The sequence below is a fragment of the Streptomyces sp. 840.1 genome, from assembly GCF_003751445.1.
Taxonomy (GTDB): Bacteria; Actinomycetota; Actinomycetes; order Streptomycetales; family Streptomycetaceae; genus Streptomyces.
On the sequence record NZ_RJUU01000001.1, the window covers coordinates 4,486,521 to 4,542,665 of the forward strand.

Annotated in this window: 53 protein-coding genes and 1 riboswitch (2 of these 54 running past the window's edge); of the genes, 29 read left to right on the forward strand and 24 right to left on the reverse strand. The window is 72.3% G+C overall.

Annotated features, from left to right (window positions below; translation table 11 throughout):
* Positions 1-198, reverse strand: partial view of a rhomboid family intramembrane serine protease gene (locus EDD93_RS20520; protein ID WP_123526533.1) — the start only. 540 nt of this gene lie to the left of the window's left edge; only the first 198 of its 738 coding nucleotides appear in the window; its start codon is at positions 196-198; its stop codon lies off the left edge, out of view.
* Between the two features lie 161 nt (positions 199-359).
* On the opposite strand from EDD93_RS20520, the gene EDD93_RS20525 reads away from it, so the two are divergent.
* The 5 genes from EDD93_RS20525 (at position 360) to EDD93_RS20545 (ending at position 5,850) form a co-directional block, all read left to right on the forward strand.
* Positions 360-602: a hypothetical protein gene (locus EDD93_RS20525; RefSeq protein ID WP_024494175.1), complete on the forward strand. Its 243-nt coding sequence runs from the start codon at positions 360-362 to the stop codon at positions 600-602.
* 37 nt (positions 603-639) lie between these two features.
* Positions 640-2,001, forward strand: coding sequence for an NYN domain-containing protein (locus EDD93_RS20530; RefSeq protein ID WP_260255937.1), 1,362 nt, complete (start codon positions 640-642; stop codon positions 1,999-2,001).
* Between the two features lie 285 nt (positions 2,002-2,286).
* On the forward strand, positions 2,287-3,312 hold the full coding sequence (locus EDD93_RS20535) for a C40 family peptidase (RefSeq protein ID WP_185092507.1): 1,026 nt from the start codon (positions 2,287-2,289) through the stop codon (positions 3,310-3,312).
* A gap of 236 nt (positions 3,313-3,548) precedes the next feature.
* Positions 3,549-4,580, forward strand: coding sequence for a C40 family peptidase (locus EDD93_RS20540; RefSeq protein ID WP_123526536.1), 1,032 nt, complete (start codon positions 3,549-3,551; stop codon positions 4,578-4,580).
* Between the two features lie 16 nt (positions 4,581-4,596).
* The gene (locus tag EDD93_RS20545) at positions 4,597-5,850 is read left to right on the forward strand and encodes a hypothetical protein (protein ID WP_185092388.1); all 1,254 of its coding nucleotides are present in this window, start codon (positions 4,597-4,599) and stop codon (positions 5,848-5,850) included.
* A gap of 16 nt (positions 5,851-5,866) precedes the next feature.
* Here the strand turns inward: EDD93_RS20545 and EDD93_RS20550 are convergent, their stop codons facing one another.
* Positions 5,867-7,096, reverse strand: a complete 1,230-nt coding sequence (locus tag EDD93_RS20550; RefSeq protein ID WP_123526538.1) for a glycosyltransferase 87 family protein — start codon at positions 7,094-7,096, stop codon at positions 5,867-5,869.
* A 101-nt stretch (positions 7,097-7,197) separates the two neighbouring features.
* On the opposite strand from EDD93_RS20550, the gene EDD93_RS20555 reads away from it, so the two are divergent.
* On the forward strand, positions 7,198-8,340 hold the full coding sequence (locus tag EDD93_RS20555) for a glycosyltransferase family 4 protein (RefSeq protein WP_123526539.1): 1,143 nt from the start codon (positions 7,198-7,200) through the stop codon (positions 8,338-8,340).
* Positions 8,341-8,406: 66 nt separating this feature from the next.
* Here EDD93_RS20555 and EDD93_RS20560 read toward each other — a convergent pair whose 3' ends face one another.
* Positions 8,407-10,203, reverse strand: a complete 1,797-nt coding sequence (locus tag EDD93_RS20560) for a long-chain fatty acid--CoA ligase (RefSeq protein WP_123526540.1) — start codon at positions 10,201-10,203, stop codon at positions 8,407-8,409.
* A gap of 279 nt (positions 10,204-10,482) precedes the next feature.
* Between EDD93_RS20560 and EDD93_RS20565 the strand changes: the two genes are divergently transcribed.
* The 6 genes from EDD93_RS20565 (at position 10,483) to EDD93_RS20590 (ending at position 15,648) form a co-directional block, all read left to right on the forward strand.
* The gene (locus tag EDD93_RS20565) at positions 10,483-11,289 is read left to right on the forward strand and encodes a metallophosphoesterase (RefSeq protein ID WP_123527888.1); all 807 of its coding nucleotides are present in this window, start codon (positions 10,483-10,485) and stop codon (positions 11,287-11,289) included.
* Between the two features lie 117 nt (positions 11,290-11,406).
* Complete coding sequence (locus EDD93_RS20570) at positions 11,407-11,856, forward strand: SRPBCC family protein (RefSeq protein ID WP_123526541.1); 450 nt, start codon at positions 11,407-11,409, stop codon at positions 11,854-11,856.
* Between the two features lie 4 nt (positions 11,857-11,860).
* On the forward strand, positions 11,861-13,126 hold the full coding sequence (locus EDD93_RS20575; RefSeq protein ID WP_123526542.1) for an ArsA family ATPase: 1,266 nt from the start codon (positions 11,861-11,863) through the stop codon (positions 13,124-13,126).
* A gap of 83 nt (positions 13,127-13,209) precedes the next feature.
* Positions 13,210-13,668 carry a DUF5304 domain-containing protein gene (locus EDD93_RS20580; RefSeq protein ID WP_123526543.1) on the forward strand — a complete coding sequence of 153 codons (459 nt, stop codon included), beginning with the start codon at positions 13,210-13,212 and terminating at the stop codon, positions 13,666-13,668.
* Between the two features lie 73 nt (positions 13,669-13,741).
* A complete protein-coding gene (locus tag EDD93_RS20585; RefSeq protein ID WP_123526544.1) occupies positions 13,742-14,683 on the forward strand; it encodes an ROK family glucokinase in 942 nt (313 codons plus the stop codon).
* Between the two features lie 143 nt (positions 14,684-14,826).
* Positions 14,827-15,648, forward strand: a complete 822-nt coding sequence (locus EDD93_RS20590; RefSeq protein ID WP_185092389.1) for an endonuclease/exonuclease/phosphatase family protein — start codon at positions 14,827-14,829, stop codon at positions 15,646-15,648.
* Between the two features lie 70 nt (positions 15,649-15,718).
* Here EDD93_RS20590 and EDD93_RS20595 read toward each other — a convergent pair whose 3' ends face one another.
* Positions 15,719-16,399: a hypothetical protein gene (locus EDD93_RS20595; protein ID WP_123526545.1), complete on the reverse strand. Its 681-nt coding sequence runs from the start codon at positions 16,397-16,399 to the stop codon at positions 15,719-15,721.
* Positions 16,392-17,171 carry a carboxylesterase gene (locus EDD93_RS20600; RefSeq protein ID WP_123526546.1) on the reverse strand — a complete coding sequence of 260 codons (780 nt, stop codon included), beginning with the start codon at positions 17,169-17,171 and terminating at the stop codon, positions 16,392-16,394. The genes EDD93_RS20595 and EDD93_RS20600 overlap by 8 nt, the downstream gene beginning before the upstream one ends.
* A gap of 194 nt (positions 17,172-17,365) precedes the next feature.
* Here EDD93_RS20600 and EDD93_RS20605 point away from each other — a divergent pair, with 194 nt between their 5' ends.
* The 5 genes from EDD93_RS20605 (at position 17,366) to EDD93_RS20625 (ending at position 22,388) form a co-directional block, all read left to right on the forward strand.
* A complete protein-coding gene (locus EDD93_RS20605; protein ID WP_185092390.1) occupies positions 17,366-18,139 on the forward strand; it encodes a 1-acyl-sn-glycerol-3-phosphate acyltransferase in 774 nt (257 codons plus the stop codon).
* A 54-nt stretch (positions 18,140-18,193) separates the two neighbouring features.
* Positions 18,194-19,420: a MacS family sensor histidine kinase gene (gene macS / locus EDD93_RS20610; RefSeq protein WP_123527889.1), complete on the forward strand. Its 1,227-nt coding sequence runs from the start codon at positions 18,194-18,196 to the stop codon at positions 19,418-19,420.
* Positions 19,417-20,109, forward strand: coding sequence for a response regulator transcription factor (locus tag EDD93_RS20615; RefSeq protein WP_123526548.1), 693 nt, complete (start codon positions 19,417-19,419; stop codon positions 20,107-20,109). The genes macS and EDD93_RS20615 overlap by 4 nt, the downstream gene beginning before the upstream one ends.
* 111 nt (positions 20,110-20,220) lie before the next feature.
* Positions 20,221-21,249, forward strand: a complete 1,029-nt coding sequence (locus tag EDD93_RS20620) for a 6-phosphofructokinase (RefSeq protein WP_123526549.1) — start codon at positions 20,221-20,223, stop codon at positions 21,247-21,249.
* 134 nt (positions 21,250-21,383) lie between these two features.
* On the forward strand, positions 21,384-22,388 hold the full coding sequence (locus EDD93_RS20625; protein WP_123526550.1) for a 2-hydroxyacid dehydrogenase: 1,005 nt from the start codon (positions 21,384-21,386) through the stop codon (positions 22,386-22,388).
* Between the two features lie 23 nt (positions 22,389-22,411).
* Here EDD93_RS20625 and EDD93_RS20630 read toward each other — a convergent pair whose 3' ends face one another.
* The 3 genes from EDD93_RS20630 to EDD93_RS20640 all read right to left on the reverse strand — a co-directional run bounded on the left by EDD93_RS20630 (position 22,412) and on the right by EDD93_RS20640 (position 27,398).
* Positions 22,412-24,316, reverse strand: coding sequence for an anthranilate synthase family protein (locus EDD93_RS20630; protein ID WP_123526551.1), 1,905 nt, complete (start codon positions 24,314-24,316; stop codon positions 22,412-22,414).
* Positions 24,317-24,417: 101 nt separating this feature from the next.
* On the reverse strand, positions 24,418-24,474 hold the full coding sequence (locus tag EDD93_RS40825; RefSeq protein ID WP_073735655.1) for a trp operon leader peptide: 57 nt from the start codon (positions 24,472-24,474) through the stop codon (positions 24,418-24,420).
* Between the two features lie 95 nt (positions 24,475-24,569).
* Positions 24,570-27,398 carry an N-acetylmuramoyl-L-alanine amidase gene (locus EDD93_RS20640; RefSeq protein WP_123526553.1) on the reverse strand — a complete coding sequence of 943 codons (2,829 nt, stop codon included), beginning with the start codon at positions 27,396-27,398 and terminating at the stop codon, positions 24,570-24,572.
* 157 nt (positions 27,399-27,555) lie between these two features.
* Here EDD93_RS20640 and EDD93_RS20645 point away from each other — a divergent pair, with 157 nt between their 5' ends.
* Entirely contained in the window at positions 27,556-28,902 is a 1,347-nt protein-coding gene (locus EDD93_RS20645; RefSeq protein WP_164494414.1) for a class II 3-deoxy-7-phosphoheptulonate synthase, read from the forward strand.
* A gap of 170 nt (positions 28,903-29,072) precedes the next feature.
* Positions 29,073-29,339: a bacterioferritin-associated ferredoxin gene (locus EDD93_RS20650; protein ID WP_123526554.1), complete on the forward strand. Its 267-nt coding sequence runs from the start codon at positions 29,073-29,075 to the stop codon at positions 29,337-29,339.
* 37 nt (positions 29,340-29,376) lie between these two features.
* On the opposite strand, the gene bfr is transcribed toward EDD93_RS20650, so the two are convergent.
* A complete protein-coding gene (bfr, locus tag EDD93_RS20655; RefSeq protein ID WP_123526555.1) occupies positions 29,377-29,856 on the reverse strand; it encodes a bacterioferritin in 480 nt (159 codons plus the stop codon).
* A gap of 154 nt (positions 29,857-30,010) precedes the next feature.
* Between bfr and EDD93_RS20660 the strand changes: the two genes are divergently transcribed.
* Positions 30,011-30,643, forward strand: coding sequence for a sulfite oxidase-like oxidoreductase (locus EDD93_RS20660; protein WP_123526556.1), 633 nt, complete (start codon positions 30,011-30,013; stop codon positions 30,641-30,643).
* A 48-nt stretch (positions 30,644-30,691) separates the two neighbouring features.
* Here the strand turns inward: EDD93_RS20660 and EDD93_RS20665 are convergent, their stop codons facing one another.
* The 6 genes from EDD93_RS20665 to thiO form a co-directional block, all read right to left on the reverse strand.
* Positions 30,692-31,156 (reverse strand): DUF4396 domain-containing protein, encoded by a 465-nt coding sequence (locus tag EDD93_RS20665; protein ID WP_123527890.1) that lies wholly within the window; start codon positions 31,154-31,156, stop codon positions 30,692-30,694.
* 165 nt (positions 31,157-31,321) lie between these two features.
* A complete protein-coding gene (locus EDD93_RS20670) occupies positions 31,322-32,179 on the reverse strand; it encodes a deoxyribonuclease IV (protein WP_123526557.1) in 858 nt (285 codons plus the stop codon).
* Positions 32,180-32,185: 6 nt separating this feature from the next.
* Entirely contained in the window at positions 32,186-34,105 is a 1,920-nt protein-coding gene (pknB, locus tag EDD93_RS20675; RefSeq protein ID WP_123526558.1) for a Stk1 family PASTA domain-containing Ser/Thr kinase, read from the reverse strand.
* Positions 34,106-34,227: 122 nt separating this feature from the next.
* Positions 34,228-35,022: a thiazole synthase gene (locus EDD93_RS20680; RefSeq protein ID WP_123526559.1), complete on the reverse strand. Its 795-nt coding sequence runs from the start codon at positions 35,020-35,022 to the stop codon at positions 34,228-34,230.
* Between the two features lie 2 nt (positions 35,023-35,024).
* Positions 35,025-35,243, reverse strand: a complete 219-nt coding sequence (thiS, locus tag EDD93_RS20685) for a sulfur carrier protein ThiS (protein ID WP_123526560.1) — start codon at positions 35,241-35,243, stop codon at positions 35,025-35,027.
* Positions 35,240-36,418: a glycine oxidase ThiO gene (gene thiO, locus EDD93_RS20690; RefSeq protein ID WP_123527891.1), complete on the reverse strand. Its 1,179-nt coding sequence runs from the start codon at positions 36,416-36,418 to the stop codon at positions 35,240-35,242. The genes thiS and thiO overlap by 4 nt, the downstream gene beginning before the upstream one ends.
* A riboswitch (TPP riboswitch) is annotated at positions 36,416-36,528 on the reverse strand. (Overlaps the previous gene by 3 nt.)
* A gap of 193 nt (positions 36,529-36,721) precedes the next feature.
* On the opposite strand from thiO, the gene EDD93_RS20695 reads away from it, so the two are divergent.
* From EDD93_RS20695 to EDD93_RS20715, 5 genes are all read left to right on the forward strand, one after another.
* Positions 36,722-37,906, forward strand: a complete 1,185-nt coding sequence (locus tag EDD93_RS20695) for an NAD(P)/FAD-dependent oxidoreductase (RefSeq protein ID WP_398905107.1) — start codon at positions 36,722-36,724, stop codon at positions 37,904-37,906.
* A gap of 82 nt (positions 37,907-37,988) precedes the next feature.
* The gene (locus EDD93_RS20700; RefSeq protein ID WP_123526562.1) at positions 37,989-38,354 is read left to right on the forward strand and encodes an Rv2175c family DNA-binding protein; all 366 of its coding nucleotides are present in this window, start codon (positions 37,989-37,991) and stop codon (positions 38,352-38,354) included.
* A 117-nt stretch (positions 38,355-38,471) separates the two neighbouring features.
* Positions 38,472-39,125 carry a thiamine phosphate synthase gene (thiE, locus tag EDD93_RS20705; protein ID WP_123526563.1) on the forward strand — a complete coding sequence of 218 codons (654 nt, stop codon included), beginning with the start codon at positions 38,472-38,474 and terminating at the stop codon, positions 39,123-39,125.
* Between the two features lie 144 nt (positions 39,126-39,269).
* Positions 39,270-40,187 (forward strand): methylenetetrahydrofolate reductase [NAD(P)H], encoded by a 918-nt coding sequence (gene metF, locus EDD93_RS20710; RefSeq protein WP_123526564.1) that lies wholly within the window; start codon positions 39,270-39,272, stop codon positions 40,185-40,187.
* 50 nt (positions 40,188-40,237) lie between these two features.
* A complete protein-coding gene (locus tag EDD93_RS20715) occupies positions 40,238-41,191 on the forward strand; it encodes a hypothetical protein (protein ID WP_123526565.1) in 954 nt (317 codons plus the stop codon).
* 19 nt (positions 41,192-41,210) lie between these two features.
* Here EDD93_RS20715 and EDD93_RS20720 read toward each other — a convergent pair whose 3' ends face one another.
* The 5 genes from EDD93_RS20720 to EDD93_RS20740 form a co-directional block, all read right to left on the reverse strand.
* Positions 41,211-42,728, reverse strand: a complete 1,518-nt coding sequence (locus EDD93_RS20720) for an NAD(P)/FAD-dependent oxidoreductase (RefSeq protein ID WP_185092392.1) — start codon at positions 42,726-42,728, stop codon at positions 41,211-41,213.
* A 31-nt stretch (positions 42,729-42,759) separates the two neighbouring features.
* Positions 42,760-43,377 carry a DUF4126 domain-containing protein gene (locus tag EDD93_RS20725; protein ID WP_123526567.1) on the reverse strand — a complete coding sequence of 206 codons (618 nt, stop codon included), beginning with the start codon at positions 43,375-43,377 and terminating at the stop codon, positions 42,760-42,762.
* Between the two features lie 377 nt (positions 43,378-43,754).
* Positions 43,755-44,366: a TetR/AcrR family transcriptional regulator gene (locus tag EDD93_RS20730; RefSeq protein ID WP_123526568.1), complete on the reverse strand. Its 612-nt coding sequence runs from the start codon at positions 44,364-44,366 to the stop codon at positions 43,755-43,757.
* Positions 44,367-44,395: 29 nt separating this feature from the next.
* On the reverse strand, positions 44,396-46,483 hold the full coding sequence (locus tag EDD93_RS20735; protein WP_123527892.1) for a YhgE/Pip domain-containing protein: 2,088 nt from the start codon (positions 46,481-46,483) through the stop codon (positions 44,396-44,398).
* Positions 46,455-47,279 carry an ATP-binding cassette domain-containing protein gene (locus EDD93_RS20740; protein ID WP_123526569.1) on the reverse strand — a complete coding sequence of 275 codons (825 nt, stop codon included), beginning with the start codon at positions 47,277-47,279 and terminating at the stop codon, positions 46,455-46,457. The genes EDD93_RS20735 and EDD93_RS20740 overlap by 29 nt, the downstream gene beginning before the upstream one ends.
* 167 nt (positions 47,280-47,446) lie before the next feature.
* Here EDD93_RS20740 and EDD93_RS20745 point away from each other — a divergent pair, with 167 nt between their 5' ends.
* The 3 genes from EDD93_RS20745 to EDD93_RS20755 all read left to right on the forward strand — a co-directional run bounded on the left by EDD93_RS20745 (position 47,447) and on the right by EDD93_RS20755 (position 49,522).
* Positions 47,447-47,971 (forward strand): SAV_6107 family HEPN domain-containing protein, encoded by a 525-nt coding sequence (locus tag EDD93_RS20745; RefSeq protein WP_123526570.1) that lies wholly within the window; start codon positions 47,447-47,449, stop codon positions 47,969-47,971.
* 103 nt (positions 47,972-48,074) lie between these two features.
* Entirely contained in the window at positions 48,075-48,833 is a 759-nt protein-coding gene (locus EDD93_RS20750) for a bifunctional 2-polyprenyl-6-hydroxyphenol methylase/3-demethylubiquinol 3-O-methyltransferase UbiG (protein WP_123526571.1), read from the forward strand.
* Between the two features lie 284 nt (positions 48,834-49,117).
* Positions 49,118-49,522 (forward strand): DUF3040 domain-containing protein, encoded by a 405-nt coding sequence (locus tag EDD93_RS20755; protein WP_123526572.1) that lies wholly within the window; start codon positions 49,118-49,120, stop codon positions 49,520-49,522.
* Positions 49,523-49,798: 276 nt separating this feature from the next.
* Here the strand turns inward: EDD93_RS20755 and EDD93_RS20760 are convergent, their stop codons facing one another.
* The 4 genes from EDD93_RS20760 to EDD93_RS20775 all read right to left on the reverse strand — a co-directional run bounded on the left by EDD93_RS20760 (position 49,799) and on the right by EDD93_RS20775 (position 55,478).
* Positions 49,799-52,207: a DUF3488 and transglutaminase-like domain-containing protein gene (locus tag EDD93_RS20760; protein ID WP_123526573.1), complete on the reverse strand. Its 2,409-nt coding sequence runs from the start codon at positions 52,205-52,207 to the stop codon at positions 49,799-49,801.
* Positions 52,208-52,238: 31 nt separating this feature from the next.
* Positions 52,239-53,624, reverse strand: a complete 1,386-nt coding sequence (locus EDD93_RS20765; protein WP_123526574.1) for a DUF58 domain-containing protein — start codon at positions 53,622-53,624, stop codon at positions 52,239-52,241.
* Positions 53,624-54,673: a MoxR family ATPase gene (locus tag EDD93_RS20770; protein ID WP_123526575.1), complete on the reverse strand. Its 1,050-nt coding sequence runs from the start codon at positions 54,671-54,673 to the stop codon at positions 53,624-53,626. The genes EDD93_RS20765 and EDD93_RS20770 overlap by 1 nt, the downstream gene beginning before the upstream one ends.
* A 241-nt stretch (positions 54,674-54,914) precedes the next feature.
* The gene (locus EDD93_RS20775; protein WP_123526576.1) at positions 54,915-55,478 is read right to left on the reverse strand and encodes a carbonic anhydrase; all 564 of its coding nucleotides are present in this window, start codon (positions 55,476-55,478) and stop codon (positions 54,915-54,917) included.
* A 401-nt stretch (positions 55,479-55,879) separates the two neighbouring features.
* Between EDD93_RS20775 and rsmH the strand changes: the two genes are divergently transcribed.
* Positions 55,880-56,145, forward strand: partial view of a 16S rRNA (cytosine(1402)-N(4))-methyltransferase RsmH gene (gene rsmH / locus EDD93_RS20780; RefSeq protein WP_123526577.1) — the beginning only. It continues 700 nt past the right edge of the window; 266 of the gene's 966 nt are visible here — the first part of the coding sequence; the start codon lies at positions 55,880-55,882; its stop codon lies beyond the right edge, outside the window.

Sequence of the window (56,145 nt, forward strand, 5' to 3'; positions counted from 1 at the left end):
GATCACGCCCCAGCGTTCGAAGTACCCGGCCTGGGCCGACAGCAGGGCGTCCGCGCTGCCGTACACCGGGGCGAGCCCGGAGAGCGGGCTGATCGCGAAGACCACGCAGCACAGGGCGATGAGGGCGTAGGTGACCGGCGGCCCGCCCGAGGTGGCCGCCCGCAGGAGTCTGCCGGCCGCAGCCCGCCGATCGATCATGAACAGAGCATGACGCAAGCGGAGGGAACCGGACAGAGCGCCTCGCCGTGCCGGTGGTATGCGGCGAGGCCGTAGGGTTACGACAGGACATCCGCAGTTCGACGGCGCACCGCGAAGATCCTTATGTGGCAGCACGAGGCCCGACGAAAGAGGACGCAACGATGACGACGGTTCCCCAGCCGACCGAGGCGACCCGCTGGCGCTGCACGCTCTGCGGAAACCTCACGCGATTCGACGTGACGCGCTCCTCCAAGGTCGTGGAATACGTCCATCTCGACCTGGCCGGGGAGTCGAGCGTCGAAGAACGCGAGGTGGTCAGTGAGACCATCGAGTCGGTGCGCTGCCGTTGGTGCAACGCGGTGGACCAGATCGAGCTAGTCGACAGGCCGGGTGCCGACTCCTGACGGGGCCGTGCGGACATACAGTTTGAGGTGACGGATGGTGGAGCAGCCCGCCGGCGGCGCCGCGTCGGACGACGCGGCCGACGATGCCGTGGAGATGCTCGACCGCCCGCTGCCCGAAGGTGTACGGCGCCGGGTCGTGGCGCTGGTGTCGGACGCGTTCGGCGGCCTCACGGTCACCGAACTCCCGGCTCAGCTCAGACAGTACGCCCGGTTCACGCCGACCCGGCGTGCCAAGTTCGCCGGGAACGCGATGGCGGCCGCCCTGGAGGGCGACGCCGTCTTCCGGCGGCGCATCGGTGAGCGGCTGCGGGAGACCCAGCCGGAGCTGAGTGCCGCCCTGGAGGCCGGCTCGCCGCCCGCCGCCGCCGATCCCCTGGATGTCGCCGCCGCGGCCTACGTGCTGCGCCCGGACGGCTGGGTGAAGCTCCTCGCCGCGGCGGGCGAGGAGGCCCAGCGGGCCGACGCCGAACGCGCCGACGACGAGAGCCGGCGCGAACTGGAGGGGCTGCGCGAGGAGCTGGCCCAGGCCCGCGCACAGACGAAGAGCGAGACCGAACGGCTGCGCAGCGACCTCGACGCCGCCCGCAAGGAGGCCGAGTCGCTCCAGCGCAAGCTGCGCAGCGCGGCCAACGAGGTGAAGCGCGGCGAGGCCGCGCTGCGCCGGGGCAGGGCCGAGAGCGACGCCGTACGCGCCGAGGCGGCCGCCCAGGTGTCCGCCGCCGAGAGCGAGACCCGCAGGCTGCGGTCCCGGCTCGGCGAGGCGGAGGCGTCCGTCGAAGCGGGGCGCCGGGCCGCCCGTGAGGGGCGCTCCGTCGAGGACATGCGGCTGCGGCTGCTGCTGGACACGGTGCTCGAAGCCGCCGGCGGACTGCGGCGCGAACTGGCCCTGCCGCCCTCCTCGATGCGCCCGGCGGACACCGTCGACGCGGTCGAGCCCGGCCGGATGTCGCCCAAGGACGTTGCCGCCAGAGCGCTTTCGGACACCGATCCGGCGCTGCTGGACCAACTGCTCGCGCTGCCGCAGGCACACCTCATCGTGGACGGCTACAACGTCACCAAGACCGGCTATCCGCAGCTGCCGCTGGAGAAGCAGCGGCTGCGGCTGCTGGGCGGTCTGTCGATGCTCGCCGCCCAGACGGGCGCGGAGATGACCTGCGTCTTCGACGGGGCCGAGCTGGCGGCTCCGGTGCTGCTCGCGCCGCCGCGCGGGGTGCGGGTGCTGTTCAGCCGGGCGGGCGTCACGGCGGACGAGCTCATCCGGCAGCTCGCGCGTGCCGAACCGTCGGGGAGGCCCGTCGTGGTGGTCTCCACCGACCGCGAAGTGGCCGACGGAGTGGCGAAGGCGGGCGCGAGACCCGTTGCGTCCGTCTTGCTTCTGAAGCGGCTTTCACGTGTTTGACGAAGCTTGTCGCTGATTGCCGTAAATTACGGAACGGGCCGTCAGTTCTCAGCTACACGCAGTGTGGTGTGGGTAAAGAAGTACCCGGTGTGACGAAGTTTTTCCTGCGAGGATTTGAACTGATCACAGGATGGTCACTATGGTCGGGCCTCGAACCTTCGCACGGTTGATCACCCACCCGGGGTGGCAGTGAAGGAACCGCCGATTCCGTGATTCGCACGGAGCCGGGGATTCATGTCCCCCAGCATCCCGGTAGGCGGCTCGAGGAAGAAGGAGCTCGCCTTCGTGGCGTCCCACCGTCGTCCCAGGAACCCGAGCCGCGCCCGTGTGACCGTGCTCACCGCGACCGCCGCTGCGGCCGTGGCCCTCACCTCCCAGGCCGCTCACGCCGACCCCAAGCCGACCAAGAGCGAGGTCAAGGCGAAGGTCGACAAGCTCTACCACGAGGCGGAGACGGCCACCGAGCAGTACAGCGGGGCCAAGGAGAAGCAGGAGAAGCTCGAGAAGCAGGTCGGCGCGCTGCAGGACAAGGTGGCCCGCGGTCAGGAGGAGCTCAACACGCTCCGCAGCGGCCTCGGTTCGCTCGCCGCCGCGCAGTACCGCTCCGGCGGCATCGACCCCTCGGTGCAGCTCTTCCTCGCCTCGGACCCGGACAGCTTCCTCGACCAGGCCTCGTCGCTCGACCAGCTCTCGGCCAAGCAGGCCGAGTCGCTGACGAAGATCCAGGAGAAGCAGCGGTCCCTCGCGCAGGAGCGCAAGGAGGCCCAGGACAAGCTGGCCGACCTCGCCGACGTCCGCAAGACGCTCGGTGAGAAGAAGAAGCAGCAGCAGGGCAAGCTCGCCGAGGCCCAGAAGGTGCTCAACACCCTCACCGCCGCCGAGCGCGAGAAGATGCGCGCGGACGACCAGCGCGCCAGCCGCTCCGCCGGTGACCGGGTCGACCTGGGCAGCGAGGTTCCCGCCTCCGCACGTGGCGCCGCCGCTCTCCAGGCCGCCTCCACCCAGCAGGGCAAGCCGTACGTCTCCGGCGGCACGGGCCCCAACTCGTTCGACTGCTCGGGCCTGACCCAGTGGGCCTACGCCCAGGCCGGCGTCCAGATCACCCGCACCACGTACACCCAGATCAACCAGGGCACCCAGATCGGGCGCAGCCAGTTGAAGCCGGGCGACCTGGTCTTCTTCAGCAACACCTCGCACGTGGCCCTCTACGCGGGCAACAACACCGTGCTGCACGCCCCGAAGCCGGGCGCCGTGGTCCGCTACGAGTCGATGAACACCGTCGGCAGCTACCAGACCGCCGTGCGCATCTGATCGCGCCCGAACGGGCGAATTCTCGCGCCCCGTACTGACTGCCCGCCCCGCCGGAGACCACAGGTCACCGGCGGGGCGTCGTTGTTTGCGGCACCCGTCCGCCCGGCGCGTTCTTTGTCCGCTCCGTGATCGTCCGACTACTGTCTGGCTGCCGCGCAGCTCCAGGTGTCGGTCCGCCCGTCCGGGCGGCAGGGGCTGCGCACATCTGCGTACAGCGGAAGGGAGTGCGGCGTCCTGTGGTGTCCCATCGCCGTTCCACACAGCCCGGCCTGAGCCGGAGTGCCCGAGCCACTGTCCTGTCGGCCGCGGCGGCGACCGCCGCCGCGACGCTCGGCGCGGCCACCGCGAACGCCGAACCGCAGGACACCCCGCAGAGCGCCGGGGCCCGGGTCGACCGCCTCTACGCCGAGGCCGAACGCGCCACCGAGCAGTACAACAAGGCCGGTGAGGACGTAGCGCGGCGGCGCGGTGAGGTGAGCCGGGCACAGGACCGGGCGGCCCGGGGCCAGGAACGCGTCAACGGGATGCGCAGGGAGCTCGGTTCCGCGGCCCGTGCGCAGTACCGGTCCGGCGGCATCGACCCCTCGCTCGCCCTGCTGCTCTCCTCCGACCCGGACAACTACCTCGACCGGGCCGCCGTGCTGGGCCGGGTGAACGACAGCCGGGCGAGCGCCCTGGCCGAACTCCGCAGGGCCCAGCGGGCGCTGGCCCAGACCCGGGCCGAGGCCGCGCACTCGCTCGCCGGCCTGGAGCACGACCGGGCCGCCCTCGGCCGCCACAAGCGGACCGTCGTACGCAAACTCGCCGAGGCCAGGCGGCTGCTCGGCTCGCTGCCCGGGTCCGAGCGGGCGGCCCTCGACCGGGCGTCGCGCAGCGGCCGGGACACCGAGAACGGGACGGTCGCCGGACTCCCGGCGGGCTCCGCGCGGGCGGCGGCCGCCGTCATGGCCGTCCACCGGGCGCTGGGCCGCCCGTACGTCTGGGGCGCGAACGGCCCCGCCGGATTCGACTGCTCCGGTCTGATGCAGTGGGCGTACGCGCAGGCCGGGGTCAGCCTGCCCCGCACCTCGCAGGCCCAGCGGTACGCCGGCCACATCGTGCCGCTCTCCGATGCCCGCCCCGGCGACCTGGTCGCCTACCGCGCGGACGCCAGCCATATCGGGATGTACGTGGGCAACGGCCAGGTCATCCACGCCCCCTACCCCGGCGCCCCGGTCCGGTACGACCCCGTCGGGATGATGCCCGTCTCCTCGGTGACCCGGGTCTGACCGTACTCTCGGTCATGTGGCAGATCAGGGGCGTACCGCAGGACGGGCGCGTGGTGGACGACGGCGTGCGGCGGGCGCCGTGCTCGCCGCTCTGCTGTGCGCCGCCGCCTGCTCGGCCCCGGCCGACGACCTCCCGGACACCGCGGCCGCCGATATCCGCGCCACCCTGGACCGCCGGGCCGACGCGGTGCTGCACCACGACGCCAACGCCTACGTCTCGGTCGTCGCCAAGGACGCCACCGACCTGCGGGCCGCACAGCGCAAGGAGCTCGGCCACCTCGCGGACCTGCCGATCGGTTCCTGGACGTACCGGCTGACGGACGTCTCGCCGCACGGCGCGGACCGGGCCAGCGCCGACGTGCGGCTCGGCTACCGGATCAAGGGCTACGACAGCGCGCCGGTCTCCGTGGACCGGGTGCTCGACCTCGAACGGGACCCGGCGGACGGCCGCTGGTACCTCACCGCGGACCGCCCGGCGAAGGGCGGCGGCCGGCAGCTCTGGCAGCAGGGCGACATCGACGTGGTGCGCGGCGAGCACAGCCTGGTGCTGGGTGTCGGCCGTTCCCGCGAGGAGCTGACCGGGATCGCGGACACCGCGGACCGGGCGGTGCCCGCCGTCTCCGACGCCTGGCCGGAGCGCTGGGCGGGGCGCGTGGTGGTGCTGGTCCCGGACACCGTGCAGGACATGGCGGAGCTGCTCGGCTCGCCCGCCGCGAACTACCGGGGCATAGCGGCGGTCACCACCGGCGAGACCGGCGGCTCGGGCACGGCGCCCGCCGACCGGGTCATCGTCAACCCGCAGGCGTACGCACTGCTCGGCAGCTTCGGGCAGCGCGTCGTCCTCACCCACGAGACCACCCACGTGGCCACCCGCACCCGCACCTCGTCCGCCACCCCGACCTGGCTCTCCGAGGGCTTCGCGGACTGGGCGGCCTACCGGGACGGGGACCGCACCGCCGCCGAGGTCGCGCCCGAGCTGGCGGACGCCGTCCGGCGCGGCGAGCCGCCCGCCGACCTGCCCGCCGACGACGACTTCGGCTTCACCGAGGACCCGGACCGCCTCGCGAGGGCCTACGAGGGCGGCTGGCTGGCCTGTGAGCTCATCGCGGGGCACTGGGGCGAGGGGAAGCTGTTCGCCTTCTACCGGGCCGTCGGGGGGCACTCAGGGCGGGACGGGGCGGTGGAGCAGGCCCTGCACGAGGTGCTCGGCACCACCACGCAGGACTTCACGGCGCGCTGGCGGGAGTACGTGCGCGACCGGCTCGGCTGACCCGGACCCCGGGAACTCAGCCGGCGACCGCCTCCGGCGCCGGGGCGGACGCGGAGGCCTCCGGAGCCGGCCGCGTCACCGTGTCCCGCCACAGCCGCCGGCCCGCGATCAGCGTCGCGGCGACCAGCAGCCCGTTGCGCAGGAACATCAGGACCACGCCCGTCGCGTCGCTCGTCACCACATGGATGAACCCGAGCGGGAACTCCAGCTGCGTGACGCCCGTCGCCACCAGCACCAGACAGGCCGGCAGCGCCATCCGGCTCTCCCGGAAGACCAGGCAGACCGCGGCCAGGCCGACCAGCCACAGCATGTACTGCGGGCTGATCACCCGGCTCGTGGTGGTGAACAGCAGCACCGCGGTGAACGCCGCGTCCGCCGGCGTACTCACCCCGAAGGAACGCGCCTTCAGCCGCCACACCAGCAGCCAGCCGAACGCCACCACGCTCAGCCCCAGCGCGAGCGTGCTCACCAGCGGCACGTGCGGGCCGAGGAACTCCAGCGAGCCGTAGTTCAGCTCCACCCGGCCCTGCCAGCCGAACTGCCGCGCCACATGGAAGACCAGGGCGCCCAGCGACTCGACCTCGGTGCCCCGGTCGCGCTGGAAACCGAGGAAGGCCAGTGCGCCGGGCGCCGCCACCGCGCACGCCACCAGCAGCGCCGCCGCCACCCCGGCCGCCGTCGTCCACGCCAGCCGCGTCCGGCGCCCGCGAGCCGTACCGGCCAGCACCAGGGCGGGCCACACCTTCAGCAGCGCCCCGAACGCCGCCAGCGCCCCCAGCACCCGGGGACGGCGCACCCCGGCCAGCAGCGCCGCCACCGCGACGGCCGTCACCATCACGTCGTACCGGGCGTACGCGGTCGTCCCCAGCAGCGGCACCCCCGCCACCCACACCCACGCCCCGGCCGTGCGCCGGGCGGCGCCCCGGCCCGCGTACAGCAACAGGGCGAACACCAGCGCGTCGCAGAGGAAGGCCAGGACGAAGAAGGCCGACGCGTAGTCGAGGAACGGCAGCAGCGCGGGGGAGAGGATCGCGAGCGCCGCGAGCGGCGGGTACTGCCAGGTGACGTCGGACTGCGGATAGCTGCCGGAGCGCAGCACGTCGTACCAGCCGTGGTAGATCACCGACACGTCGCTCGTCACGTCCGGGCCCGGCAGCGTGATCACCTTCACGACACAGAGCAGCAGGAGGGCCCTGCTGAGGGCCCACACCACGAAGGCCGGTCGTGCGCTGCTCGAACCCGTCATGTCCCGCCCTCGTCCGTTCCGTCGGTGGTACGAGAGGACATGATGCCCGCAGCCGCTGTGCGAGAGCGACGAGGCGGGGCCGCCCGGTACTGTCGGCGGCGATGGACAAGACCCTGATCGTGACCAACGACTTCCCGCCCCGCCCCGGTGGCATCCAGGCGTTCCTGCACAACATGGCGCTCCGGCTGGACCCGGACCGGATCGTCGTCTACGCCTCCACCTGGAAGCGCGGCCCCGAGGGCGCCGAGGCCACCGCCGCCTTCGACGCCGAGCAGCCCTTCACCGTCGTCCGCGACCGTACGACGATGCTGCTGCCGACCCCGCGGGTGACCCGGCGCGCGACGCAGCTGCTGCGCACCCACGGCTGCTCGTCCGTCTGGTTCGGCGCCGCCGCCCCGCTCGGGCTGATGGCCCCGGCGCTGCGCCGGGCCGGCGCCCGCAGGCTGGTCGCCACCACGCACGGGCACGAGGCCGGCTGGGCCCAGCTGCCCGCCTCCCGGCAGCTGCTGCGCCGGATCGGGGAGTCCACGGACACGATCACCTATCTCGGTGAGTACACCCGCTCCCGGATCGCCGCCGCGCTCACTCCTGCGGCCGCGGACCGGATGGTCCAGCTGCCGCCCGGGGTGGACGAGAAGACCTTCCACCCGGACTCGGGCGGCGACGCGGTCCGGGCCAGGCTAGGGCTCACCGACCGCCCGGTCGTCGTCTGCGTGTCCCGGCTGGTGCCCCGCAAGGGCCAGGACACCCTGATCCTGGCGATGCCCGCGATCCTGGCCGAGGTGCCCGACGCCGTCCTGCTGATCGTCGGCGGCGGGCCGTACGCGGACGAGCTGCGCAAGCTGGCCGCCGAGACCGGGGTGCAGGACTCGGTGCGGTTCACCGGCCCTGTGCCCTGGGCGGAACTGCCCGCGCACTACGGGGCCGGCGACGTCTTCGCGATGCCGTGCCGCACCCGGCGCGGCGGCCTCGACGTGGAGGGCCTGGGCATCGTCTACCTGGAGGCGTCCGCGACCGGGCTGCCGGTGGTGGCGGGCGACTCGGGCGGCGCCCCGGACGCGGTGCTCGACGGCGAGACCGGCTCGGTGGTGCGCGGCGGCTCGGCCGAGGAGTCGGCGGAGCGGATCGTCGCGCTGCTCGGTGACGCGGAGCTGCGCCGGCGGATGGGGGAGCGCGGCCGGGCCTGGGTCGAGGAGAAGTGGCGCTGGGACCTGCTGGCGGAGAGGCTCAGGGCGCTGCTCTGAGCCCGCGTACGCCGGAGGGGCCCGCACCACTCCCGGTGCGGGCCCCTCCGTGGGCGTGATCGCGGATCAGCCTCGGTAGATCGACTCGACCTCGTCCGCGAAGTCCTTCGCCACCACGTTCCGCTTCAGCTTCAGCGACGGCGTGATGTGGCCCGCCTCCTCGGTGAACTGGGCGGCCAGGATGCGGAACTTGCGTACGGACTCGGCCTTGGAGACCGCGGCGTTGCCGTCGTCGATCGCCCGCTGCACCTCGGCCAGCAGCTCCGGGTCCTCACGCAGCGACAGGGCGGTCGAGCCGACCGGCTTGCCGTGCTCCTCGGCCCAGTGGCCCAGGAACTCCTCGTCCAGCGTCACCAGCGCGCCCACGAACGGGCGCCCGTCGCCGACCACCATGCACTCCGCGACCAGCGCGTGCCCGCGGATGCGGTCCTCGATGACGGCGGGAGCGACGTTCTTGCCGCCCGCCGTGACGATGATCTCCTTCTTGCGGCCGGTGATCGCGAGGTAGCCGTCCTCGTCGAGGGTGCCGATGTCACCGGTGTGGAACCAGCCGTCGGCCAGCGCCTCGGCCGTCGCCGTCTCGTTGTTCCAGTAGCCGGAGAACAGGTGCTCGCCGTGGAGCAGCACCTCGCCGTCGTCCGCGATCCTCACGACCGAGCCGGGCAGCGGCTGGCCCACCGTGCCGATCTTCTGGCGGTCCCACGGGTTGAACGCGGTGGCCGCGCACGTCTCGGTCAGGCCGTAGCCCTCCAGGACGGTGAAGCCGATGCCCCGGTAGAAGTGGCCGAGCCGCTCACCGAGCGGCGCGCCGCCGGAGATCGCGTACTCGCCGCGCCCGCCGAGCACGGCCCGCAGCTTGCTGTAGACCAGCCGGTCGAACACCTTGTGCTTGAACTTCAGGCCCACGGACGGGCCCTGCGGTGTGCCGAGCGCACGGCTGTAGGCGATCGCCGTGTTCGCGGCCCTGTCGAAGATCTTGCCCTTGCCGTCGGCCTGGGCCTTGGCGCGCGCCGAGTTGTAGACCTTTTCGAAGACGCGTGGCACCCCGAGGATCAGGGTCGGCCGGAACGAGGCCAGTTCATCGGTGAGGTTCTTGATGTCCGGTACGCAGCCGAGCTTGATCGGGGCCATCACCGAGGCGACCTCCACCAGCCGTCCGAAGACGTGCGCGGCCGGCAGGAACAGCAGCACGGAGCACTCGCCGGTACGGAAGAGGGGCTTGAGCCGCTCCACCACGTTGCCGCACTCCGCGAAGAAGCTGCGGTGCGTGAGCACACAGCCCTTGGGGCGACCCGTGGTGCCGGAGGTGTAGACGATGGTGGCCGGGTCGTCGGCCTTGGCGCTCCTGCTGCGCAGGTCCACGGTCTCCTCCGAGACCTCGGCGCCCGCGGCGGTGAGCGTGCCGACCGCGCCCTTGTCGATCTGCCAGACCTGGCGCAGCTCGGGCAGCCGGTCGCGCACGGAGGCCACGGCGTCCGCGTGGGCGTCGCTCTCCACCAGGACCGCGACGGCGCCCGAGTCACCGAGGATCCACTGGACCTGCTCGGCCGAGCTGGTCTCGTACACCGGCACGGTGACGGCGCCCGCGCTCCAGATCGCGAAGTCCAGCTGCACCCACTCGTAGCGGGTACGGGACATCAGGGCGACCCGGTCGCCGGGCTCGACACCCGCGGCGATCAGCCCCTTGGCGGCGGCTCTGACCTCGGCCAGGAACTGTGTGGCGGTGACGTCGCTCCAGACGCCCGCCACTTTGCGGCTCATCACCGCGACATCGGGATGCTGAGCGGCATTGCGGCGGATGAGATCCGTCAGGTTGCCGTCCGAGGGGACCTCGTACAGGGCCGGAAGGCTGAACTCGCGCAAGACTGCTGCTCCTCATCGGGCTCCGGTGCCACGGCTCTGTGTGACGCACCGGATGCGGTCCAAGACGGCGGGTGCTCAGTGGGGTGAGCACAACTGGACTGCCCGGACGTTACCCACCAGTACTCGGTTCCGGATAGGGGGTTCCGGCCAGATGTCTTACGCGTCACACATATCGGCCGACCTTTCGCGCACAGTAGTGCACCCGCACCGTGCCCCGGAAGTAACCGCAGGTCCGGTGGCCTCTACCCATGCGGACGCGAGGGTTCTAGGGTGATCGTCATGCGAGCAGCACCGAACAGCGCGGGGGCCGCCGCCGAGCGGCGCACCCGCATCCACGTGGTCAGTGACGTGCACGGGAACACCGAGGCGCTGGCCCGCGCCGGGGAGGGCGCCGACGCCCTGGTCTGCCTGGGCGACCTGGTGCTCTTCCTCGATTACGCCGACCACTCGCGCGGCATCTTCCCCGAACTCTTCGGCGTGGAGAACGCCGACCGCATCGTCGCGCTGCGCACCGAGCGCCGTTTCGAGGAGGCCCGGGACCTCGGCCGGGAACTGTGGGCGGGCATGGACCGGAACTCCGCGATCGTCGCCGCGGTGCGCAAGCAGTACGCCGAGATGTTCGCCGCGCTGCCCACTCCGACGTACGCCACCTACGGCAACGTCGACATCCCCGGCCTGTGGCCCGAGTACGCCGGCCCCGGAACCACCGTCCTGGACGGCGACCGCGTCGAGATCGGCGGCCGCGTCTTCGGCTTCGTCGGCGGCGGCCTGCGGACCCCGATGCGCACCCCGTACGAGATCAGCGACGAGGAGTACGCCGCCAAGATCGAGGCGGTGGGCGAGGTCGACGTGCTCTGCACCCACATCCCGCCGGACGTGCCCGAGCTGACCTACGACACCGTGGCGCGCCGGTTCGAACGCGGCAGCGGAGCCCTGCTCGCCGCCATCCGCCGCACCCGGCCCCGGTACTCGCTGTTCGGCCACGTCCACCAGCCCCTGGTCCGCCGGATGCGGATCGGCGCCACCGAGTGCGTGAACGTCGGCCACTTCGCCTCGACCGGCACCCCGTGGGCGCTGGAGTGGTGACCCGCTCCGGCCGGACACCGCGGCAGGCCCTGGGCCGAGGCGCATCGCACACGCGATAGCCTTCTGGCGGCAGGCCTCTGCCGACCGACCGGTACACCGCACTGGAGGGCCACAGCGATGGCTGAACACACCAGCTCGACGATCACGATCGAGGCGGCACCGGCCGACGTCATGGGCGTGATCGCCGACTTCGACCGCTACCCGGAATGGACCGGCGAGGTCAAGGAGGCCGAGGTGCTCGCCACCGACGACCACGGCCGCGCCGAGAAGGTCCGCCTGGTCCTCGACGCCGGAGCGATCAAGGACGACCACACCCTCGCCTACACCTGGATCGGCGACTACGAGGTCAGCTGGACCCTGGTCAAGTCCCAGATGCTGCGCGCCATCGACGGCTCCTACGCGCTGGCCCCGCTCGGCGACGGCGACCGCACCGAGGTCACCTACCGGCTGACCGTCGACGTCAAGATCCCGATGCTCGGCATGATCAAGCGCAAGGCCGAGAAGGTCATCATCGACCGCGCCCTGGCCGGACTGAAGAAGCGCGTCGAGTCCGTCCCGAAGGCCTGACCCGGTGCGTACGGTCCTGGTCACCGGCCCCGGCGGCGCCGGCCGTACCACCGTCGCGGCGGCGACCGCGCTGGCCGGCGCACGCCGGGGCGCCCGCACCCTGCTGATCTCCGCGGACGCCATACCCGGCTTCCCCTCCGCCACCGAACCCGCGCAGGTCACCGACAGCCTGTGGTCCGTACGGACCGACTCCGCAGAGCACTTCCGCGGCGAACTCCTCGCCCTTCAGGACCAGCTGTCCGCAGTACTCGGCCTGCTGGGCGGCAACCGGCTGGACGGTGAGGAACTCACCGAACTCCCCGGCAGCGACCAGCTCGCCCTCCTGCACAGCCTGCGCCGCGCCGCCCGCGGCGACTGGTCCCGGGACGGCTACGACCTCCTCGTCGTCGACCTGCCGCCGCTGCGCGAGGCCCTCGCCGTACTGGCCCTGCCCGAACAGCTGCGCCGCTACCTGCGCCGGCTGCTGCCCCAGGAACGCCAGGCCGCCCGCGCCCTGCGCCCGATGCTGGCCCAGCTGGCCGGCGTGCCGATGCCCGCCCAGTGGCTGTACGAGGCCGCGGCCCGGCGCGACGCCGAACTCGCCCAGGTCCAGGCCATCGTCGAGGACCGGGCCACCACCCTGCGCATCGTCGCGGAGCCCGGCCCGGCCGCCGAGGACGCCCTGCGCGCCGCCCGGACCGGACTCGCGCTGCAGGGGCTGCGCGTCGACGCCCTGGTGGCCAACCGGGTACTGCCCCGGCACTCCCCGGACCCCTGGTTCGCCGCGCTCTCCGCACAGCAGGACAAGTGCCTCGACCACTGGCGCGAGGAGTGGGCCGCCGAGGCCCCGCCGGTGGAGGTGCCCCACCTGGGCCGTGACCCGCAGGGCCCCGACGACCTCATCGCCCTCACCGGCGCCGACGACGCGCTCGGCGTGTCCGTGGCGGACCGGGCCCCGGGCCGCGCCGAGGACCCCTGGTGGATCGAGGAGTCCGGCGCGCCGGAGGGAGCGGCCGGAGCGGACAGCGGTGACGGCTCGCAGGCCCCACCCGCCCCGGGCGCCCCGGACGGGATACTGATCTGGTGCCTGCGGCTGCCCGGCGCGGTCAAGAAGGACCTCCAGCTGGTCCGGCGCGGCAGCGAACTCCTGCTCACCGTCGGCCCGTTCCACCGCATCGTGCCCCTGGAGTCGGCGCTGCGCCGCTGCACCGTCTCCGGCGCCGCGCTCACCGACGGTGTCCTGCGTGTCCGGTTCACACCCGACCCGGACCTGTGGCCCAGGACTGACTGAACGGCTCGCGGCCGTTCGGGTAACGTCGTAAGTACGGGTCCCGTGTGCCGGGCCGCCGGCCACCCACCTCGCAGGAGTCCGCCATGAGCGAAGCCACCGATCGTCCCGCCGACGACGACGCGTGGGCCCAGGCCTGCGCCGAGGACCTCGCCGCCGAGAAGGCCCGCCGCCGCGGCGAGTACGGTCCGCCGCCCGGCTCCGCCGCCGAGGAGCTGCGCAAGCTGATGGACGCCGTGGCCGACAAGGTCTCCTCCCTCCAGTCGCCGCTGTTCGGCATGGCGGCCCAGGGCGCGGTCCAGCAGGTCATCAGGCAGGCGAAGTCCGCGGTCGAGCCCGTCATCGAGCGCAATCCGGACGTTTTCGACCACATCGCCGCAGCGGGCGGTGAACTGCTCGCCGCCTACCGCTCGGCCGTCGAGGGTCAGGAACGCCGTTGGACCCAGGGTGCGGGGGACCCGGCGGGCACCGAAAAGAAGGCGGACGAGCCCACCGGCCCCCGGGACGAGGGGCCGGCCACCGGCGAACAGATCGACCTGGACTGACCGGCGCCGACAGGACGGGGCCCGGCCTCGGGTACGGTTGCCCCAGCGGGGCTCGACCGAAACTGAGGGATTCATGGGACTCACCATCGGCGTCGATATCGGCGGCACGAAGATCGCAGCTGGAGTGGTCGACGAAGAGGGCCACATCCTCTCGACCTTCAAGGTGCCGACCCCGCCGACGGCCGAAGGCATCGTGGACGCGATCGCGGCGGCGGTGTCCGGCGCGAGCGAGGGGCACCCGGTCGAGGCGGTCGGCATCGGCGCGGCCGGATACGTCGACGACAAGCGGGCCACGGTGCTGTTCGCACCGAACATCAACTGGCGGCACGAGCCGCTCAAGGACAAGGTCGAGCAGCGCGTCGGCCTTCCGGTGGTCGTGGAGAACGACGCCAACGCGGCGGCCTGGGGCGAATACCGCTTCGGCGCGGGCCAGGGCCACGACGATGTCATCTGCATCACGCTCGGCACCGGTCTCGGCGGCGGCATCATCATCGGCAACAAGCTGCGCCGCGGACGCTTCGGCGTGGCCGCCGAGTTCGGCCACATCCGGGTCGTCCCGGACGGTCTGCTCTGCGGCTGCGGCAGCCAGGGCTGCTGGGAGCAGTACGCCTCGGGCCGGGCACTCGTCCGGTACGCGAAGCAGCGCGCCAACGCCACCCCCGAGAACGCCACGATCCTGCTGTCGCTCGGCGACGGCACGGTCGAGGGCATCGAGGGCAAGCACATCAGCGAGGCCGCCCGCCAGGGCTGCCCCGTGGCCGTCGACTCGTTCCGCGAACTGGCCCGCTGGGCCGGCGCCGGACTGGCCGACCTCGCCTCGCTGTTCGACCCGTCCGCCTTCATCGTCGGCGGCGGCGTGTCGGACGAGGGCGAGTTGGTGCTCGACCCGATCCGCAAGTCGTTCCGGCGCTGGCTGATCGGCGGCGAGTGGCGCCCGCACGCCCAGGTCCTCGCGGCCCAACTGGGCGGCAAGGCCGGTCTGGTGGGCGCTGCGGACCTGGCCCGGCAGGGCTGACCCGGCCGGATACGGACACACCGGACGCCCGTCGCGCCCCGGGGAGCGTCCGTGAAGTGTCGTCGTCCGCCCGGAGAGCGGGCCAGGCGAAACTTCACGGACACGACCCGGGAGCGGCGGGCGTCCGTCGTATCGTGAGCGCCATGGCCATGATGTCGCTGCCAGAATCCCGTACCGAGCAGGACGGCTCGGCCGTCATCAGAGTGCTCGGCTACAACATCCGGTCGATGCGCGACGACCCCGCCGCGCTGGCCCGGGTCATCCGCGCCTGCGCACCCGATCTGGTCCTCGTCCAGGAGGCGCCGCGCTTCTTCCGCTGGCGCAAGTACGCCGCCCGGCTCGCCGCCGCCAGTGAGCTGGTGATCCTCGGCGGCGGAGCCACCGCGGCCGGACCGCTGCTGCTCTGCTCGCTGCGCGTCGCGGCGGAGCGTACCGAGGACGTCCTGCTGCCGCTCACCCCGGGGCTGCACCGCAGGGGCTTCGCCACCGCGGTCGTCCGGATCGCGGGCACCCGGATCGGTGTGCTGAGCTGCCATCTGAGTCTGCGCCGCGAGGAGCGCCTCGCCCAGGCGGAGGCGCTGCTCGGCCGGCTGGACGCGATGGGCGTGGAGCACGCCGTGGTCGGCGGTGACCTCAATGAGCCACCGGGCGGCCAGGCGTTCCGGCGGCTGGCCACCCGGCTCCAGGACTGCTGGACGGCACGGCCCAGGGGCGGTGAGCACACCTTCCCGCCGCACGACCCGCGCAAGCGGATCGACGCGCTCTTCGCGACCGGTGGCATCGAGGTGCTGGGCTGCGGCGTCCCGGCCGGGCTGCCCGGGGTGGCGGAGGACGACCTGCTGGCCGCCTCCGACCACCTGCCGGTGCTGGCCGCGCTGCGGGTGCCGGCGGTGCGGGGTGCGGGTCCTCCGCCGGGCGACGGGGCTCAGTCCTCAATCGCCGCACCGGCCAAGCCCGTCCGGTGATTGAGGACGGAACCCCGCACCAAGGACAGGGGTAACCACGCATAGGCACAGCCACCCCGCAGGAGGCCCCTCAGACCACCGCGCCGCGGCCGGGGTCGTCGCCGTCCTCGTCGTCGTGCTCCATCCGCGCCACCAGCGTCGCGAAGCCGCCCAGGAAACCGCCGACGCAGACCGTCGTCAGCCACCAGGTCATCTCCCACCGCAGCAGCACCGCGAGCAGCAGCAGGACCGGTCCGCCGATCACCGCCAGCCAGGCGAACTTGGCCGTCACATCGGCCTCCGGCAGCGGAGGCGGCTCGGGCGGCACGAAGTGGCCCTCGCCGCTGTCGTCGCCGTCGTCCGCCTCACCCGGGGCCGGCTCCGCCGGCTCGTAGTCACGCGGGCCGGCGCCGACGCCGGGGGCGAACACCACCGAGCTGCCGAGCGGCTTCTCCGGCGGCTTGGGCGGGCGCTTGCCGATGCCCTTGTCGGGGTCCAGGGCGGTCAGCGGACCGTCCTCCAGCAGGGCGACGTCCTCGATGGACCGGAACGGCCTGGCGCCCGGCGGGTCCGGCGGCTCGTCGCCGTACCCCGCGACGATCGCCTTCCAGACGGCGTCCTCGTCCACCGGGCGCTCCCCGTCGCCTGCCCGGTCCGTGCCGGGGGGCTCCGGAGGTGGTGCGCCGCCGTCATCGGGGACGGCCGCTCCCTCGGCGGGGAGCGGCTCCCGCTCCTCCTCGCTGCCCGCGCGATCCGCGTCGTGCTCAGCCACCGGACGTGCTCCCCTTCTTCCCGACGCTCGGAGCGAGGCGGCCGATGAACGAGTAGCTCTCGTCGAAGATCCGCTCCGCATCGTGGTCCAACGTCGCGACGTGGTAGCTCTGTTCCAGGAGGATCTCCTCGACGTCCCGCGACGACACCCGGCTCAGGATCCGGGCCGAGTCGGCGGGCGGCACGACGTGGTCCTGCGGGCTGTGCAGGAGCAGGAGCGGCTGGGTCACCTGGGGCAGTTCGGCGTCGACCAGCCGGAAGAACCTCCGCACCGAGTGCGCCGCGTGCAGCGGCACCCGGTCGTAGCCGACCTCCTCCGAGCCCGCCAGGGCGATGTCGCTGACCAGGCCCTTCGTCGTCGGCACCAGATGGCGGGCGACCGGCAGCGCGTGCGCGGCGAGACCGTGCACCTTGTTGGCCGGGTTGACGAGCACCAGACCCCGGACCGCGTCACCGTGCTTCGCCGCGAGCCGCAGCGCGAGGGCGCCGCCCATGGAGAGACCGAAGACGAAGACCTGCGAGCACCGCTCCAGCAGCGACCGCAGCTCCCGGTCCACCTCCGCGTACCAGTCCTGCCAGCCGGTCACCTGCATGTCCTGCCAGCGGGTGCCGTGCCCGGGGAGCAGCGGCAGCGAGACCGTGAGCCCGCGGTCCGCCAGATAGCCGGCCCAGGGGCGCAGCGACTGCGGTGAACCGGTGAATCCGTGACAGAGGAGGACGCCGACCTCTCCGCCCTCGTGGCGGAACGGCTCGGCTCCAGGAAGGACCGGCACCGGGGTCTCCTGTTCGTGAGGCTCACGGGGGAGCGAAAGGGGGAGTGCAGAGGATTACTTCACCGTACGCGACCGGACCGACACCGACCAGGGTCGTCACCGGCACGGGCCGGGTACCCCGGGCCCCGCCGGGCAGGAGCAGGGGAGGCAGGACGGGTTAGGGTCTGACCGACGGCACACAGGAGGCACCCGAGTTGATCTACGGCGCTATGAAGTTCTCCATCGGCGGGTCTCTGAAGCTCGCCTTCAGGCCGTGGGTGGAGGGCCTGGAGAACATCCCCGCGCAGGGGCCGGCGATCCTCGCGAGCAACCATCTGTCGTTCTCGGACTCCTTCTTCCTGCCCGCTGTCCTGGACCGCAGGGTCACCTTCATCGCCAAGGCCGAGTACTTCACCGCGCCGGGGGTCAAGGGCAAGCTGACCGCCGCGTTCTTCAAGGGCGTCGGCCAGCTCCCGGTGGACCGCTCCGGCGCCCGGGGGGCCGGCGAGGCGGCGATCAAGGCCGGCATCGAGGTGATCGAGAGCGGCGGCCTCTTCGGCATCTACCCCGAGGGCACCCGCTCGCCCGACGGCCGGCTCTACCGGGGCAAGCCCGGCGGGCTCGCCCGGGTGGCGCTCGCGACCGGGGCGCCGGTCATCCCCGTCGCGATGATCGACACGGAGAAGATCCAGCCGCCGGGCCAGGTGATGCCCAGGCTGATGCGCCCGGGGATCAGGATCGGCCGGCCGCTCGACTTCAGCCGCTACCACGGCATGGAGGGCGACCGCTTCATCCTGCGCTCGGTCACCGACGAGGTGATGTACGAGATCATGAGGCTCTCCGGGCAGGAGTACGTCGACATCTACGCGACCGCCGCCAAGCGGCAGCTCGCGGACGAGGCGAAGCGGCAGGCGGAGGCCGCGAAGAAGGCCGGGACCGGACGCCGGGACGAGCGGCAGGGTACGGACGAGGACCGCGGCGGCGCCTGAGCGGGCGCCGGCCGGTCCGGGGGCGGGGAGAAGTCCGGCGTGGGGGAGAAGAAGATGGTCAAGCGCGTGCGGGTCGTGCGGATGTCGGTCGAGCAGCCGCTGTGGCGTGCCCTGACCGCATACCGCATCCTGACGATGCTCTACGCGATCCTGCTCGCCGTCTTCGGACGCGACAAGTACGAACGGCCGTGGGTGGCCATCGCCTTCCTGACGGTCATGACCCTCTGGACGCTCGCCACCCTCCCGAAGGTCGCCGGCGCGGTGGCCTGCACCAAGCGCTTCCTCGGCACCGATCTGGCGCTCGCCCTGGCCGGTATCCTCCTGACCCCGCTCGCCGACTTCCAGGCCCAGCACATCGACGGCCCGACCCTGCCGTCCATCTGGACCGCGGGCTCCGTACTGGCCTTCGCGATCAAGGGCGGCTGGCGCTGGGCGGCCTTCGCCTCCACCTTCGTCGCGGTCGCCAACCTCGTCGAGCGCGCCGAACCCAGCCGCGACACCCTGCACAACGTCCTGCTGGTCTGGGTCGCCTCCATCGCGATCGGTTACGTCGTCGAGGTCGCCCGCGCCAGTGAGCGCACCCTCGCCCGCGCCCTGGAGATCGAGGCGGCCACCCGGGAACGGGAGCGCCTCGCCCGCGACATCCACGACAGCGTGCTCCAGGTCCTGGCGATGGTGCAGCGACGGGGTGCGGCGATCGGCGGCGAGGCCGCCGAGCTGGGCCGGATGGCCGGGGAGCAGGAGGTCGCCCTGCGCACCCTGGTCTCCAGCGGCCTGGTGCCGCCCACCCGGCTCTCCGAGGACGCCGCGGACGGCGCCGTGGTGCGTACCGTCGAGGCGGACGACGACGAGAGCGGCGTGCCCGGCGAGACCGATCTGCGGGCCCTGCTCGCCCCGCACGCCGGCTCCCGGGTCAGCTTCGCGGAGCCCGGCGCCCCGGTGCTGCTGGCGCCCGCGGCGGCGACGGAGCTGGCGGCCGCGGTCAGCGCGGCCCTGGACAATGTCCGGGTGCACGCGGGGGAGGACGCGCAGGCCTGGATCCTGGTCGAGGACTGGCCGGACGAGGTGATCGTCACGGTCCGGGACGACGGGCCGGGCATCCCGGAAGGACGGCTCGCCCAGGCCGAGGGCGAGGGGCGGCTCGGCGTCGCCCTGTCGATACGCGGCCGGCTGCGGGAGCTGGGCGGTACGGCCGAGCTGATCTCGGTGCCCGGACAGGGCACCGAGGTCGAATTGAAGGTTCCGAAGATCTCACGGGGGAAGGCGGGCGCGGTCCGATGAACGCAGCACACGAAGAGGGCGCCCAGCGGCGGGCGATCAGGGTGATGGTGGTCGACGACCACCCGATGTGGCGCGACGCCGTCGCCCGCGACCTCGCGGAGTCCGGCTTCGACGTGGTCGCGACCGCCGGAGACGGCCCCCAGGCGGTCCGCCGGGCCGGGGCGGTCACCCCCGACGTCCTGGTCCTGGACCTCAACCTGCCCGGGATGCCGGGCGTCCAGGTCTGCAAGGAGCTCGTCGGCTCGCACCCCGGGCTGCGGGTCCTGGTGCTCTCCGCGAGCGGCGAGCACGCCGACGTGCTGGAGGCGGTCAAGTCGGGCGCCACCGGCTATCTGCTCAAGTCAGCGAGCACCCAGGAGCTGACCGAGGCGGTCCGCTCCACCGCGGCCGGCGACCCGGTCTTCACCCCCGGCCTGGCCGGACTCGTACTCGGTGAGTACCGAAGGCTGGCCTCCGAGCCCGCGCCGGCCGCCTCCGACGAACCCAAGGCCCCGGAGCTCACCGACCGGGAGACCGAGGTGCTGCGGCTGGTCGCCAAGGGACTCTCGTACAAGCAGATCGCGGAGCGGCTGGTCATCTCGCACCGCACCGTCCAGAACCATGTGCAGAACACCCTGGGCAAGCTCCAGTTGCACAACAGGGTGGAGCTGGTGCGGTACGCGATCGAGCGCGGCCTCGACGACGTCTGAGATCAATTCCCGTGCATTGCACGGGAATTGACCATCCGACCCATCCCGAAGTGACCTGGATCACCCTTAGCGTGGTGATGAATGGGCTCACTTCGGCGAAGGGATGCTTCCATGCGGGTCGGAGTACTGACCGGGGGCGGCGACTGCCCCGGGCTCAACGCGGTCATCCGTGCCGTCGTCCGCAAGGGCGTGCAGGAGTACGACTACGACTTCATCGGATTCCGGGACGGCTGGCGCGGGCCGCTGGAGGGGGTGACGGTCCCGCTCTCCATCCCGGCGGTGCGCGGCATCCTGCCGCGCGGCGGCACCATCCTCGGCTCCTCGCGCACCAACCCGCTCAAGGCGGAGCACGGCGTCCGCCGGATCCGGGACAACCTCGACCGGCACGGGGTCGACGCACTCGTCACCATCGGCGGCGAGGACACCCTCGGAGTGGCGGCGACCCTGTCCGAGGAGTACGGCATCCACTGCGTCGGCGTACCCAAGACCATCGACAACGACCTGTCCGCCACCGACTACACCTTCGGATTCGACACCGCCGTCAACATCGCCACCGAGGCCATCGACCGGCTGCACACCACGGCCGAGTCCCATATGCGCGTCCTCGTCGTCGAGGTGATGGGCCGCCACGCCGGCTGGATCGCGCTCCACTCGGGACTGGCAGGCGGCGCCAACGTCATCCTCGTCCCGGAACAGCGCTTCGACGTCGACCGGGTCTGCGCCTGGGTCGCCTCCCGGTTCCGGGCGAGCTACGCCCCGATCGTGGTGGTCGCCGAGGGAGCCATGCCCGCGCAGGGCGAGATGGTCCTCAAGGACGGCTCGCAGGACTCCTTCGGCCATGTCCGGCTCTCCGGAGTCGGTGAGTGGCTGGCCAAGGAGATCGAGCGCCGCACCGGCAAGGAGGCCAGGACCACGGTCCTGGGCCACGTCCAGCGCGGCGGCACCCCCAGCGCCTTCGACCGCTGGCTCGCCACCCGGTTCGGGCTGCACGCCATCGACGCCGTGCACGACGGCGACTTCGGGAAGATGGTCGCCCTGAACGGCACGGACATCGTGCGGGTGCCGATCGCGGAGGCGACCGCCCGCCTCAAGACGGTCGACCCGGCGCTCTACGCGGAGGCGGAGGTCTTCTTCGGCTGAGCCGCCGCGTCCGGCCGGGCGGCGGCCCGGGGAGCCCGGCCTTATATTCGCGATGACCGGACCGGGTCCGGACCCGCGCCCCCGGCGCGATGACCGGACCCGGCAGCCCGCCCGCACCAGTCACGGGAGACGTCGTGGAAATCCTGGCCTTCGGTGTGCAGTCCGACGAGAAGCCGCTGATCGAGAAAGCCTTCGCCGGGAAGCACGAGGTCCGCTGCCTGGACGTCTTCCTGAACCGGGACACCGCACCCATCGCCGCCGGCTACGAGGTCATCTCCACCAGCGTCAACGCCGACCTGGGCAGCGGTGTGCTGCAGACCCTCGCGGCCGGCGGCACCCAGATGATCGCCCAGCGCTCCACCGGCTTCAACAACATCGACCTGGACGTCGCCGAACGCCTGGCCATGCGGGTGGCCCGGGTCTCCTACTACTCCCCGTACTCCGTCGCCGAATTCGCCTGGGCCCTCGCCATGGCGGTCAACCGCCGCGTCATCCGGGCCGCGAGCCGCACCCGCGACTTCGACTTCCGTCTCGACGGGCTGCTCGGCCGGGACATGCACGGCCGCACGGCCGGTGTCATCGGCACCGGCAAGATCGGTGAGGCCTTCACCCGTATCGCCCATGGCTTCGGCATGAATCTGCTGGGCTGGGACGTCGCGGAGAACCCGGCCTGCACCGGGCTCGGCATGCGGTACGTCGACAAGGAGCAGCTCCTGGCCGAGTCCGACCTGATCAGCCTGCACGTCCCGCTGCTTCCCTCGACCCACCACGTCATCGGCAGGGACGCCCTGGCCCGTATGAAGGACGACGCGATCCTGATCAACTCCAGCCGGGGCGGACTCGTCGACACCCACGCCCTGGTCGGGGAGTTGCGGGCCGGCCGGTTCCTCGGCGTCGGGCTCGACGTGTACGAGGCCGAGGCCGGGCTCTTCTTCCTGGACAAGTCCCTGGAGGGCGTCGACGACGACACCCTGGCCCGGCTGGTCACCTTCCCCAACGTCATCGTCACCTCGCACCAGGCGTACTACACCGAGGACGCGGTGGGCCAGATCATCGAGGCCACCGTCCAGAACGTCGACGACTACCTGGCCCGCCGCCACGGCGACAGCGTCCTGGTCCCGGCGGCGCCCGGGTCCTGACCACGGCGGACCCGGGCAGCCTCTCAGCCGCGCACCGGCAGCCCCGCCAGCAGCTCGCCCACGATCGTCGCGCCGCGCAGCGTCAGCACCGACTCCGGGTGGAACTGCACCGAGGCGAAGCCGTCCCCGCGCAGCGCGTGCAGCTCCCCGGTCGCCCCGTCCACGCTCGCCTCGATGCCGTGCGCCGCCAGCTCGGTGACCGCGGCCTCGTCGCAGCGCGCGGTGAAGCTGTTGTAGAAGCCGACGGTCTCCGGGCGGCCGAACAGATCGATCCGGGTCTGCGCACCCTGGTACGGCACCGCCTTGCGGACGATGTCGAGCCCCAGTTCCGCCGCGATCAGCTCATGGCCCAGGCACACCCCCAGCAGCCCGTGCCGGTGGTCCCGGACCAGCTCCGCGGCCAGCGCCCGCAGCAGCCGCATCTTCGGATCGTCCCGGTCGCCCGGATTCCCCGGCCCCGGGCCCAGCACCACGGGCCCCTCGTGCGCCCGCACGGTCTCGCGCAGCCCCGGCTCGTCGTAGCGGCGCACCGACACATCGAGCCCCGACGCCCGCAGCACGTGCCCCAGCATCGCGGTGAACGTGTCCTCGCCGTCGATCACCAGGGCGTGGCCGGACAGGGCGTCGGTGCGCTCCTGCATCCGCAGCCAGAACGGCGCGAGCCCGTCCCGCCGGGCGTCCAGCGCCGCCCGCACCCGGGGGTCGGCGGCCAGCCGGGGCCGGGCGCCCTCGGCCCTCGGCCGTCCCGGCCGCACCCCCAGCGCGGTCAGCACGCCGGCCGCCTTGGCGTGGGTCTCCGCCACCTCGCTCTCCGGGTCGGAGTGCCGCACCAGCGTCGCCCCGACCGGGACCCGCAGCTCACCTTCGGGCGAGATGTCGGCGGTCCGGATCAGGATCGGCGAGTCCAGGGTCTGCGCCCCGTCCGGGCCCTGCCGCAGCAGCGCCAGCGCGCCCGCGTAGTAGCCGCGCCCGCCGGACTCGTACCGCTCGATGACCCGGCAGGCGTTCTGCACCGGGGAGCCGGTGACCGTCGCCGCGAACATGGTCTCCTTCAGCACCTCGCGCACGTCCAGCGAGGAGCGCCCGCGCAACTCGTACTCCGTGTGCGCGAGATGGGCCATCTCCTTGAGCCGGGGGCCGATCACGACGCCGCCCATGTCGCCGACGGTGCACATCATCTTGAGTTCCTCGTCGACCACCATGGAGAGCTCCTCGGTCTCCTTGCGGTCCCCGAGGAACGCCAGCAGGTTCTCGGCGGTCGGCCCTTCGGCGGGGTAGCGGTAGGTGCCGCTGATCGGGTTCATCACGACCGTCCCGCCGGACATCCGCACATGCACCTCGGGGCTGGCCCCGACCAGTGTCCTGGTCCCGGTGTGCACGACGAACGTCCAGTACGCGCCCCGCTCACCGGCCAGCAGCCGCCGGAACAGCGCCAGCGCGTCCGCCCGCCCGAACCCGGGGATCTCGCCCCGGAAGGTCCGCCGGATCACGAAGTTCGCGCCTTCGCCCCGGCCGATCTCGTCCTCGATGACCCGCCGGACGGTCCCGGCGTACTCCTCGTCCGCGACGTCGAACGCCCCGTCCATGACCCGCACCTCGTGCGTGGGGAGCAGTTCCAGCGCCTCGTCGAGCGGCAGCGCGTACGTCTCGTCCGCGACCAGTACGGACAGCGGCGTCCCGTCGTCCCGCACGTCGAAGCCGCGCTCGGCGATCTGCCGGAACGGCACCAGGGCGAGCGAGGGCCGCTCACCGACCGGGAGGTCCGCCAGCCGGTCCACCTCCCGCACCTCACCGATCAGCACCTCTACGGTGTCGTGGTCATGGCCGGGGGTGCGCCTGCGGAGCAGCGCGAACGGCGGGCAGTCCTCGCCCAGGAGTCGCTGGACGATCGTGTGCGGTGCCGGGTGGGGGTTCAGGTGCGGTGTCATGCCGGGGTTCCTTCCAGTGGAATCAGCTGGGAGGAACGGCCCCGTGAAAACGGAAAAGGCCGCCCCTCGGGCGGCCTCTGCGTCTTTCGGTGTACGCGCAGTCAGTGGGCCGCCGGATGAGCGGTCCACCACCAATTACGGGTCGAGTGCGCGAACATGGCTGAACCATAACCCACGATCGGCCACCAGGAGGCCCGCCCCACCCGAAGGATGGAACGGGCCCCGGACGGAGCGGGCCCCGGGCCGGCCGGGATCAGAACAGTGAGTTGTAGATCTGCCAGCCCGTGCCGGCCTTCGCCCTGGCGGAGAAGGGCTTGGCCGCGCTGCCGGTGCCCTTGAGGTACCAGAGTTCGCCCGATCCGTTCACCCCGACCAGATCCCCGATGCCGTCCCGGTTCAGGTCGCTCGGGCCCAGCATCAGCTTGTACGAGCCCCAGCCGGAACCGACCTGGACCCGCTTGGCGTACGGCGCGGTGGCGCTGCCGGTGCCCGTGTAGATCCAGAGCACTCCGGCCTTGTCGCGCGCCACGAAGTCGGCCCTGCCGTCACCGTTCAGGTCGCCGGTGGAGACGACGGCGTCGTAGATCTGCCAGCCGGTGCCGATCCGCGCCCTGGGGGCGAAGGGCTTCGCCGGGTCACCCGTCCCCCTGTAGAAATAGATCACCCCGGAGGCGTTGCGGGCGATCAGGTCGGGCTTGCCGTCCCGGTCCAGGTCGCGCATGCCCCAGATGCCGTTGTACTGGTTCCAGCCGGTGCCGATCCTGAGCCGTGCCCGGTACGGCTTGTCCGGGTTGCCGCTGCCGCGGTAGTACCAGAGCACGCCGTCCTTGTCGCGGGCCACGAGGTCGCCCGTGCCGTCCGCGCGCATCGCGGTCATCGCCGTGACGGCGGTGTAGTTCTGCCAGCCGTAGCCCATCCGGTAGCGCTTGTAGTACGGGGACGCGGCGCTGCCGGTGCCCTGGTACTGCCAGACGTCGCCCGCGCTGTCCCGGCCGATCATGTTGTAGCGGTCCGTCCCGGAATCCGGGACGGTGCTGCTCGCCTGCTGGACGTCGCTCGCCTTCACCCAGCCGATGCGGTGGTTGAACCGGATCGGGTAGAAGAGGTTCGTGCGCCCCTTCACCAGGGTGCGGTCGTTGTCGGCCGTGCCGGCGAACGTGCCCGCGAACCAGTAGTCACCGGCCTGCGCCGGACCGGCCTGGGGATAGGCCTGGCCCGCCGGGACGGTGTACTTCGACAGCGGCTCGCTGTTCTTCCCCTGGACCGGGACGCCGGTGCCCGTGTAGGCGCCGTCCTCCGGGTAGGCACGCCCGTACACCGGGATGGACGTCGCGCCGGCCCTGGGCTTCAGCACCGGCTGGGCGGTCTCGGCCACCGCCTTGGTGAACTGGCCGCCCGGGTTCTGGAACCAGGCCTTCCTCCCGCCGTACCAGATGGCCGTCCAGTCGCCGTTGGCCTCCGCGACGACGTACCTGCCGCCGGCGACGACCTTGTTGCCCCAGTTCGGGCCGTCGGTGGCCTTCACGTTCGGCATGTACGGGTCGGTGATCATCGCCGACGCCGTGGAGGCCGAGGTGTAGAGGTAGCCGAAGTTCGCCGGCTGCTTGGCCACGGCGGCGCCGTCGTACGTCAGCGCCGGCTGGTTGGCCGTGGTGAACGGCGGCACCACCCTGACGACCTGGCCGGCCTTGACCGGACCGCCCGCGCCGCTCGCCCCGGTCGGGGCGCCGATCAGGGACATGTAGTGGTTCCAGTCCCAGAAGGGGCCGGGGTCCCAGTGCTGGGTCGCGACGTTGGCGTCCAGCGGGCCCGGCACCTCGTCGTGGCCGATGATGTGCTCACGGTCGAGCGGGATGGCGAACCGGGCGGCGAGGTACTTCACGAGCGCCGCGGAGGACTCGTACTGCGGCTCGGTGTACCAGCTGCCCGACTTGATCGCGTAGCCCTCGTGCTCGATGCCCACCGAGTGCATGTTCACGGTCTTGTTCGCCGCGTGCCACGCCTCGTTCCTGGTCTCGACCATCTGGGTGACCAGGCCGTCCTTGGCCCGGATCAGATAGTGCGCGCTCGCGTAGGACGCCGGGTTCTGGAAGGTGGCCAGCGAACCCTCGTACCCGCCCTCCGTGTCGTGGATGACGATGGAGCGGATGTCCTCGCCGCTCGCCGGACGGTTCGCGACGTTGTAGTTGCCGAAGTCGTCCGGGGTGGAGCTGTTCTGCTTGTACCCGGCGGGCTTGAAGCCGCAGTTCAGCCCGGACGGACACTCCGGCGCCGGGGCGGCGGTGGTGCTCGCGTTCGTCGCCGCCGGCATGTCCGCAGGCTTGACCGGAACCACCGACGGGTCGGCGGGCAGCGACAGCTGCTGGCCGTCCGCCGTCAGCCGGCTCTCACCGCTCCTGACCGAGTCGAAGACCCGGTCGGCGAAGAGCGTGGCGCCCTTGGTGTCCGCCGCCTGGCTGTAGCGCGCCACGGCCGGGTACCACGCGCCGGCGTCGTCGGGCAGCGAATCGGTGGCCTCGCGCTGGTACTTCGCGAGCAGCGCCGCGCCCGCGCGGATGGACTGCGCCGGGTCCTCCTGCACCGCGCCGGCCGGTCTGCCGATGAGCTTCGCGGCCGCGTCCAGCGTGTGCAGTTCGGCCGCGCCCGTGTCCACCCGCTTCGGCAGGGTGCGCAGCGCGCGGGCGGCGTCGAAGTGCTTCGTCACCGCCGGGTCGCCGCTCATGTTGAGGTGCGCGAGCCGCTCGGCGTCCGTCGGCTGCTCGACGTCGTCCGCGGTGACCCGGGTGAGCCCCATCACGTTGTACGCGCCGCTCGTGCTCGGCTCGCCGTCGTGGCTCTCCCACAGGGTCTGGCGGTAGGAGACCGCCATCAGCACGCTCTGCGGTACGTCGAACTCGCGCGCCGCGTCGCTGAACCGGGCCTGCAGCGCGGTGGCCGCGACCGGGGCGGCCTTGCCGTCGGCCGCCACCGGGTCCTGGGACGCCATGGCGACGGTCGTGACCGCGGCGGTCGCCACGACCGCCGCCCCCACCCCGCAGAACACTCGCCGCTTCCTGAGATCTTTGCGATGGTTCCGCTTCAAAACCCCACCCCTGTGGTCGAATGCGCCAAATCCGAAAGTCGAGACGCTAGCAGCCACCGGCTGTGTCCCGCGTCACTGGCGCGCAACGTCATCCGTCTCAGACCCTGAGCACCAGAAAAAGGAGTCGACACGACCCCGTAATGTGGGACCCGTGACCGTGAACGCCAATACCTCCGTCGCCGGTGGCAACACCTGGCGAGACCTTCCCGCGGCGCAGCAGCCCGAGTACCCCGACTCCGAGGCGCTGCGCGATGTACTCGCGGACCTCGCGTCGTATCCGCCGCTCGTCTTCGCCGGCGAGTGCGACCAGCTGCGCGCCCGCATGGGAGCCGTCGCCAAGGGCGAGGCGTTCCTGCTTCAGGGCGGTGACTGCGCCGAGGCCTTCGACGCCGTGTCGGCCGAGCACATCCGCGCCAAGCTGAAGACGCTGCTCCAGATGAGCGCCGTCCTCACCTACGCGGCCTCCGTGCCCGTCGTCAAGGTGGGCCGGATCGCCGGCCAGTACTCCAAGCCCCGCTCCAAGTCGACCGAGACCCGCGACGGCGTGACCCTGCCGACCTACCGCGGTGACTCCGTCAACGGCTTCGCCTTCACCGAGGCCGAGCGCGTTCCGGACCCGGACCGGCTGAAGCAGATGTACCACGCGTCCGCTTCCACGCTGAACCTCGTCCGCGCCTTCACCACCGGCGGTTACGCCGACCTGCGCCAGGTGCACGCCTGGAACCAGGACTTCGTGAAGTCGTCCCCGTCCGGCCAGCGCTACGAGGCACTGGCCCGCGAGATCGACAACGCGCTGAACTTCATGAAGGCGTGCGGCACGGACCCGGCCGAGTTCAAGGCCGTCGAGTTCTACGCCTCGCACGAGGGCCTGCTGCTGGACTACGAGTCGGCGCTGACCCGCACCGACTCGCGCACCGGCGAGCTGTACGACACCTCGGGCCACATGGTGTGGATCGGTGAGCGCACCCGCCAGATGGACGGCGCGCACATCGAGTTCGCCTCGAAGATCCGCAACCCCATCGGCATCAAGCTCGGGCCGACGACCACCGTCGACGAGGCGCTCGGCTACATCGACCGCCTGGACCCCGAGCGCGAGCCCGGCCGGCTGACCTTCATCGTCCGGATGGGCGCCGACAAGGTCCGCGACAAGCTGCCCGAGCTGGTCGAGAAGGTCACCGCCTCCGGCGCGACCGTCGCCTGGGTCACCGACCCGATGCACGGCAACACCTTCGAGGCCGCGTCCGGTCACAAGACCCGCCGCTTCGATGACGTCCTGGACGAGGTCAAGGGCTTCTTCGAGGTGCACAAGGGCCTCGGCACCCACCCGGGCGGCATCCACGTCGAGCTCACCGGCGACGATGTCACCGAGTGCGTCGGCGGCGGCCACGAGATCTTCGTGGACGATCTGCACCAGCGCTACGAGACGGCCTGCGACCCGCGGCTCAACCGCAGCCAGTCGCTGGACCTCGCGTTCCTGGTCGCCGAGATGTACCGGGACCAGTAGGCATCACCACCGGTAGCGCGGCTACGACTGTGGGGCACGGATCGATGTGATCCGTGCCCCACAGGGCGTTCCGGGGCTTTTACCCACCTTGAGTGGCGGGTAAGGTTAGGTTAGCCTCACCGATTAACGGGGCGGCTGCCACGACCTGTCCCGCCGGGAGGTGAAACCGCATGTACGTCTGCTCGTGTTTCGGCGTTACGGAGCAGCAGGTCAAGAAGCATGCGGAAGCCGGCGCCTGCACGCCCCGCCAGATAGCCTCCGCCTGCAAGGCGGGCACCGACTGCGGCGGCTGTGTGCGCACCATCCAGGCGATGCTCGGCCGCGGCGCCTGCCCGCGCCGCGAACTGCTCGACCAGAAGCAGCCGGCCGGTGCCGTCGAGCGTCTCGACGCGGGCACCGCTCCGGCTCCTGTGGCCGGTTTCCCCGAAGCCGCCTGAGCCCGGCCGGGCGCGGGCACCGGAACATGCGGGCCGGTCAGCTGTCCGGCTGCTCGATCAGCTGCGCGATGTAGAGCGGCTCGCCGAGCTTCTCGACCAGTTCCAGCTGGGTGTCGAGATAGTCGATGTGGTGTTCCTCGTCGGCCAGGATCGACTCGAAGATGTTCGCGGACGTGATGTCGCCCTTGGCGCGCATCAGCTCGATGCCCCGCTTGAGGCGGTCGATCGCCTCCACCTCGACCTGGCGGTCCGCCTGGAACATCTCGGTGACCGTCTGACCCACGCGGACGTGGAAGAGCCGTTGGTAGTTCGGCAGTCCGTCGAGGAACAGAATCCGGTCGGTCAGGATCTCGGCGTGCTTCATCTCGTCGAACGACTCGGAGCGGGTGTACTTCGCGAGCTTCGTCCAGCCGAAGTTTTCCTGCATCTTCGCATGCAGGAAATACTGATTGATGGCAGTCAATTCGGCGGTCAGCTGCTCGTTCAGGAACTCGAGGACCTCGGGGTCGCCCTGCATCGCAGAGACTCCTTCCAACCGGTGAACTGGGCAAGTTGGCCGCATCTTCGCATCGCACCCGGTGGCCGTCCAGTAAGTACACGCTTAGTAAGGCTTGCCCGAATCGTCTCTGCGCTGGTCATGACCACCCCTGCCTGTCTGTCACCATGGAGTCATGGGTCAGCCGGAAAGCCGGGAGAACCGCGCATCAGAGCAGTCCGAGCTTCCGCCGGGACAGCGACTGCAGCGCGGCTGGCCGGTTACCCATTACGGGCCGGTGCCGAAGTTCAAACCCGACCGCTGGGAATTCCGCGTTTTCGGGGCCACCGCCGATGGTGACAAGCACTGCTGGGACCATCAGGAATTCTCGGCGCTGCCGTTCTCCTCGGTCGTCGCCGACCTGCACTGCGTGACGAAATTCAGCATGCTCGGCGCCGAGTGGGGCGGGGTGCTCGTCCGCGACGTCGTCGCACTCGCGCCGCCCGCACCCCATGTCACCCATGTGATGGTCTGGGCCGAATACGGATTCAGCTCGAACCTCAGGATCGACGACTTCATGGCCGAGCGGGCCCTCTTCGCCACCCATAAGGATGGCGAGCTGCTCACCGCCGAGCACGGCTTCCCGCTCCGGCTCGTCGTTCCGCAGCTGTACGCCTGGAAGGGCCCCAAATGGGTCCGGGGCATCGAGTACATGACGGCCGACCGCCGCGGCTTCTGGGAGGAGCGCGGCTACCACAACATCGGCGATCCGTGGCGGGAGCAGCGCTACTCCTACCAGGAGGAGCCCGGGGACGGCCCGGAGCTCTGAGGCTCCGGAGCTCTGAGACCCCCGGGCCCCCGGGGGCCCCGGCCCTGCTCAGTGGTGGTACTGGTGCACCACCGCGTGCCCCTTGCCCCGGCCGATCATCCACTTGTTGACCGGTGTGGTGACGACGAAGGCCACGGCGAGCGAGAGTGCGAGTGTCCCCCAGAACAACGCGTCCGCGAGGGTCGCGTCCATGGCGCCGGGCCACAGGGCGATCAGCCCGTTGTCGATCAGCTCCATCACCGCGATGGAGAGGGTGTCGGCGGCGAGGGCGACGCGGAACGCCGTGCGGAAGCCGACGCCGGCCTTCCGGATGGAGCGCAGCGTCAGCGTGTAGCCGAAGAAGAAGGCCAGCGCGATCGCCGCGAGCATCGTCGCCGTGTTGCCCCAGCCGAGCGCCGTGCCGATCACCATGCCGAGCACCTCACCGATGGCGCATCCGGTGAGGCAGTGCAGGGTGGCCCGAGCCGCCGTCCGCCACCCGACGGCACCGGGAGAATGGCCGGAGTGGCTCATGTGCTCGGCGTGGCCTGTGCGGGCTGCGTGCCCTGCGCGGGCTGTGGGCTCCGTGTGCTCTGCGTGGTCCCGCATGTCGATCCCCCAATGCCGGATGGCGGTTCCTGTCGACTACGGGAACCGTATACCCCCCTGGGGTATTCCGCCATCCGTGGGCGGGCGCGGTCAGCTCCGGTCGCGCAGCTCCTTCAGCCGGGCCACGTCCGCAGCGTGGCCCTCCTTGCCGCCCGGTGTCTCGATGATCAGCGGCACGCCTTCGGCGGCCGGGTGGGAGAACAGCTCCCGGAACGGCTCCTCACCGATGTGACCGGCGCCGATGTTCTCGTGCCGGTCCTTGTGGGCGCCGGCCACGTCCTTGGAGTCGTTGGCGTGGATCAGCTTCAGCCGTCCCGCGCCGACCGTCTCCACCAGCAGGTCCAGCGTCTCCTTCATCCCGCCGGGTCCGGCCAGATCGTGTCCCGCCGCGAAGATGTGGCACGTGTCGAGACAGACGCCGAGCTTCGGATGGGCGTCGAGCGCCTCGAAGTACGGGCCGAAGTCCCAGGTCCGCGAGCAGAGCGAGAAACCCTGGCCGGCGGTCGACTCCAGCAGCAGGAACGGGTCGTCGTCGTGCGTCAGCTCGTCCAACAGCGGCCGCATGTACTCGCGCACCTGGGCCAGCGCCTCCTCGCGCGGCCGGCCGTTGGTCGCCGAGCCGGTGTGCACCACGACGCCCAGGGCGCCGATCTCGCGGGCCCGGCGCAGGGAGTGGCGCAGCGAGTCCACGGACTTCTCGACGGTCGCCGCGGTGTGCGAGCCGAAGTTGATCAGGTACGGGGCATGGACGTACGCCGGTATCGACCCGGCGGCGCACTCGGCGCGGAACTGTTCGTCCTGCGCCGGGGTCCCGGCCGGGGTGGCCCAGCCGCGCGGGTTGGCGACGAAGACCTGGACGGCTTCCGCGCCCATCTCGCGCGCGTAGGGGAGGCCGGCCTTGGCGAGGCCGCCGGCCACCGGCACATGGCCGCCGACAGGGTTGCGCATACGGATCTACAGTCCCTTGGTCTTGATGGTGATGGTGCTGCCCTCGGGGGCCCGGTCGCCGCCGTCGACGGACTGGCTCGCGACCGTGTCGCTGAAGGAGAGGAACGGGCGGTCGACCTTGACCTCGAAGCCCGCGTCCTCCAGTTCGCTGCGGGCGTCGTCGACGTCCTTGCCGGTGACGTCCGGCACGTCGGTCATCCGCGGGCCCTTGGAGATCGTCAGTGTGATGGTGTCGCCCTCGGCGGCCTCCCGGCCCTCGGCGGGGGACTGCTGGGCGACGTCGCCCGCGTCCTGCGGGGAGTTCACCCGGCCGGGGAGCACCTTGGCCTTCAGCCCCTCCTCGTCCAGCGCGTCGGTGGCGTCCTCGACGGAGAGGCCGGTGACGTCCGGGACGTCGACCGGGCTGCCCTTGGAGACCACCATCGCGACCGCGGTGTCCGGGTGGCGCTCGCTGCCCGCCTCCGGGTCCGTGCGCACCACCTCACCGGCCGCCGCGTCCTCGCTGAACTCCTTGGTGACCATGCCGGGCACCAGGCCCGCCTTCGTCAGCTTCCGCTTGGCCTCGGCCAGCGCGACGCCCTCGACGTCGGGCACCTTCACGATCTCCGGTCCGCGCGAGACGACGAGCTCCACCGAGCCGTTGCCCCGGATCCGGGCGGCCGACTTCGGGTCGCTGTCGATCACCTTGCCCCGGTCGACGGTGTCGCTGTAGGCGCGCTGGACGCCCTTCAGTTCGAGACCGGCGTCCGACAGCCGCCCCTTGGCCACCTTCTCGCTCTGGCCGAGGAGCGAGGGGACATGGGTGAACTGTCCGGAGTTGATGTACCAGACGCCGCCGCCGATCCCCAGGACCAGCAGCACCGCGATGACCGCCGCGATCATGCCGCGCCGCGGTCCGCCCAGGAGCCCGGCCCGGCGGGCGGGCCGCTCCGGCGGCAGCGGCGGGGGCATCTCCAGCCGGCTGGTGTGGTGCGCGGTGCCCTGGCCGGCCGGCAGCACCCGAGGGATCACGCTCGTACGGTCCTCGGCGGCGTCGCGCACCTCGGCCAGCGCCTGCGGCGGTACGGCGTCCAGCTGGGCGTCGGTGAGGCCGGAGCGGGCCGCGCGGGACTCGGCGAGCAGCGCCACCGCGTCGAACGGCCGCACCTCGGGGTCACGCGCGGTGGCGCTCGCCACCAGCCGGTCGAGCCCGGACGGGAGGCCGGGGACGAGGGCGGAGGGGGCCGGGATGTCCTCGTTCAGATGCTGGTAAATGACCTGGGCGGGGGATTCCCCGGTGTGCGGCTTGGCGCCGGTGAGCATCTCGTACAGCACCACACCGCACGCGTACACGTCGGCGCGGGTGTCCGCGGTGCCGTGCTCGATCTGCTCGGGGGCGAGATAGGAGACGGTGCCCAGGATCGACCCGGTGGTGTCGGTGACCGTGCCCACGGCCCGCACCAGGCCGAAGTCCGCGACCTTGACCCGGCCGTCGTCGCCTATGAGCACGTTCTCCGGCTTCATGTCCCGGTGGACGAAGCCCGCCCGGTGCGCGGCGCCGAGCGCGGCGAGCACCGGCTCCAGGATGTCCAGGGCGGCCCGGGGCTGCAGCGCCCCGCGCTCGCGCAGCACATCGCGCAGCGTGCAGCCCGCGACGTACTCCATCGCCAGGTAGACGTACTGCTCCTGGGCCCCCTGGTCGAACACCCCGACCACGTTGGGGTGCGCGAGACCCGCCACCGACTTGGCCTCGCGGATGAAGCGCTCGACGAACGAGGCGTCGGTCGCGAGCGCCGGGTGCATCACCTTGAGGGCGAGCACCCGGTCGAGGCGGGTGTCCATGGCCCGGTAGACCGTGGCCATGCCGCCCACGGCGATGCGCGCATCGACGCGGTAGCGGCCGTCGAGCAGCTGCCCGACGAGAGGGTCCTGGAGGGTCGTATCCACGCAGCGAGTCTACGAGCCGCCACGGACACCGCCGACTGCCCGGGGCGATCCCGGAGCCGTCTGCAGCCGAGTCGTGACAGGGACATGCGGTCCGCGGCCGCTGCGGCACCGCAAGCGCCGGATCAGAACGCCGGGCGCTCCGGATCGAGCGCCGCACGCCCCGCCACCGGCGACGATGCCTCGGCGAAGTGGCGGCGCGGGATGCGGCCGGCGCGGTATGCGAGGCGCCCGCCCGCCACCGCGTGCCGCATCGCGGCGGCCATCAGCTCGGGCTCCTGGGCCCGGGTCACCGCCGAGGCGAGCATCACAGCCGCGCACCCGAGCTCCATGGCGAACGCCGCGTCCGAAGCCGTCCCGGCGCCCGCGTCCAGGATCACCGGGACCCGGGCCCGCTCGGTGATCAGCTGGAAGTTGTGCGGGTTGCGGATGCCGAGCCCCGAACCGATGGGGGAGCCGAGCGGCATGACCGCCGCGCACCCCACGTCCTCCAGTTTCCGGGCCAGCACCGGGTCGTCGTTGGTGTACGGCAGCACGGTGAAACCGTCGTCCACCAGGATCTCCGCGGCGTCCAGCAGCTCGACCGGGTCGGGCAGCAGGGTGCGCTCGTCGGCCACCACCTCCAGCTTGATCCAGTCGGTGCCGAGCGCCTCGCGGGCCAGGCGGGCGGTGAGCACGGCCTCGCCCGCCGTGAAGCAGCCCGCGGTGTTCGGCAGGACGCGGATGGAGAGTTTCTCCAGCACCGAGAGCACGGAGCCCCGCACGGTCGGGTCCAGGCGGCGCATCGCGACGGTGGTCAGCTCGGTGCCGGAGGCGGTCAGCGAGCGCTCCAGCACGTCGAGGCTGGGTGCCCCGCCCGTCCCCATGATCAGCCGGGAGCCGAAGACGGTGTCCCCGAGGGTGAAGAGGTCGTCGGACACGGTCAGCCTCCCTGGACAGCGGTCAGGACCTCGACCCGGTCGCCGTCGGTGAGCGTCGCGGCGGACCACTGCCCGCGCGGCACGACGGTCTCGTTCAGCGCCGCAGCGACCCCCGACGTCGCTGAGGTCAGGGTCGCGACGAGGGCGTCCAGGGTGGTGCCCCCGGCGACGGTGACGGCCTCGCCGTTCACGGAGACGGCCAGGGAAGTGGGCGCGGTCATGCGTGCTGCTCCTGTCGGACGGGGGCGGCGGCCGGGAAGCGGCCGGGGGAGAAGGGGCGGGCCACCTCGGGCAGCTCGCCGTCGGCCAGCAGCTGCGCCATGGCGTCACCGGTGACCGGGGTGAGGAGCACCCCGTTGCGGTGGTGGCCGGTGGCGAGGTGGAGGCCGGGCAGCGCGGTGCGGCCGAGCAGCGGGGCGTTGTCGGGGGAGGCGGGGCGCAGACCGGCCCGGGTCTCGGTGAGCGGCAGTTCGGTGATGCCGGGCACCAGCTCGTGGGCGTCGCGCAGCAGCTCGTAGACCCCGCCGGCGGTCACGGTGGTGTCCCAGCCCATCTCCTCGCTGGTGGCGCCGACCACCAGCTCGCCGTTCTCGCGCGGTACGAGATAGACGTGGCTGCCGCGCACCACGGCCCGCACGGTGCGGCTGAGGAAGGGGGCGTACGCGGTGGGTACGGTCAGCCGCAGCACCTGGCCCTTGACCGGGCGGACCGGCGGCAGGACCTGATCGGGCACGCCCGCGAGCCGGCCGCTGAAGCTGCCGGCGGCGAGCACGACCTGATCGGCGGCCGGCTCCGAACCGTCGGTGAGCACGGCCCCGGTCGCCCGGTCGCGCACCACGCGGAGCCGTTCGGCCCGCTGCCGGTGGAAGACGACCCCGGCCCGCTCGCACGCCGTCAGCAGCGCGGCGGCCAGCCGGCGCGGGTCGACCTGGTGGTCGCCGTCGACCCGGAGGCCGCCGCGTACGCCGGGCGCGAGCATCGGTTCCAGACGCCGGCACTCGCGGCCGGTCAGCCACTCCGACTCCAGCCCGGAGCGGCGCTGCAGCTCGTGCAGCTCCCGCAGATGGGCGCGGTCGTCGGTGTCCAGCGCGACGGCCAGGGTGCCGCAGGCGCGGAAGCCGATGTCCTGCCCGCTCGTCGCCTCCAGCTCGGCCGCGAACGCCGGGTAGCGCGCCGCGGAGGCGACGTTGAGCCCCAGCAGCATCTCCTCGCCGTAGTGCAGTTCGGTGACGGCGGCCAGCATCCCGGCCGCGACCCGGGCGGCCCCGCCGCCGGGGCCGGGATCGACGACGGCGGTCGACAGACCGCGCTGCGCGGCCCGCCAGGCGGTCACCAGGCCGATGATCCCGCCCCCGATGACCAGGACGTCGGACCCGCTCGCGCGGTGGACAGGCATGGGCATCCAGCCCCTCCCTTCGCCGGCATGACCCGGATCAGGTTCGTACGGTCGGAGGCCGCCCAGCCTCCCTCTCAGCCCGGTGCGTCCGGGCTCCCGCGAGTCTTTTACGTGGGCCACCCTAGACCCCGCCCCCCGTACCGGGTAAAGCAGGAGGGCGGCGGTACGGGGACCGCGAGGGACCCCTTTCCTGACGGACCGTCAGTTGATTAAGGTGGTCGGGTGAACGAGCAGCAGCGGGCGGAGCGACCGGAGCGGCAGTCGGAGCGGGCCGGGCGGCGGGTGGTCGTCGTCGGTGCGGGCATGGCGGGCGTGCAGACGGCGGTGGCCCTGCGGGAGCAGGGCTTCACCGGCGCGCTCACCCTCATCGGCGCCGAACCCCACCAGCCCTACGACCGCCCACCGCTCTCCAAGGCGGTACTGCTCGGCAAGGCCGAGGAATCCGCCTTCGACATCGACTTCGAGACACTCGGCATCGAGCTCCGGCTGGGCGTCGAGGTCGCGGGCCTGCGTGCCGCCGACCACGAACTGGACACCTCCCAGGGGCCCGTCCCCTACGACGTCCTGGTCGTCGCCACCGGCGCGGAACCCGTCGTGCTGCCCGGCTCCGGGGGCGTGCCCGGCGTCCATCTGCTGCGCACCCTGGACGACGCGGCGCGGCTGCGGCCCGTCCTGGAGGCGCGGCACGCCGTCGTGGTCGTCGGCGCGGGCTGGATCGGCGCCGAGTTCGCCACCGCGGCCCGCGCCGCGGGCTGCGAGGTCACCGTCGTCGAGGCCGCGGCCCGGCCCCTCGCGGGCGCCCTGCCCGCCGAGGTCGCCGCACCGATGGCCGCCTGGTACGCGGAGAGCGGCGCCGAACTCCTCACCGGGGCGCGGGTGGCCCGCGTCGAGCCCGGCCGGGTGGTCCTGGCGGACGGCCGCACCCTGCCGGCCGACGCCGTCGTCGTGGGGATCGGCGCACGGCCCGCCACCGGCTGGCTGGCCGGCTCCGGTGTCCAGCTCGGGCCCGACGGGTCGGTGACCGCCGACGCGGCGCTGCGCACCTCGCTGCCCGACGTGTACGCCGTGGGCGACTGCGCCTCCTTCCCCTCCGCGCGCTACGGGGCGCGGCTGCTGGTCCACCACTGGGACAACGCGCTGCAGGGCCCGCGGACCGCGGCCGCCCACATCATCGGGGCCGCGGGCGAGGGCGGGGAGGAGCCGCCCGCCTACGACCCCGTGCCTTATTTCTGGTCCGAGCAGTTCGGCCGGTTCGTGCAGTACGCGGGCCACCACGACGGAGCGGACACCCTGCTGTGGCGAGGCGATCCGGCCGGCCCCGCCTGGTCGGTGTGCTGGCTGCGCGACGGTGTGCTGGTCGCGGTGCTCTCCGTCGGCAGGCCGCGCGATCTGATCCAGGGGCGCAAGCTCATCGAGGCCGGCACGCGGCTCGACCCGGAGCGGGCCGGTGACGCCGCCGTGCCGCTGAAGTCGGCGGTATCCCGGTAGCCGGGCCTCCGGCGGGGGGCGCGGGGCCCTGAAGGGCGGAGTCCGGGTGTCGGCTGTCAGTCCGGGATGGCAGGCTTGTCCCGTGACCGAGATTGACGCAAAGATCGATGCTCTCGTCCCTGCCTGGCTCCACCTTCCCGATATCGCCGAAATGTTCGATATCCAGGTGACGCGTGTGCGGCAGCTGGTCAAGGAGGGCCAGCTCATCGCCGTACGACGTGGTGAGAACCGGGCGCTCCAGGTGCCTGCCGCCTTCATCGACGGCGACAAGGTGGTCAAGGGCCTTTCGGGGACCCTGACGCTCCTGAGGGACGACGGCTACTCCGACGAGGAGATGCTGGAATGGCTCTTCACCCCCGACCCGAGCCTGCCGGGTACGCCCGCGCAGGCGCTGAGTGAGAATCGCGGCACGGAGGTGAAGCGCCGCGCCCAGGCGCTCGCCGTCTGACCGACAGCCGTACCGGGGGTGCGGGCCGCACGGCGCGGCCCGCACCCCTCCGCAGCGCCGCCTGCCGACTCCGCACCGCCTACCGAACGTCATCGTTTTCCCGGGGGGAACCGCACCATGTCCACGCCTCGCGCGCAGCTGTCCGACGCCCGGCTCTACCTGTGCACGGACGCCCGCAGGCGTCAGGGAGACCTCCCCGAGTTCCTCGACGCGGTCCTCTCCGGCGGGGTGGACATCGTCCAGCTCCGCGACAAGGGCATGGAGGCGGCCGAGGAGCTCGACCACCTCGCGGTCCTCGCCGACGCCTGCCGGCGGTACGGCAAGCTCCTCGCGGTCAACGACCGGGCCGACGTCGCCCACGCCATCGGCTCCGACGTGCTGCACCTGGGCCAGGGCGACCTGCCGGTGCCGGCCGCCCGCGCGATCATCGGCCAGGGCGTGGTCATCGGCCGCTCCACGCACGCCGAGGCCGAGGTCGACGCCGCCGTCACCGAGGCGGGCGTTGACTACTTCTGCACCGGCCCCTGCTGGCCCACCCCGACCAAGCCGGGCCGCCACGCACCCGGCCTGGACCTCGTGCGCTACGCCGCCTCCCTCGCCCCGGCCCGCCCGTGGTTCGCCATCGGCGGCATCGATGCCGGCAACCTCGACGAGGTGCTCGACGCCGGAGCGCGCCGCGTCGTCGTCGTCCGGGCCCTCACCGAGGCCGCGGACCCGGCCGCCGCCGCCGCGGACCTGGCCAAGCGGATCCGGGCCCGCGCCGACGCCTGATCCGGCGGAACGGCCGGGGCGGACGGGGCTCCCGAGGGGCGTGTTTGGGACATCGGTGTCCGAAGCGTGGACAAGTACCGGTCAATTCGGGCAAATCTCGCCAGTTCGGTTGGGTGGCCGTCACGCCCTGGTTAACCTGCCGGTATGGCCCTTGGCACACCCTCCACCAGGACAGATCGCGCGCGCACCGTGCGTGAGATGCTCGCGACCGGCAAGACCCTGCACTCCTTCGAGTTCTGGGCGCCCAAGACCGAGAAGGGCGAGCGCAACCTGTGGAACGCGCTGCGCCGGATTGAGGCGGTGGGGCCGAGCTTCGTATCGGTGACGTACGGAGCAGGTGGGTCCACCCGGGCCGGGACGGTGAAGGCGACCCAGGACATCGCCGCCGAGTCCACCCTCACCCCGGTCGCGCACCTCACGGCGGTGAACCACTCCATCGCCGAACTGCGCAACATGATCGGCCAGTACGCGGACGCCGGTATCCGGAACATCCTCGCCGTGCGCGGGGACCCGCCCGGCGACCCGATGGGCCCGTGGGTCGAACACCCGCAGGGCGTGCGCTACGCGGCGGACCTCGTCCGGCTGATCAAGGAGTCCGGGGACTTCTGCGTCGGCGTCGCGGCGTTCCCCGAGATGCACCCGCGCTCGGCCGACTGGGACACCGACATCCGGCACTTCGTGGACAAGTGCCGCGCCGGTGCCGACTATGCGATCACCCAGATGTTCTTCGACCCCGAGGACTATCTGCGGATGCGTGACCGGGTGGTCGCCGCCGGTTGCGACACCCCGGTCATTCCCGAGGTGATGCCCCTCACGAGCGTCCGGCAATTGGAGCGATTCGCGCAGCTCAGCAACGCGACCCTGCCTGCAGCCCTGAAAGAACGCATCCTCGCCGCCAAGGACGATCCCGCCGCTGTACGCTCCATTGGCATCGACTTCGCAACGCGGTTCTGCGCGAAGCTGCTCTCCGAGGGTGTCCCCGGGCTGCACTTCATCACGCTGAACAACTCGACGGCGACGCTCGAAATCTACGAAAATCTCGGACTGCACAAGCAGTCGTGACCGGCCGTACCCGCCGAGACCCGGGGCGGTGGCCGTAGAAGGGGGCGGGCATGGGCTGGACGGTCCTCTACATCGCGTTCGGCATCGTTGCGCTGTGGCTGCTCGGTGAGGTGCTGCTCCAGTACAAGGCGCGGCTCCGCTGGCGACTGCTCGCCTTCACCGGGTTCGTCGGTGTGGTCATCGGTGTCCTGATGCCGTCCGTGCCCGTCATCGTGATCGGCGCGATCGCCTTCGCGACGGGTCAGACGTACGTCACGCTCTCGTTCCGGCGCGGCTTCTCGACCGGCTGGGCCATAGGGGGCAGCCCCGGCGAGAGCCGCCGTCGCCGCGGCAACAGCGACCGCGCGCCCCGCCTGGAGGTCTCGGACCTGGAGACGGAGTACGAGCCCGGCGCGATCCCGGAACCGCCCCACGCCCCGCAGAACCCCGCGGCGGTCTACGAGCCCGAGCCCCTGCCGGACGACACCGGCCAGTACGGCGTCTACACCGACTCGCGGCCGAGGCAGGAACAGCAGCACCAGGAGCCCGAACAGCCCCAGGGCGAGGCGCAGTACGCCGGCTACGAGCCCTACCCCGACTACTCCGCGTACCCGGCGCAGGGCCAGGACGCCTACGCCGGCCAGCACGGCTACCCCGGCCAGGACAGCTACGCGAACCAGGACGGCTACGCGGGAGCCGGGCAGTACGACTACGGCACATCCGGGCAGCAGTACGCCGCGTACTCCGACCCGTACATCGGCACCGGCACGACCGCGGGCGCCCCGCAGTACGGCACGTACGACAGCTACGGGAACCACGACAGCAACGGCGGGCAGCAGCGGTACGACGACCCGTACGCGCAGCCCCAGCAGTACGCCCCCGAGACGCCCCCGGGCGGGGTCTGGGTGCCGCAGCAGCGCGAGGGCGAGCAGCACTACCCCGCGATGCCCCCGGAGCAGCCCGCCCAGCCGGCCCCGTACCCGAACGGCTACGACACCGGCCACAACGACCAGTACCGCTACTGACACCGCCGCCCGCGGCGCCTCACCGGGAGCCGCGGAAGCCGTCCCCCTCGACGACGATCCCGGCGACCAGCGTCCCCGACATCCCCGCGTGCGCGAGGCCGCCGCCCGGATGCGACCAGCCGCCCGCCAGCAGCAGCCCCGGGACCCGGGTGGCGTTCCCCGCGTGCAGATACCCGCCGCCGGCCCCGGCCAGAGCGGGCGGGGGAACCGCGCCGCCCCGCGCACCCGTCTCCGCCTCCGTCTCCGCGGGCGTGCGCACCTCCGTGTGGAGCACCCGGTCGCGCAGGCCGGGCGCGGCCGCCTCCGCCGCGTCGATCAGGGTGTCCGCGTACCGCTGCCGCAGCGCGGCGTCCGTCCAGTCGACCGGGCCGTGCGGGGCGACCGTCGCCATCAGCGTCACCGCCTCGTGCGCCGCGTCGGGACGGGTCGAGGGGTCGTCGGGGCGCAGCACCGTCACCGTGGGGTGCTCGGCGGGTCTGCCGCCGAACACCGCCTCGCGCTCGGCCGCCCCGTCCGCCGGGTGCACCAGCGTCCGGTGCACGGCATCCGAGGGCCGGGCGCCGCGCAGCGACAGCAGCACCAGGAACCGGCCCGTCGCCCCGGCGCCGCCCGGTCGCGGCTGGACCGTCACATCGCCGTCCCGCCACATCTCCTGACCGGGCATCAGCTCAGGGTGCGGCTGGGCACCCAGCACCACATGGGTGGCCTCCGCGACCGTCCCGTCGGCCAGCTCCACGCCGGCCGCCCGCCCGTCCTTCTCCACCACCCGGGCCACCTCGGCACCGAAGACGAACTCCACCTTGCGCGCCAGGCACCGCTCGTACACCGCACGCGCCAGCGCCCGCATGCCGCCGGAGACGTACCAGCTGCCGAACGTCTCCTCCATGTACGGCAGCAGGGCCGTGCTCGCCGGGGCGTGCAGCGGATCCAGGCCGTAGGACAGCGCGTACCCGCCGAGGAGGGCGGCCAGCCGGGGGTCCGTCAGCTCCCAGGAACCGACCTCCGCCACCGTGCCGGCCCGCAATGCCGGGCGCAGCAGCCGCCGGCGCGCCGGCGCCGGGTACGGATCGCGGGCCAGCACCTGCCAGTCGGAGCGCAACGGCTCCTCCAGCAACGGCCGCCTGGACCGGTCCCAGGCGTCTCCGGCCCGGTCCAGGAAGGCGCCCCAGCGCTCACCCGCACCGTCCCCGAGCGCGGCGTCCAGCGCCGTGACGACTCCGGACCGCGAGGCGTTCGGCAGTGACACCGCGGTGCCGTCCGCGAAGACGTGGCGGCTCGCCGGGTCGACCTGGCTCAGCGTGACGCACCGCTCCAGCGGCTCCTTGCCCGTCTTCACGAACAGGTCGCGGTAGACCGCGGGCAGATGCAGCAGGGAGGGCCCGGTGTCGAACGCGAAGCCGTCCCGGGCATGACGGCCCACCGAGCCGCCGAAGGTCTCCGACCGCTCGTACACCGTCACCCGGTGGCCTGCCACGGCCAGCCGGGCCGCCGCCGACATCGCGCCCATCCCGGCGCCGATCACCGCAATACGTGCCATGGCAGCGACCTTAACGGCCACCACCGACAGCTCAGCCGTCAGGCCACCGGGAAGGGACGGCGGTCAGCCGCTTCTCCTCCCGCCGCTGCGCCCGGCGGCGCATGAACCGGCGGATGCGGGAGGCGAGGAAGGCCAGTACCAGCAGGCCGAGCAGCAGCAGTGTGCCGGCGATGCCCGCCGCGATCACCGGATGGAATACGGCGAACGTGACCACCGCGGCCACGCCCAGGTCCTCGACCGTGCTCACGGCGATGTTGCTGAACGGTTCGGGCGAGGTGTTGACCGCCATCCTGGTGCCCGCCTTCACCAGATGGCTCGCCAGCGCGGTGGAACCGCCGACGGCCCCGGCCGCGAGCTCCGGCAGCGAACCGTCCCCGCCCGCCAGCAGCGCCGCGACGACCGCTCCGGCGACCGGCCTGATGACGGTGTGCGCGGTGTCCCAGACCGAGTCCACGTAAGGGATCTTGTCGGCCACCATCTCGCACAGGAAGAGCACGGCGGCCACGACGAGCACGTCGGTGCGCTGGAGGGACGCGGGCACCTCGTCGCTCACCCCGGTCGCGCCGAAGATGCCGAGCAGGAGGACCACCGCGTAGGCGTTGATCCCGCTCGCCCAGCCGCTCGTGAAGACCAGAGGGAGTACGGACACGGACGCGATCGTAACCAGTCGGCGTACTGCCGCGGGAGGGCTTCGGTGCGCAGGTCTGAGTATCCGTACCTAGGGGGCGAGATGAGTAGCGGCGCGGATGGGCCGCGACCTGCGCGGACGGCAGAGTGGTGACCACGGAAGGGGCGCCGCGCCGGTACCGCCGGCACGGGGCTGCGGAACAGGCGCGGCGCCCCGTCCGAGCGGGGGCAGCAACGGAGGACCCGGGACCGCGGGGGAGTGATCGGGGTCACGGGGGAGGTTCTCCGGCAGCACGGATGACGCCGGTCAGGCGAGGCCCGGGGGGATCGGGCCCGGTCGGACCGGCGTCATCGTGCGTCCGCAGCGCCGGTCCGGTGTGCCCGACGTCCGACGGCGGGTCAGCGCCCGCTGACCCGGCCGTGCAGCAGCAGGGACAGCGCCGAGTGCACGTCGTCGATCGACCGCTCCGGCTGGAACGCCTGCCAGTCCAGCGCCGCCACCAGCACCATGCCGACGAGCGCGGCCGCCGTCAGCGGGATGTCGATCTCCTCGCTGAGCTCGCCGGCCGCGACCCCCTCCCTGAGGACCCCCTCGACCACGGCGACGGCCTCCTGACGCACCACCAGCAGGGTTCCCTGCCAGGCCCGGTTCGTGCGCCAGAGCTCGGCCACGTACAGCTGGGTGAAGGCGGGATAGCGGTCGATGAAGGCCAGGCCGGCCCGGATCATGGCGTCCAGCGCCTCGACCCGGCTGCCGCCCCGGGCGTCGGTCTCGTCGGCCGCCGCGCGCAGCGATGCGGTGAGCAGCCCGACGCCGTGGCGCAGCAGCTCCTCGAACAGCTCGGTCTTGCTCTTGAAGTTGTAGTAGACCGTGCCCTTGGCGACCCCGGCGCGCTCGGCGATCTCGTCCACCGTGGTGGCCGAGAAGCCCTTCTCGGCGATGAGGGTCACGGCCGCCTCGTAGAGCTTCTGCCGGGTGGCCTGGCGGCGCGTGGTGCTACTGCTTTCCATGCTCCTGATTCTCACAGGTCCCGGGGCGCTCACAGGCTCAGCTCGGGGTGCAGCCGCTCCAGGGTCCACATCTGCTTGCGGCGCGCCGACAGGGCGGTCAGCGCGAGCGCGCCCGCGGTGAAGGCCGCCAGCACCGCGCAGCCCTGCCAGACCGGGCCGAGCCCGCCGCCCGTGATCAGCCGGCGCAGCCCCTCCACGACGTAGCTCATCGGCAGGTAGGGGTGGATCGCGTTGAAGAAGCCCGGACTGGTCTGCACGGGGTACGTGCCCCCGGCCGAGGTCAGCTGGAGCATCAGGACCGCGAGGACGAGGATGCGCCCCGCCGCCCCGAAACGGGCGTTCAGCCATTGCACGATCGCGGCGAAACAGCAGGTGACCAGTGCCAGGAAGCCCATCGTCCCGGCCGCCCGGACCATCTGCAGGCCGAGCCCCCAGTGCAGTACGGCCATCAGTGCGCCCACCTGGAGCAGGCCGATCGCGGCCACCGGCAGCCAGCCCGCGAGGGCGATCCGCCAGGCCGGGGCCCCGGCGGCCAGCGCGCGCCGGTTGAGCGGCTGGATCAGCATGTACGCCACCATCGCGCCGACCCAGAGGGAGAGCGGGATGAAGTAGGGCGCGAAGCCGGTGCCGTAGTTCGGTGCGGCGTGCAGCGACTTGGAGGCCAGCTGCACCGGGTCGGCCATGACCCCGGTACGGGCGTCGCGGTCCTTCTTGCCGTAGTCGGGGATCTTGCCGACCCCCTCGTCGAGGCCCTGGGCGAGCGTGGCCGAACCGTCCCCGAGCCGGATCATCCCGCTGTCCAGGCTGGTCGCGCCCTTCTTCAGGTCGCCCACGCCGGTGTTCAGCTCGGCCGAACCCGTCTTGGCCGTGGCCAGCCCGGTGTGCAGCTGGTCGGCGCCCTTGGCGACCTTGTGGGCGCCGGTGTTGAGCGCGTTGATCTTCTTGACCGCGCCGTTCAGGTCCTCGTCCAGGTGCGGTGAGCGCTCGGCGAGTGCGTCGGCCTGCTTCTGCAGGGTGGCGAGCTGACCGCGGAGCGTCTTGAAATCTCCGTGCTGGCTGGTCACCAGGACGTTCACGTCGTCGGCCACGGCCGCCACGTCGGCGGCCGCCTTCACGGCCCGCGCGAGCGGCGGGCAGACGGTGGCGTCGGGGAGCGGCTGCTCCTCGCACCGGGTGCGGTGGACGGCGGCGAGGTCCTCGGACGCCGTGTGCGCGGCGGTGGCGGCGGCGGGCGCCGTCTCGACCAGCACGTCGAGGTTGTCCCGTACGGTCTGCGAGGAATCGGCCACCAGCCGGGCGGTGTCCCCGATCGACTTCCCGTTGTCCTTCAGGAACGGGCGGATGTCGGCCGCGACGCCGTTCACCTTGTCGGCGAGCAGCTGCGTGCCGTCCGCGACCTGGTGCGAGCCGGTCTTCAGATCGCCCGCGCCGGTGTTCAGCTTGACGATTCCGCCGGCCAGCCGGCTGCTCCCGGCCTTCGCGTCCTTCAGCCCGTCGGCGAGGTCCTTGGAGCCCTTCTTCGCCTTGCCGATACCGCCCCTGAGGTCGTCGGCGCCCTTGGCCGCCTCCGCCGTCGCGTCGTGAAGATCGGAGAAGTTGATGAAGATCCGGTCCAGGAAGCCGCGAGAGGCGTTGGCCGAGGCCGCGGTGCGGACCTCGGAGAAGACCGTCCTGGAGATCTGGCCGACGATGTAGTTGTTCGCGTCGTTGGTGCGCACCTGGAGCGCGCCCGTCTCGGGGGAGTCGCCCGCACTGGAGGCGATCCGCTTGCTGAAGTCCGAGGGCATGGTCAGCGAGAGGTAGTACGTACCGTCCTCGACGCCCTTGTCGGCCTCCTGGGCGCTCACCTCGTGCCAGTCGAAGACCTTGGAGTCGAGCAGTCGGCCGGTGATCTCGTCCCCGGCCCGGACGCGCCCGCCCTCCGCGGTGGCGCCCTTGTCGTCGTTCACCAGGGCGACCGGGATGCGGTCCAGGCGGCCGTACGGGTCCCAGAACGACCACAGGTACAGGGCGCCGTAGAGCAGGGGCAGCAGCAGGAGGGCGGCCAGCGCCGCGCGCGGCAGCTTCCCCCGGCCGAAGCGCCGCAGCTCAAGAGCGGCCAGTCGCGGCGAGCGCATCTGCGGTCCCTTCATCGTCGGATTCCGTGGGGTCCGCCGGTTCCGCGGCGTCGGTGCCGTCGGTGCCGTCGGTGCTGTCGGCGGGGGCGGCCGTCGGCGCGGCTCCCGTGCGTACGGTCACCGCGTCGGCGGGGGCCGGGCCGCCGCACACGGCCAGCACGGTCGTACCGCCGTCGGCGAGGGAACGCAGCAGCTCCCAGGCCTCGGCGCGCTCGGTGTCGGAGAGCTTCAGATCGGCGTCGTCCACCGCGATCAGCGCCGGCCGCCCGATCAGCGCGAGGGCGACGGAGAGCCGCAGCGCCTCCAGCCGCTCCAGATCCCGTACGGAGGTCCGTTCGGCCTTGGGCAGGGTGGCCGTGTCGAGCCCGGCGGCGTCCAGCGCCGCGTCGATCCGGGACCGGGCCGAGGCGGCGCGCTCGCGGCGCGGCCGCAGCAGGGCGCGCACGGAGCCGTCGTAGCGGCGCTGGAGCAGGGCGCGCTCACGCAGGTGCTCGGCGACCGTGAGGGCCGGGTCCAGCTCGCTGACCCCCGGCACGGGCCCCAGCGCGGCGATGCGCCGAACGGCGGCGGCCCGGCGCGGCAGGAGCAGGCCGCCGGTCTCGGCGTCGCCCTCGGACGGGCGCATCCGGCCGGTGAGGGCGAGCAGCAGACAGGTGCGGCCGGAGCCGGACGGGCCCTCGACCGCGATCAGTGAGCCGGGTCCGGCGCTGAAGGTCACGCCTCGGAAGGCCCAGCCGCGCGGCCCCTTGAGCCCCAGGTTCCCGGCGGTGACGGCCGCCCCGTGCGGGCTGTCCACAAGCCCTCCCCATTCCATTGAACTGACTGGTCAGTACAAAAAGGTAGCCCGAACTCGCGATTGAAGCAAAGCCCCAGGTCAGACAGCGATCGAGGCGAATTGTCAGTGGTGGCCGTCACGATGGATACAGACGGCCACCGAGCCGTTACGAGACAGGAGGTTCTGTCATGGCCCACTCGTCCGCAGCAGCCGCCCCGCGACGCCGCGCAGACGGCCCTGCTCCCTCACCGACCGGTCCGGCGCACGACGTCCACCCCGTTCTCCGGCGCGCCACGGCGCCGCCCGCCGCTCTCGATCTCCTCGCCAAGGCCCGCGCCGGCCTCGAAGAGGCAGCTGTTCTCGACGTGCCCAACGAGCGGTATGCCACCGCCCACCTCGCAGCGCTGCGCGCCGCCGCCGCCGTCCTCGCCGTCCGGGGCCGCCCCGAGACCTCCCGGCGGCGGCGCGAGCGGATCCGCAGCACCTGGGAGGTCCTCCCGGAGCTCGCCCCCGAGCTGACCGAGTGGAGCGCGCTGTTCGCCTCGGGCGCCCGGCGCCGGGCCCGCGCGGAGGCGGGCATACCCGGTGCGGCCGGCCGGCGCGACGCGGACGATCTGCTCCGGGACGCCGCGATGTTCCTGCGCCTGGTGGAGCGGCTGCTGGTCCTCCAGCCGGTGCTCCCGCAGCCCCGCGGGGAGCGCTCCGACGAGTGATGGCGGTGCGGGCGGCGCGAGGCAATAGGGTGGACGCGACCTGTCACCTGCGCTGTTCACGCTCCGCCCTCAGCGGCGGCACCGTGCCGAGGAGTCAACTGCCGTGTCGGACCAGCTGCGCCCCCGCGCCTCCCTCCGTACCGCCGTGGTCTGGGAGGTCCTCAAGGACGCCCTCGACCGCCGGGTCAAGGCGACCGGCAGGGACGCCCTGGACGTACTGGACACCGGTGGCGGTACGGGCAACTTCGCCGTGCCGGCGGCCCGCCTCGGCCACCGGGTCACCGTCGTCGACCCCAGCCCCAACGCCCTCTTCGCGCTGGAGCGCCGCGCAGCGGAGGCCGGGGTGGCCGACCGGGTCCGCGGCGTCCAGGGCGACATCCTCGGCCTGTTCGACGTGGTCGAGCGCGGTGGCTACGACGCGGCGCTCTGTCACGGCGTCCTGGAGTACGTGGACGACCCCGCCCAGGGCGTGCGCAACGCGGTGGACGCGCTCCGCCCCGAAGGCGCCCTCAGCCTGCTCGCCGCCGGGCTGGGCGGGGCGGTCCTGGCCCGTGCGCTCGCCGGTCACTTCACCGAGGCCAGGCAGGCGCTCAGTGACCCGGCGGGCCGCTGGGGTGAGGGCGACCCGATGCCCAGGCGGTACACGGCCGAGCAGCTCACCGAGCTGGTGTCGGCGGCGGGTGCGGAGGTCGGCGCGGTGCACGGCGTGCGCGTCTTCGCGGACCTCGTTCCGGGCGTCCTCGTGGACACCGAGCCCGGAGCGATGGAAGCCCTGCTCAAGCTGGAGACGGCGGCCGCCGAACTGCCGGCCTTCCACTCGGTGGCGACCCAGCTGCACGTTCTGGGTGCCAGGCAGGCCTGAGCCACCGGCCGGATCACGCCGCTAGCGCGGCTGATCAGCAACGCAGCCGCAGACGGAGTACGGCCCAGCAGCCCCGATCAGCGCCTGAGCCCCGTATGATCGGGGGACACCATCCGGCATGACGGATCGGAGGTTGGGGAATCAACGCCTCAGCAGCTGAGCCGTCGTGGCGGCCCGGACTGGTTGATTGGCAATGAGGGCGGGTTTCACGGGGACGATTCCCTGCCTATCCTGGAAGGGCCGCATACCGGCCGCCCCCCGCGGCCGACGACGAGGAGGACTCCGTGCCGCTCTCGGAGCACGAGCAGCGAATGCTCGAGCAAATGGAGCGAGCGCTGTACGCCGAAGATCCCAAGTTCGCGACAGCGCTCGAGGGAAGCGGGCTGCGTACGTACACCCGGCGACGGGTCTACCAGGCAGTTGCTGGCTTCCTGGTGGGTATCGCGCTCCTCATGGCCGGAATGGTCGCCCAGCAGATCTGGATCAGCGTGGTGGGGTTCCTCGTCATGCTGGGCTGCGCGGTGCTCGCGGTCACGGGTTGGCGCAAGGCACCCAAGCCCGGTGAGCAACAGGCAGCCGGGACCGGGGCCGGAGGCGGGGGCGAGCGTCGACAGCCCAAGCAGCGCCGGACCGTGATGAACAGGATCGAGCAGCGGTGGCAGCGCCGCCGCGATGAGCAGGGCCAGTAAGCGCTTCACACACTTATGGGTGAGGGGCGGTCGCATTTCTGCGGCCGCCCCTCACACGTGTGTCCGCTTTCTGCGGCCGCCCCTCACACGTCTGTCCGCCCCGGGAGGACACCGGCGCCCCGGGCGCGTGCCCGGAGCCGAAGCAGGGCGCCGGGGACGGCCGGTCCCACGGACGCACCGAACCGCCGGACGGGCTCGAAGCGCCGCCGGACGGGCTGGGGGAGCCCCGCCCGGCCGCCGGGCGGCGCTCGGCCCGCCCGGCCCGGGGTCAGCCAGTCAGCCCTCCTGGCCGGACGGACGCCGAAGCCACGCCGGGCGTCGGGGCAGGTGCCACCGGGCGGTCAGGGCCGCCCGGCGGTCCGAGGCCGCCCACACCACCCGTACGGCCGATCGCGGTGCCACGACCGCGCGGAGCCGGACGAACCCGCCGACCGAGGCCCGCAGCGCGGCCCTCACCTCCCGCACGTCGTGCGAGAGCCCTGCCTCGGGCCTCGGCTCCGGAGCGTAGAGCACCTGCTCCACCGCGCTCGCCACCCGGTGCACCGCCTCGGCCCCGTCGGTGCCGAGCCGTCCCAGGCGCACCAGGCGCTCCGCCGCCCTGCGCGGGGTCAGGGACTCGTCCGGGGTGATGCCGTGGTCCCACGCCGTATCGATGATCTCCCGCCAGGCCGCCAGCGTTCGGGCGGTCGCGTCGCCGGGCGTACGCCCGGCGGAGAAGCTCAGCCGGCGGGCCCGTGCCCGGATCCGCCAGAGCATCGGCAGCGTCGGCAGCAGAATGACGAGCAGCACCAACAGGGTCACGCCGAGCACCGTGCCCGTCGGCGTACCCGAATCCGTCGGGCCCACCGCTCCCGGCGCCACCGTGTTGCCGCACTCGCCCTGCTTGCGCGACTGCGCCGGGCAGCTCTCCGACGCGGACGGAGCGACCGGCGTGGCGGCCGAAGCGCCCGTCTCCGGGTGGTCCGGGCCGGCCGGATCGCCGGAGGGGGTGTCCGGCAGGGTGTACGAGGGGGCGGTGCCGCGCGAGGGGGTCGGCTCGAAGCGGGTCCAGCCGACGCCCTCGAAGTACAGCTCCGGCCAGGCGTGCGCGTCGCGCAGCCCGACCGACATCGAACCGTCCGACTGCGCGGTGCCCGGAGTGAAGCCGATCGCCACCCTGGCCGGAATGCCGAGCGTCCGGGCCATCGCGGCCATCGTGAAGGAGAAGTGGACGCAGAAGCCCTCCTTGTCCTTGAGGAAGCGGCCGATCGCCGCGCTGCCGGTCCCGGAGGTCACCGAGGTGTCATAGGTGAACCCGCCGTCCGAGGCGAAGTAGTCCTGCAGCTTCACCGCCCGCTCGTAGGCGTTGCCGGCGCCCCGGGTCACCTTTTCGGCCGTCTCCTTGACCACCTGCGGCAGCGAGCGGGGCACCTGGGTGTACTCGCGCTGGAGGGCGGCCGGGGCCGGTCCCGCGTTGGCCAGCTGGTCCGATGTCGGCTGCACGACCAGGCTGGACACCTGGTACTGCGCGCCCTTGGTCGTCTCCCCGCCGTCGCCGACGAGGGTGCGGCCCTCGGACTCGTACCGCCAGCGGCCTCCGACCCTGACCTCGGTCGCCGGATAGGGGAGAGGCAGATAGGTCTGCTGGTACGAACTGGACGCGGAGATGTTCGAGCTGATCTCCGTGACCGCCACCTCCGGGGACAGGCCCCCGGGGCTCGGCAGCCGCTTGGGCACGTCCTTCAGCCGGCGGGTCGACGCCCGCCATTCGTTTCCGTTGAACTGGTCCAGCGCCAGGATCCGCAGATAGAAGTCCTGCGGACTGTTGGAGTTGGTGCGGTACGACATCACCTGCCGGTTGTCCGGCTGGTTGAGGTTGTTCTGCAGGGAGACGAGCGGGTTCACCGCGGAGATGGTGCCGCCACCGCCCCCCTTGCCGTTGCCGGCCCCCGAGCCTGACAGCAGGCCGCTGTCGAGGGCGGGCAGCGCCGCGGGGACGACCAGCGCGATGCCCAGGGCCAGCGCGCCGATGCGACGTCCCGTGCGCACCGGGGCGAGCGCTCCGCCGCCCGGGAGACCGCCACCTGCCGGACCGCCCCTGGGGCCGGCAGCCCCGGCGAAGACCCGTCCCCACTGCGAGAGCCGGTCGCGGCCCTCGGCCAGCAGCAGGAGCAGATAGCCGCAGGCGGCGAGGATGAACCACAGCCAGTCCGCGCCGCCGTCGGACAGCCCGGCCGCGACGGAGTACAGGGCCAGCAGCGGCAGCCCGGCCGGCGCGGCGCTGCGGAACGTCACCGCCAGCACGTCCACCGCCAGGCCGACCAGCAGTACCCCGCCCACCAGCATCAGCCGGATGCCCGCCGTGGCCGGTGCCGGAATCGCGTACCGGCTGACGTCGTCGGCACCGGTCGACAGCAGGTCGGAGAGCGCCAGCACCGTCTGCGGCCCCGGCAGGAACCCCGCCAGCGCCTGCTCCCGGGCGAACGCCACGGTGAGCAGCATCAGCGTGACCAGCATCTGCGCGACGACGGTCAGCAGCCGGGGCAGCGGCACCCGCCGGCCCAGCGCGCCCACCCCGTACTGGATGGCCAGCAGGAACGCCGCCTGCACCATCCAGCTGACCGGGTCGACCAGCGGCAGCATCGAACACGCCGCCATCAGCGTCGCCGCATAGGCGCACAGCGCCAGCCGACCACGACCGCTCATGTCCGTCCCCCCATGACCAACCACCGGAGATTCATGACCAACCACCGGAGAAACCTGTCGTACCGCCCGTCGTGCCGCCCACGGCCGCGGACGGGCTCAGCGAACCGAGATGGCTCGCCTGCTGCCACAGCCCGGCGAGGTCGGTGCCGGGCTTGACCGCGACCGCCGTCCACCCCGAGTCACGCAGCAGCCGCAGCCGCTGCTCGGACGCCGCCTCGGTGGTCGGCGACTCACCGTGCACCCAGGCGTCGCTGTCCAGCACGAACGCGACGGCACCACCGCTGCGCTGCCGCATCCGGGCGGCCACCGCCGCCTGTTCCTCGTCCAGATCGCCCAGGAAGGCGATCAGCAGGCCCTCGTTGCCGCCGCGCAGCACGTCGTACGCGCGGGAGAGGCCGCCCCCGTCGGAGTTGTCCACCTCGGCGAGGGTGTCCATCATCAGCCCGGCGGCGGCCGCCGGGTCCTGGCCCGAGCCGGCGAAACCGCCCGCCCCCTCGACCGGGAGCGCGCTGCCCTCGTCCGTCAGGAGCCGGACGGAGAAGCCCCGTTGCAGCATGTGCATCAGCGCGGAGGCGGCCCCCGAAACCGCCCACTCGAACGCCGAGTCGGGCCCGGCCCCCTGGTACGCGATCTGCCGGGTGTCCAGCAGCACCGTGCACCTGGCCCGCTGCGGCTGCTCCTCGCGGCGCACCATCAGCTCGCCGTAGCGCGCGGTCGAACGCCAGTGGACGCGGCGCAGATCGTCGCCGTGCCGGTAGCCGCGCGGGATCACGTCGTCCTCGCCGGCCAGCGCGAGCGAGCGCTGCCGGCCCTCGCCGTACCCGGAGGACTCGCCCGCCAGCCGCACCGGCGGCAGCGGTTCGGTCCTCGGGATGACGACGAGGGAGTCGTACGCGGTGAACGAACGGGTGAGCTCGCACATCCCGAACGGATCGCTCAGCCGCAGCTGCAGCGGGCCGAGCGGGTAACGCCCGCGCAGGTCGGACCGCACCCGGTAGGACACCTCGCGCCGGCCGCCCGCCTCCACCCGGTCCAGGACGAAGCGGGGCCGCGGGCCCAGCACGTAGGGCACCCGGTCCTGGAGCATCAGCAGGCCGGTGGGCAGCCGCGAGACGTTGTCCATCCGCAGGTGGACCCGCGCCTCGGTGCCCGCGGACACCCGGGACGGCGACAGCCGCCGGGTCCCCGCGACCCGGTACCGGGTCCGGAAGAGCACCCCCACGCAGACCAGCGGCAGGACCGCGAGCAGCAGTCCGACCCGCAGCAGATCCCCCTGGCCCAGCACGTACGCGCAGACCGCGGCGGCGATGCCGGCGGCGAGGAAGGACCGGCCGCGCGTGGTCAGCCCGCTCAGAGCGGCCCGCAGACCCCCCTTGTCGTCGCTGTCGTCCATCGCGGTCGGCCCCCCGGCGCTCATCAGAGCCGCCGTACGCCGGGCTGCTGCCGGGTGTCGTACGCGGCGCCCGGCTGATGCGGCGGGGCCGGGACGGACGCACCGCCCGCGGCGGTCGGCACCGGCGTCTGCTGGAGGATCTCCAGCACCACCTGCTCGGCGGTGCGGCGGTTCAGCTGGGCCTGGGCGGTGGGCAGCAGCCGGTGTGCGAGCACCGCGACCGCCAGCCCCTGTACGTCGTCGGGCAGGCAGTAGTCCCGGCCGCTCAGCGCGGCGGTGGCCTTGGCCGCGCGCAGCAGGTGCAGGGTGGCGCGCGGCGAGGCGCCGAGTCTGAGATCGGGATGGCTGCGGGTGGCCCCGACGAGCTGCACCGCGTACCGGCGGACCGCGTCGGCGACGTGGACCGTCCGCACGGCCTCGATCAGCTTCGCGATGTCGTGCGCGTGCGCCACCGGCTGGAGGTCGTCCAGGGGCGAGACGCCGCCGTGCACGTCGAGCATCTGGAGCTCGGCCTCCGGGCTGGGATAGCCGATCGACACCCTGGCCATGAACCGGTCGCGCTGGGCCTCGGGCAGCGGATACGTGCCCTCCATCTCCACCGGGTTCTGGGTGGCCACGACCATGAAGGGGTCGGGCAGTTCGTAGGAGTGCCCGTCGATCGTGACCTGGCGCTCCTCCATCGACTCCAGCAGCGCGGACTGGGTCTTGGGCGAGGCGCGGTTGATCTCGTCGCCGATCACGATCTGGGCGAAGATCGCTCCGGGTTTGAACTCGAACTCGCGGCGCTGCTGGTCGAAGATGGACACCCCGGTGATGTCGGAGGGCAGCAGGTCCGGTGTGAACTGGATGCGCCGCACCGAGCAGTCGATGGACCGCGCCAGCGCCTTGGCCAGCATGGTCTTGCCGACGCCGGGCACATCCTCGATCAGCAGATGTCCCTCCGCGAGCAGCACGGTCAGCGAAAGCCGTACGACCTCAGGCTTGCCCTCGATCACACTCTCCACCGACCTGCGCACCCGCTCCGCTGTGGTGGTCAGATCTGTGAGGCTCGCTCGATCGTCATAGGTCGTCACCCGGCCCTCCTCGGCCCTGCCCCACGCTCACCAGGAGCACGGGATTCCCCAGTCACGGTCCGGTGCTCCTGTACGGCCCGGCCCACCCCGAATACGGACACCGCGCCGGACGAGGTCCGACGGGGTGTCACACCCGCATTCTTGTTGCCGTTACCGCTTCGTGTCACTCGCGTGTGGATAACTGGGGCCGATATGTCGGATTGGGTGGGTTTTTCGATGCCCGAAAGGGTCTTTCCGGAGGTCAGGAAGCCGGGAGGATCTCGCGCAGCAGGCCGGTCGTCACGTCGAAGACGAAGCCGCGCACATCATCGTTGTGCAGCAGGAACGGCGAGGTGCGCACCCGCTGGATCGACTGCCGGACGTCCTGGTCGGCGTCGGTGTACGCCTCCACGGCCCAGACGGGGCGCTGGCCGACCTCCGCCTCCAGCTCCTGGCGGAACTCCTCGGTGATCGACTCCATGCCGCAGTTGGTGTGGTGGATCAGTATCACGCTGCGGGTGCCGAGGGCCCGCTGGCTGATGGTCAGCGAGCGGATCACGTCGTCGGTGACCACACCGCCCGCGTTGCGGATGGTGTGGCAGTCACCGAGCGCCAGACCGAGCGCCTTGTGCAGGTCGAGCCGGGCGTCCATGCAGGCGACCACGGCGACGCGCAGCACCGGCTTCGCGTCCATGCCGGGATCGCTGAACTCGGCGGCGTACTCGGTGTTCGCCCCGACGAGGCGGTCGGTGACCGTGCCGTCGGTGCCGGCCCGGTCTGCGGGGGAGGTGGACGGCTCGGCGGGGGACTGCGCGGAAGTCGACATGAACAAGACGTTAGCCCGGCTCCGCCGCTCCGGCGTGGCGTGGAAGCGGACAAAGAACGTCAACGGTGTTTGTTGTGAGGTAACCCACAAGCCTCACACCGAGTCACCCGGCCGGGTGAACAAAGGGAGGGCCGACGCGCTGCCGGGTTGATTGATCGGGAATCGATCGAATGGCAGGGTGGAGCAGGACCGGCTGCAGACCGGTCTAAAGTGACGGGAAGTTACCGACACCCTGCACATTCCGAAGTTTCCCCGTGTGCGCGGCGTACGTACGGCCCGGCCCTCTCCCGCTCGCCGGTCGGCTGACGCCTCTTCCCCGGCGCCGGCGGACCTCCCCTTCGCGAGCGGGCGGGGACCAGGCCGTACGTGCCGCCACCCGGGACCTGAGCCTGAGAGGGCGCATGAGCCAGACCCGACACGTCCCGGTGATGCTCCAGCGGTGCCTGGACCTGTTGGCCCCGGCTCTTGAGGCACCGGGCCCCAGGCCGCCCGTGGTCGTCGACTGCACGCTGGGCCTCGGCGGACACAGCGAGGCGCTGCTCTCCGCCTTCCCGACCGCCCGGCTGATCGCCCTGGACCGGGACAAGGAGGCGCTGCGCCTTTCGGGTGAGCGGCTCGCTCCCTACGGCGACCGCGCCACCCTGGTGCACGCCGTCTACGACGAACT

What these genes read in the sequence shown, in the direction of transcription:
- EDD93_RS20660 (WP_123526556.1), top strand. Translation starts at nt 30,011, where the DNA reads ATGGGTCAGCCGGAAAGCCGGGAGAACCGCGCATCAGAGCAGTCCGAG.
- EDD93_RS20665 (WP_123527890.1), bottom strand. Translation starts at nt 31,156, where the DNA reads ATGAGCCACTCCGGCCATTCTCCCGGTGCCGTCGGGTGGCGGACGGCG.
- EDD93_RS20760 (WP_123526573.1), bottom strand. Translation starts at nt 52,207, where the DNA reads ATGAGCGGTCGTGGTCGGCTGGCGCTGTGCGCCTATGCGGCGACGCTG.
- EDD93_RS20765 (WP_123526574.1), bottom strand. Translation starts at nt 53,624, where the DNA reads ATGAGCGCCGGGGGGCCGACCGCGATGGACGACAGCGACGACAAGGGG.
- EDD93_RS20630 (WP_123526551.1), bottom strand. Translation starts at nt 24,316, where the DNA reads ATGACACCGCACCTGAACCCCCACCCGGCACCGCACACGATCGTCCAG.
- EDD93_RS20735 (WP_123527892.1), bottom strand. Translation starts at nt 46,483, where the DNA reads ATGCGCTCGCCGCGACTGGCCGCTCTTGAGCTGCGGCGCTTCGGCCGG.
- thiS (WP_123526560.1), bottom strand. Translation starts at nt 35,243, where the DNA reads ATGACCGCGCCCACTTCCCTGGCCGTCTCCGTGAACGGCGAGGCCGTC.
- EDD93_RS20550 (WP_123526538.1), bottom strand. Translation starts at nt 7,096, where the DNA reads ATGACGGGTTCGAGCAGCGCACGACCGGCCTTCGTGGTGTGGGCCCTC.
- EDD93_RS20775 (WP_123526576.1), bottom strand. Translation starts at nt 55,478, where the DNA reads ATGTCGACTTCCGCGCAGTCCCCCGCCGAGCCGTCCACCTCCCCCGCA.
- EDD93_RS20615 (WP_123526548.1), top strand. Translation starts at nt 19,417, where the DNA reads ATGAACGCAGCACACGAAGAGGGCGCCCAGCGGCGGGCGATCAGGGTG.
- EDD93_RS20650 (WP_123526554.1), top strand. Translation starts at nt 29,073, where the DNA reads ATGTACGTCTGCTCGTGTTTCGGCGTTACGGAGCAGCAGGTCAAGAAG.
- thiE (WP_123526563.1), top strand. Translation starts at nt 38,472, where the DNA reads ATGTCCACGCCTCGCGCGCAGCTGTCCGACGCCCGGCTCTACCTGTGC.
- metF (WP_123526564.1), top strand. Translation starts at nt 39,270, where the DNA reads ATGGCCCTTGGCACACCCTCCACCAGGACAGATCGCGCGCGCACCGTG.
- EDD93_RS20730 (WP_123526568.1), bottom strand. Translation starts at nt 44,366, where the DNA reads ATGGAAAGCAGTAGCACCACGCGCCGCCAGGCCACCCGGCAGAAGCTC.
- EDD93_RS20585 (WP_123526544.1), top strand. Translation starts at nt 13,742, where the DNA reads ATGGGACTCACCATCGGCGTCGATATCGGCGGCACGAAGATCGCAGCT.
- EDD93_RS20720 (WP_185092392.1), bottom strand. Translation starts at nt 42,728, where the DNA reads ATGGCACGTATTGCGGTGATCGGCGCCGGGATGGGCGCGATGTCGGCG.
- macS (WP_123527889.1), top strand. Translation starts at nt 18,194, where the DNA reads ATGGTCAAGCGCGTGCGGGTCGTGCGGATGTCGGTCGAGCAGCCGCTG.
- EDD93_RS20715 (WP_123526565.1), top strand. Translation starts at nt 40,238, where the DNA reads ATGGGCTGGACGGTCCTCTACATCGCGTTCGGCATCGTTGCGCTGTGG.
- EDD93_RS20695 (WP_398905107.1), top strand. Translation starts at nt 36,722, where the DNA reads ATGGCGGGCGTGCAGACGGCGGTGGCCCTGCGGGAGCAGGGCTTCACC.
- bfr (WP_123526555.1), bottom strand. Translation starts at nt 29,856, where the DNA reads ATGCAGGGCGACCCCGAGGTCCTCGAGTTCCTGAACGAGCAGCTGACC.
- thiO (WP_123527891.1), bottom strand. Translation starts at nt 36,418, where the DNA reads ATGCCTGTCCACCGCGCGAGCGGGTCCGACGTCCTGGTCATCGGGGGC.
- EDD93_RS20570 (WP_123526541.1), top strand. Translation starts at nt 11,407, where the DNA reads ATGGCTGAACACACCAGCTCGACGATCACGATCGAGGCGGCACCGGCC.
- EDD93_RS20555 (WP_123526539.1), top strand. Translation starts at nt 7,198, where the DNA reads ATGGACAAGACCCTGATCGTGACCAACGACTTCCCGCCCCGCCCCGGT.
- EDD93_RS20525 (WP_024494175.1), top strand. Translation starts at nt 360, where the DNA reads ATGACGACGGTTCCCCAGCCGACCGAGGCGACCCGCTGGCGCTGCACG.
- EDD93_RS20745 (WP_123526570.1), top strand. Translation starts at nt 47,447, where the DNA reads ATGGCCCACTCGTCCGCAGCAGCCGCCCCGCGACGCCGCGCAGACGGC.
- EDD93_RS20590 (WP_185092389.1), top strand. Translation starts at nt 14,827, where the DNA reads ATGGCCATGATGTCGCTGCCAGAATCCCGTACCGAGCAGGACGGCTCG.
- EDD93_RS20565 (WP_123527888.1), top strand. Translation starts at nt 10,483, where the DNA reads ATGCGAGCAGCACCGAACAGCGCGGGGGCCGCCGCCGAGCGGCGCACC.
- EDD93_RS20580 (WP_123526543.1), top strand. Translation starts at nt 13,210, where the DNA reads ATGAGCGAAGCCACCGATCGTCCCGCCGACGACGACGCGTGGGCCCAG.
- EDD93_RS20620 (WP_123526549.1), top strand. Translation starts at nt 20,221, where the DNA reads ATGCGGGTCGGAGTACTGACCGGGGGCGGCGACTGCCCCGGGCTCAAC.
- EDD93_RS20670 (WP_123526557.1), bottom strand. Translation starts at nt 32,179, where the DNA reads ATGCGCAACCCTGTCGGCGGCCATGTGCCGGTGGCCGGCGGCCTCGCC.